A 57,671-nucleotide genomic window follows, 5' to 3' on the forward strand; every position below is an offset into this window, starting at 1 on the left:
GGCAACCCAGCTGAATATCAATCTGGATACCGCACTGCCAAGCGTAACCATCACCAGCAACAAGGCCAGCCTGAAGGCGGGTGAGACTGCGACGCTGACCTTCACCCTGAGCGAAGCGAGCAGTGGTTTTGCGATGGAAGATGTCACGGCTGTGGGCGGCACCCTGGACAACTTCGCAGGCAACGGCACGACGTACACCGCGACGTTTACTCCGGATGCCGATCGCACCGAGCCGGCGACCGTCGATATCGCCGCGGAGACCTTCACCGATGCGGCGGGCAACAGCAACGCCGCGGCAACGCAGCTGAGCATTAACCTGGATACCACGCTGCCGAGCGTGACGATTACCAGTGACAAAGCGAGCCTGAAAGCGGGTGAGACCGCAACGCTGACCTTCACCCTGAATGAAGCCAGCACGGATTTTGCTGAGGGCGACGTCACCGTCGTCGGTGGTAGCCTGGACAACTTTACCGGTAGCGGCACCACTTATACCGCGACCTTTACCCCGAATGCGGATCGCACCGAGCCGGCGACCGTCGATATTGCGGCAGAGACCTTCACCGATACGGCGGGCAACAACAACACCGCGGCGACGCAACTGAGCATCACCCTGGATACTGCACTGCCGAGCGTGATCATCAGCAGTGACAAGGCCTTCCTGAAAGCGGGTGAAACTGCGGCGCTGACCTTCACCCTAAATGAAGCCAGCAGCGACTTCGCGGCCGAAGATGTCACAGTCGTGGGCGGTACGTTGAGCAACTTCGCAGGCAGCGGTACGGCTTATACAGCAACGTTCACTCCGGAGGCCGATCGCAGTGAGCCAGCGACATTCGATATCGCCGCGGAGACCTTCACCGATGCGGCGGGCAACGACAACACCGCGGCAACCCAGCTGAGCATTAATCTGGATACCGCGCTGCCGAGCGTGACCATCAGCAGTGACAAGGCCAGCCTGAAAGCAGGTGAAACTGCGGCGCTGACCTTCACCCTGAATGAAGCCAGCACGGACTTTGCTGAGGGCGACGTCACCGTTGTGGGTGGTGGCCTGACCAACTTTGCAGGTAGCGGTACGGTCTACACAGCTATCTTTACCCCGGCAGCCGATCGTAGCGAGCCCGCGACATTCGACATTGCCGCGGAGACGTTTACCGATGCAGCGGGGAACAACAACACCGCGGCGACGCAGCTGAGCATCAACCTGGATACCGCGCTGCCGAGCGTGACGATTGCCAGTGACAAGGCCAGCCTGAAAGCGGGTGAAACTGCGACGCTGACGGTCACTCTGAACGAAGCCAGCAGTGACTTTGCTGAAGGTGACATCACCGTTGTCGGCGGCACCCTGAGCAACTTCAGTGGCAGCGGCACCAGTTATACGGTGACCTTCACGCCGGATGTTGATCGCACCGAGCCGGCGACCGTCGATATCGCCGCGAACACCTTCACCGATGCGGCGGGGAACAGCAACACCGCAGCAACCCAGCTCACTCTGAATGTTGATACGGTTCTGCCGAGCGGCCATAGCGTGGTCGTCGATCAGGTATTGATTGACAGGGAGAATGAGGCTGCGCTGAGCTTTACCGTCTCGGGCTTGGAAGGTTCGGGTTCCATGACTTATCAAATCAGTGACGGAACGGATAGCGTGTCTGGCTCGTCGCCGATTGCGATTGATGCTGAAAGTAAACAGGTGACAGGCGTTGATGTCAGCGCTTTGGCTGAGGGGACGCTGACGTTGTCGGTGGTCGTTTCGGATGAAGCGGGGAATGCGGCGGAGAGCATTTCTGCAACCGTGACGAAGAAATATAACGTGGCACCTGAGTTATCCGGTACACCTGCAACCACGATTGATGAAGATAAGGCATATAGCTTTACGCCAACCTTGACTGACCCGGATGAGGGCGATACGCACACCTTCAGTATTGAAAACAAGCCGGAGTGGGCTGAGTTCGATACGCAGACGGGCGCGCTCACCGGGACGCCTGAGGATGCGGATGTTGGTCATTACAGTGATATTCAAATTAAAGTCTCTGACGGGACGGATGAAGACACGCTGGACAGCTTCAGCATTGAAGTTGTGAATACCAATGATGCGCCGGTCGGCCAGGACTTTAGCTTTACCCTGGATGAAGCCGCGACGCTGACGGTTGCAGTGGAAAATGGTTTGCTGAGCAAGGCAACGGATGATGATACCGACAACGGCGATACCTTCACCGCGTCTGTGGTGACTGATCCGCAGTATGGCCAGTTGACCCTCAGCGAGGACGGCAGCTTCAGCTATCAGCATGACGGTAGTGAAAATCATGCGGACAGCTTTACCTTCCAGGTTGTTGATGCCGCAAACGCAACCTCTCAAGTCCACACTGTGACCTTGACCATGAATGCGGTGGCGGATGCGCCGGTCACGGTTAACGATGAGGCGACGATGAACGAAGACACTGCCGTGACCATTAAGCTGCTGGACAATGACTATGATCCGGAAGGCGACATGGTGCCATCTTCTGCAGCCGTGGTTGTTCAACCAACCAAAGGTCAGGTGGCGATTGCTAATGGGGTCGCGACTTATACGCCAAATGCCAACGAAAATGGTCAGGACAGCTTCACCTATACGGTGAAAGATGCCTTGCTCAATACGTCGGTAGAAGCGACGGTGACTGTGACAATCACCCCAGTGAACGATCTGCCGGTTGCGGGCAACCTGAGTGCCTCGGTGGATGAGGATAACGCGACCGATGCTATCGCGGTGCGTGATGCGGCCAGTGATATTGAAGATGGTAAGCCGACCGGCGACATCACCATTGAGACGCAGCCTGCCATCGGTCGCGTGGCTATCGACCAGGACGCGGGGACTTTGGTGTACACACCAAACCTCAACGAAGTCGGTACCGATACCTTTACCTACACCATCACCGATAGCGAAGGTGGCGTTTCTGAGCCGGCTACGGTGACGGTGAATATCGGTGCGGTGAATGATCGTCCGATCGCGGGGAATGACAGCGTGACCACGGATGAAGATGTGGCAACCACGCTGACGATTCTGGCCAACGACACGGATATCGAAGACGCAGGCTTCAACAAAGCGAGTATCACCCTGGAAGATCAGGGCGATGGTGCGGGGAATTATGCCAAAGCTGAGGTCAGCGTTCAGAGTGACGGCACGCTGGTGATCACTCCACGTTTGAACAAGAACGGCACCTTTAGCTTTACTTACACCTTAACTGATAGCGAAGGCTTGCAGTCTGAGCCAGCGACGGTGACGGTCACTTTGACCCCGGTCAACGATGCGCCGGTCGCGGTCGATAATACGGCTCAGTTGCAGGAAGAAGGTTCGTTTGAAGTCAACGTACTGGGGAATGATACCGATGTCGATCTTGACGACGGTGACAGTCTGAATCCAGCCAGTGTCACGGTTGTTCAGGCACCGGCCAATGGGCAGGTTGAGGTGACATCAACCGGGGCGATTGTCTATACCGCCAATGAAAATTACTTCGGTGAGGACAGCTTCACTTATACCGTGAAGGATGCCGCGGGTGCGGTCTCGAATGAGGCCACCGTGACCATGACCGTCACCCCGGTCAACGATGCGCCGGTAGCGATTGCTCAGGCACAAACGCTAGATGAGGACACCACGCTGACTCTCACCCTGAGCGGGACGGACATCGAAGACGATGCCTTGGTGTACAGCATTACTGAAAGCACCAGCAATGGTGAGCTTGAGCAGTTAGGTGACAACAGCTGGCGTTATACCCCGAATGCGAACTTTAACGGCGCAGACAGCTTCAAGTTCAAAGTCAATGACGGCGAGCTGGACTCTGAGCCGGTGGAAGTCACGCTGACGGTCAATCCGGTCAACGATGCCCCGAGTGTCCAGAATGTGTCGGTCAGCGGCGAGGAAGACACCGACCTGACCATCACTCTGGTGGGCAGCGATGTGGAAGACTCATCATTGACGTATCAGATGGTGACGCCACCGGAGAACGGCAATGTCTTGCTGTCAGGCAATGAAGTGACCTATCAACCTGATGCCAACTTCTTCGGTCAGGACAGCTTTACCTATATTGCCAACGACGGCGAGCTGGATTCGACACCGGCGACGGTCACTATCGACATTGCCGGCGTGAATGATGCGCCGACGATCAGCGGTACACCGGCGACCTCGGTTGATGAAGACACCGCTTATCAGTTCGTTCCGGTTGTGACTGACCAGGATACGGCCGATACGCTGGAATTCAGTATTGAGAACAAGCCAAGCTGGGCGAGCTTTGATCCAGCGACAGGTATGCTGAGCGGCACGCCGGGTAATAGCGATGTCGGCATCACCAACAATATTGTGATTTCAGTCTCGGACGGCATGGAGACGGCTGCGTTGCCGGGCTTCAGCCTGACGGTCAACAATGTCAACGATGCGCCGGTGATCAGCGGTAATCCGGCCACGGTGGTCAACGAAGATACGGCTTACTACTACAAGCCGCAGGTGACGGATGTCGACAGTACATTGCTAACCTTCAGCATCACCAACAAACCAAGTTGGGCGAACTTTGATGCAACCAGCGGGGTGCTCAGCGGCACGCCGGATAACAGCCATGTCGGAACCACCAACGGGATTGTGATTTCAGTCTCCGATGGCCAGGCGAGTGCATCACTGCCTGCCTTTAACCTGACGGTGAAAAACGTCAATGATGCGCCGGTGGGCGAGTCGCTGACTGTCACGCTGAATGAAGATAGCAGCGCCACGATCACGCCGATGGTGTCGGATGTGGATCAGGGGGATAGCCTGACCCGGAAAGTCACCGCTGGACCATCACACGGTGTGCTGGCGGCGACGACGAACGGCTGGACGTACACGCCAACGGCGAACTTCAACGGTATCGACAGCTTCCAGTATCAGGTGAACGACGGTCAGGTGTCGTCCGCGGCGTATACCGTGACTCTGAACGTTGCTGCTGTGAACGATGCACCGGTTGCGGTGGATGATCGTTTCGCTTTGACCGCCAATGGTCAAACGACTTTCACCCTGGACGTGTTGGGTAACGACAGTGATGTTGATGAGGATACGCTGCAACTGGATTGGGTCCGACCAACGGCCGGGCAGGCCAGCATCCAGGATGGCAAGATCCTGCTGACAACGCAGCAGACTGGTACCCTGACGGTGCAGTACGGTATTACCGACGGTAAGGGGGGCAAAGCGACGGCGAAAGCGCTGGTCACCCTTGAGAGCGGCAAACTGGACGCACCAACCATCACGGCGCCTGCCGGTGTGGAAGTGAACGCGACCGCGTTGTCGACGAAAGTCGATCTGGGCACGGCAGTGGCCTTTGACAGCACCGGGAAGCCGTTGCCGGTCTCTCTGGTTGATAGTCGGACCTTCTTCCGTCCGGGCGTGAATACCGTGTACTGGCAGACCGAGGATTCGCAGGGCAATACCGCCGAAGCGAGCCAGACGGTGATTGTCCATCCGCTGGTCAGTATCGATAAAGACGGGGAAACCACTGAAGGCACCTCTCATACCGTCAAGGTTCACCTCAATGGCCCGGCACCGTCGTATCCGGTCACGATTCCATATCAGGTCTCGGGCAGCAGTGGTGCGAATGACCATGATCTGACGGATGGCGAGGTGGTGATCACCGAGGGGACTGTCGGGGAAATCACTTTCAATGTGCTGGCGAATTCGGAGTCGGAAGCCCCTGAAACGCTGATGATCACTTTGGATGACACGTTGAACCGGGGCAGCAAGCACCAGTACACCCTGACCATCTATGAGCAGAATGTAGCGCCGAAGGTGAGCGTGACCGTGAAGCAAGGGGACGATCAGCGCAGTAAGGTGGAAAACAGCGAACAGGTTGTAACGGTGACTGCATCTGTGACGGATCCGAATGCCAGCGATAGCCATACTTATGCCTGGGTTGCGGATGATGCGCAACTGGCGGCGGCGATTGCAGGGCAGACTCAAGATCCGACCTTGAATTTCTCACCAGCGGGGCTGAGTTCGGCCATCTATCACTTGCAACTGACGGTGACGGATAACGGTCAGCCGCCGCTGTCGGTGACAGAGGATGTTTATCTTGAGGTGGTGGTTGCGCTGGCGGTTCTGGGAGATGAGGATAGCGATGGCGACTTGATCCCGGATAACCAGGAAGGCCATACCGACAGTGATAACGACGGGATCCCGGATTACCAGGATGCGATCAGCGACTGTAACGTGATTCAGGAAAATGTCGCGGATACATCTCATTATCTGGTTGAAGGGGATCCGGGTGTCTGCCTGCGCAAAGGGGTAACCGTGGCCGGCAATGAAACCGGCGGGACGCAGCTCCTTGAAGACGAGGTGAAAACCAAGTTGGGCACTGATGAAACCGCGGATAACATTGGCGGGATCTTCGACTTCGTGGCTTCCGGATTGCCGCAAGCGGGCCAAAGCTATCGCGTGGTCTTCCCTCAGCGGCGGCCGATCCCGGCAGATGCGGTGTACCGTAAGTATAAAGAAGGCCTGGGCTGGGTCGACTTTGTCCAGGACGCTGAGAACACTTTGGCATCGACACAAGGTGAAGCCGGTTACTGTCCGCCTCCGGGGGACAACAGCTGGACACCGGGTCTGACCGAAGGTCACTGGTGTGTGCAACTGACGATACAAGATGGTGGTCCGAATGATGACGACGGTGTCGCCAATGGCAGTGTGGTCGACCCGGGTGGTGTCGCTGTGAAAGCATCGACTAACACGATGCCGAAAGCGCTGGGCGATACGGTGTCTGTCAGTCGCAACGGCCACATCATGATTGATGTGCTGGCCAACGACAGTGATGCCGATGGTCATTCGCTGACGGTCACCAATGCAACCGCTGATTTCGGGACAGTGGCCGTGGTGGACAACTGGTTGAGCTATACCGCCAAAGATCAGTTCTATGGTGTAGCGACCATCAGCTACAGCATCTCTGATAACAATGGCGGAACCGACTTTGCCGACGTGACCGTGAAAGTTGTGAACAGCCAGACACCGGTTGCGGTGGACGATGTTGTCGCTACCGATGATCGGACACCGCTGGTTATCCGGGTACTGAGTAACGACAGTGATCCGGATGGCGATGCGCTCACTGTGGTCTCGGCCGTGGCACAAAACGGGACGGTAACGATTAACAGTGATCAGAGCTTGTCTTATACCCCGAGAGTCGGTTTTGAAGGTGAAGATACTGTGACTTACGTGATCCGCGATACCAATGGTCTGGAAGACACCGGGAAGGTGACCGTGAAGACCAGTCTGACCCACAGCGTCGTGGTGGAAAATGAAGCTGGCGGCCACACGGGCGGGTTGACCCTTGCGCTGCTGACCTTGCTGGGCCTCGCCCGCCGGGTCGGCAAACGCGGATGGATTGCCCTGCTGGCGCTTCTGAGCTTCAACAGTCAAGCCGCCTGGTTTATGGAGACCGATCTTGGCTTTAGCAATGCGCACAAACGTGATGCGGTGAAAGTTGAAGAGGTCATCAAAACCGAAGACTCGGACTTTTATTGGTCGGTCGGCGCGGGCTATGCGTTCAATGAGCAGTGGTCACTGACGGCGCGCTACGTCGATATGGGCGAAGGCAGTGCGACGCTCAGCGGAATGTCTGCAACGCCGCAAACCTATCACCAGCAAGTCGCACAGGTCACGCCGGTTCTGGCCGATGGCTTCGGCCTGGATGTCGGTTATGCTTTCTGGCAACAGGAAGATTGGCGGGCCGAGGTGAGCCTGGGCGGCCTGTACTGGGATGTCGACTTCGAAAGCCGCTACCAGGGCGAGACAATCAAGTCCGACAGTGACGGGTTCGATCTGTATGCCGGGGTTGAAATTGGTTATGCCCTGTCTGAGCAGTGGACGCTGGGACTCAACGCGACCCGGTATTTTATCGAGCCGAATGACGTGGATACCCTGGCCCTGAAGCTGACCTATCACTTTGGTGCCGGGGACGGCTCAGAATAGTGCGGTTGGATGCAACCTAAGCGAGAGAGTGAAGGATTGGTGATGCTTTAGGCGTTTGAACGAAAATGTTGTGAGAACAGCTTTACAACCCTCAGCCAGCACCGTATGATGCACGCCACTTACGGAGAGATGGCTGAGTGGTTGAAAGCACCGGTCTTGAAAACCGGCATACGTTTATAGCGTATCTAGGGTTCAAATCCCTATCTCTCCGCCACATTCCAAAGCCCTGTCGTCAGACAGGGCTTTGTTCGTTTCAGGTGATGTGCTGAGTGTCGGGATTTGAAAAATCCTCCTATACCCACAGCGCTCCGCCACATTCAAAAAAACCGCTGAAATTTCAGCGGTTTTTTAATGCCTGAAAATCGCGATGATGAGATAGGGTGAAGAACCCTGGAAGGGGTTCAGCCGAGCGCAGCGAGACAACGTTGCCAGCCGAAGGCGCTTTATAGCAACGGCCCGAAGGGCGCAGTAAATCCTCTCATACCCAAAGCGCTCCGCCACATTCGAAACCCCAGCAGCTGTGCTGGGTTTATTCGTTTTCTGGATATTGGAATTGTATTCGGGATTTGAAAATCCCCCCCCCGGAAGAAACCGCTAAAGTTTCAGAAGATTTTTATGCTCGATATTCGTGCTGATGATGTAAAGGGCTGTTTTTGATTCTAGTAGAGTATTTTTCATTATTGATTAATAAGTAAACTTTTGGTGAGTATATCTTTATATATTCGATGAGGGATAAATCAGTCAAAAATGTAAGTAAAAACATTACATAGATCAAAGATAAGCGGGTTGGATTGAAAAATGTGCGATTTAACTATCAATGGTTTGATATAAAATGAGTGTTAATTACATTTCATGGTGAGTTGGCCTTAGTTAATGCTTACGGAACGATAAATGGACTTTATTGATAAACTGAAAATTAATATTCAATCGTTGGCTGCCCTAAGCCAAATTATTAGCCATGAAACATTGCGTATTCGAGCTGCGTGTTCTCATACGGCTGAAGAACTAGGCTATACCTTGTTCATATGGAACAGCCCTCAAGGGCTGCGCAAATATAAGAGCGGCACTTGGGAGGAGCACGATGATTACGAGCAGCCTCATGAGGTGTTGGACTGGTTGCTTGAATACAGTAAGGATGACGATCGAGACGATTTTATTCTATTGCTTGAAGATTTTCACTACTATCTGACACCTGTAGATCATGCGCTAATCAGTCGGCTGCGTGTATTTGCTATTGCTGTTGCTACACGTGAAATATCTGGCTGCTCTGTAGTTCTTTCACAGCCACTAACTTTATTGCCGCCAGAACTGGAAAAAGACGTTCAGGTTTTGGAAATGCCATTACCGAATATTGATGATCTGTGCAAAATCATGCAACAGGCAAAGCAACGTTACAATATTGATGATCGTGACTATCAGGAATCATCGAGTTTGCTTGAAGCCGCATTAGGTTTATCGACCAGTGAAGCTCAACTTGCATTTTCCAAAGCAGCTTGCGAATACAAACGCCTGACAGAGTCCGAAATTCCTTTCATGGTAAAGGAAAAGGAGCAAGTCATCCGAAAAAGCGGCCATCTGGAATACTTTCATCCCAAAGCCACACTAGATGATATTGGTGGTTTAGATAACCTAAAATCTTGGCTTAACCGCCGCCGTCAGGCATTTACTTCGGATGCACGTGCTTTTGGACTTGAGACTCCACGCGGTGTATTGCTACTTGGCTTGCCAGGTACAGGTAAGAGCCTCGCAGCCAAAGCGGTAGCCAATGCCTGGCAACTGCCGCTGTTGAGGTTAGATATGGGCAAAATCTACGGAGGGATTGTGGGTCAGTCTGAAGCCAATATGCGTTCAGCCTTGCAAATGGCGGAAGCTCTTTCGCCAAGCATTCTATGGGTGGATGAAATCGAAAAAGGTCTTTCAGGCATGCAAAGCTCTGGCTCGACTGATGGTGGAACCACCGCCCGTGTACTCGGAAGTTTTCTGACCTGGATGCAGGAAAAGGAAAAGCCGGTATTTGTGGTTGCCACTGCAAACCATATAGCCCAACTACCACCAGAGCTGCTGCGTAAAGGTCGGGTCGATGAAATCTTCTTCGTTGATCTCCCAGTGCAGCAAGATCGCAAGGAAATTCTCTCGATTCACCTCAAACGCAGGGATCGGCTGGACGACTTTTCTGAAGAGGACCTTGATGAATTGGCCACTAACAGTAAAGGTTTCACTGGTGCCGAGTTGGAAGAAGCGGTTAAGGAAGCCATGTTCCTTGCCTTTGATGAAGGTCATCAGCTGAACAAGGATGATATTCTTACCGCCATCCTGGCGACGGCACCGCTTTCCCAAACCATGGAAGAAATGATCAGCCGAACTCGTCAGTGGGCCAAAGGTAGGGCGGTTGCGGCCAGCTCTTCAGAACCTGAAGCGCTGGAGAAAACGGCCAATAAAAAGCCTCGACTGAAACAGGAAGGCGAAAACCCTTTTATCTGATTGAGCTGTAGCGAATGGATAATCCTTTTTTTACTGCCCTAGAGGGCGATGGTCTTACTGGACCAGAACTGGCATATCAAACCAATCAGGTTTTAATGCCGTTCGTACACTACCTTAACAACAGTATCAAAGCACTGGAAAGTAAAGAAGTCAGTTGTGAATGGAAGCCGGTTGTCAATCGGCGTTATCGATTAACTCCGAACAAACGGATTTACCAGATCACTCCCGTCAGTGAAATTGAAATTATCTCTGGCGAGGAAGGCTGGTATGAAATTCTCTGCGAAGCGGATGAAAATCCGCTAGATGAGGACTTTGTCCCTGAGATCGATGATCCAGTTATTGTCGGCAAGGGAGCAAATCGTCAGCGATTTTCCCTTTCTGAAGAGCACTTTCAATCAGCCAATGGTCAGTACAAGCTTTATCTGCCTGAGCTTGGTGAAGCAGGTGTCATTCAGTGGAGTGGCTACCAGCTGTTGATTCGCCCGCTGTCTGCTCCACTAGGTGAACTGGCTGAAGTGTATATTGATGGTCACGTTTGTCCGGTTAAATCAATTGATAGTAATCATATACGCTTGCAGGGTCAGGTTAGTGGCCAAAGCACGTTGTCGATTAATGGACAGAACACCAGATTCAAACTTATTTCTTCGCTGGATAAACAGCAGATCGAAAGTTATTCACCACTTAACAAAGGTAATGGCTGGCTGTTGTTTGCGAGCCAACAGCCAGAGCTGGAATCTCATCAGGTCAAAGATGTGACTACCGTGTTGCTAGGGGAAATAACGCCTGACTACCTGACTTTGAATGACAATTTATTGAGTCGAGAACTGTGGGGACTTGAGACAGACAAGGATGGCCTGACATTGGAAGCGAGAGATACACGAGTTGCTTCCATCGATAACAAATCGGAGATGCTGTGCGCTCGGTATCCGGCTCTTTCGTTCAGTGTTAGCAAAGACAATATTGACGAGAAGTGGATTCAGTTAATTGAAAAGGACTCTGGTGATGATACCGGTAAGTCTGAACTGGATCATTTCTTCGGCGATAACATTAAGGTTCTGGATAACACGCAAAGAAAGCATGACAACGGCTTTCGGATTTTGAAAGCCCGTCCTGAAGAGCGACAGATTTTACTGGCGCGAAATATTCGCGGGAAAAAAAACAGGCAGAGCGAATATCCATCGAATCAAGGGAAAATATGGGAAATTCGCGTAAGTGTTGATACTTCACAATTGAGAAAGCAAAAAGCTGCAATTAATGATTTGATGACACGCCCTGCTGGTGGTCATGCACCTTTGATACACCTGTTACAGGACCGACAAAAAAAACGTTGGCAAGATATTCAGCCTGAGACAAATATTGAGTGGCAGGTGCTGACCAATTCTGATTTTGATGGTTGTGATCGTCAGCGCGAGTTTGTGACCAAGGCGTTAGCCACACCCGACTTTGCCATTCTGGATGGACCTCCCGGAACAGGCAAAACCACGACAATTCTTGAATTGATTATTCAACTGGTTATGCAGGGCAAAAGAGTGCTGCTTTCGGCATCTACACATGCTGCAATCAATAATGTTCTGGAAAGAATTCAAGAAAACTCAACCTTGAGCAATCGCATATTTCCACTTCGCATTGGTGATGAAAGCAATGCCATCGGTGTTGAAGATTTTCAGTTTGATAATGTTTATCAACAGCTTAGGAAAGACTCTGGCTGTGGAGATTTCAGTCAACAGCTTATGGTAGATGCTTCTAATTTAGTGTGTGGCACAACGATTGGTATCTTGCGGCTGTTTAACGAACGGGAAGTGACCCTAGATCGTGGTGAACCGCCGTTTGATGTGATGATAATAGATGAATGCAGTAAAACTACCTTTCAGGAATTTCTGGTGCCGGCTCGCTTTGCCAAACGCTGGGTTCCGGTGGGGGATGTGCGTCAGCTATCGCCTTTTACTGATCGTGAGCAGATCGTCGCTAACCTAGACAATCTAATGTTGGTGCCACCAAAAGGTAAAAGACCAGCCCAAACACTCTCTAAGTCTGTACAGCAGGCTTGTTATTTGTTGGAAGAGTTAAGAGGAAACTCTACTCGAGATGAGCTTTATCGGCAGCCTATGTTGGTTCCTGTTACTACTGGCATATTACAGGCTCTGGATGAAGAGATTAGTGCGCGTAGTAGTGAGAAAAACCTGGCTAAAGGACTTGACCGTATTTTGCTGGTTCAAAAGGGACGCGTGGAAAGGCAGGCATCTTCCTGGTTAACAGATATGGTGACATTGGCGCAAGCGCCTTGGCATCTATATGACAGTTCGCTCTGCTTTGTAGATGAATCCTGTATGACACAGATACAGCCTATGATTCCGGATGATATGGTGGTATTGCACCCAGATTGGCAGCGCACTGGCAACGCTTTTCATCATAGCGCCGCTGGGCAAACGGCAGTTAAGCCGTTCAGGGTCAAGACAACAAACTACTCTGATACCAGTACGATAAATAAAGAGCTGTTGGATCGTTTTGACCTTAGCAAGTGGTCGGAAGAAGTCTGCTGGCGCCTGGAGAGGGAATACTGGTTACGCCAGTCGGCGAACTACCAGAAGAAAACCGGTTATTTGTCTGACACGTTAGAACGTTTATTTCCCAAGTCGGTTAATGCTGATGGCCGAATCCATGTCCTGAAAAATATTGCTTTTCCCTCGATTCTTGAAGCATTGTCGGGGGATGGTTTGGTCAAGCGTAAGAAGGACGATCCTACTACGCTGAATCAGGGCTTTGACCGCCATGAAAAGGAACAAAGGCATTCGACGCTGAGCTATCAACACCGGATGCATCCGGATATTTCGGCCTTCCCTCGAAGGCAGTTTTACCCTGAAGGGGTTTTAATGGATGGAAGTCAGTCCCGACCTGGCCGGGACTGGGATTATGACCGTTACAAAACACGTAATACCTGGCTAGATGTGCAGGGCGATATTTATAGGAATGCGAATAAGAGTGAAGTCAAGGCTATTATTCAGGAGCTTATAGCTTTTTGTAATTGGGCTGAAAATAAGAAGAAAAATGACAAAGGCGAAGCTTTTGATGTGGCTGTGCTGACTTTTTATAAAGCTCAGGAAAAAGCCCTTCGAGAGGCCATGCAAAAAGAATTGCCCGGCAATAACAACCGTTACGCTCGTTTTAGTTTTAAGGGAATATCCATTAAGTTGGCAACCGTTGATTACTTCCAGGGGCAGGAAGCTGACCTGGTCTTTTTATCAATGGTCAACACACACCGTGATGGTTTTATGGATTCGCCAAACAGACTTAATGTCTCAATCACACGCGCCCGTTATCAACTCGTGATAGTCGGTCATCATGAGTATTTCAGCCAACGGTCTAGAACTGAAGAGCTTAAGAAACTAGCACGATCTTGTAATGTGTCCCGTGCGGAAAAGGGCTTTGGAAAAAATGCCAGAAGGTACAGAAAACGATGAACAAAAAAAACAGAACTTTGCCGAATGAGTTGAAGAAAAACGGCAAGCCGTCTGGCAGCAATCACCCGGAAGCTGAAAACAAATCGAAAAAAAATACCAGTCTGAATATCACACTGCAACGTCTGGTTGAGGCCAGACGCTACCCGGTAATTGCGCAACTGACGTTTAAACAAAAAAGAGCTGATCTAGTATCGCTGCTAAAAGCAACTCAACAGAATCCAGAGACAATGCCGCCTCGTTTGATGGAGTACCTTAAACGGGAAAAGCTGTGGGATTCAGAAACTGTATCTCTGACCCCAAAAGGTAAAGAGGTTGTCGATACGGGTTATGTGGATGTGAGGGAGCGTGGGCTGTACCATATCTGGTACACCCATAATGACCCTTTGTTAGGTACATCCCCTTTGCTGATTCAGCGGGACACTGCCTTTTTTGAACCAAATAGCAAGCCTTGGAAGAGCGGTGTTGATGCCCGCAACTCTGAGTTTGGTGTCAAGGTTACTACCACTGTGGACTTGTTGGATGAAACCTACGATGGTCAGAAGACCAATTCGTCTCAGCACTCTCTTACTCTGGTATCATTGCAACCGGAGGTCCTATGTTCGCCTGAAGCGTCGGTTCATTTGGATCTTGAATGGCAGCTTGGGTTTGCGCATTCAGAGGTTTTCCTGAAAGGCCAGTTGGAATCTCTTTCTTTTTCTAGAAAAAATAAAGAGCCAGAACCTCGTAGCTTTAAACGTCAAATCAGTGGGTATCAAGAACATCTGAATAAGGTGTTGGAGGCGATTGCCAGCAGGTTTGATGGACTCTGGGACGAGACTGCGCAACGGATGGTTGTGGCATTTGAATATATCCATAAATATCCACAAGCTGTTCAGCGTTTTGAAGTAGGCTCTCGCAATATAGCACAGTTGTCAACGGATCTTGGGAGCTTCAAACAAACTGAGGTTTGTCGTTTACCGATTAAACCTAGAGATAGCATTGATGCAGAACAGTGGCAGCAAGCTTGGCTGAATAACTTCCACTCGAAAAGCTACCGTCGTGATTTAGATACTCGCCAACAACAGTCTCTGTGGCTCGATCATGAAGCCATGGCTGATTTCGATCTTACCTTGAAATCTGGGCAAGAACTGCTGGACTGCTTTGGAAGAGAAAGCCAACCAGAATCCTATTGGCATGTGGCGGCTATGGCGGATCTGTCTCCATCCCGAAGTAAAAAGCAAAGGCTGCCAATTACCTTGATAAACTCTGAGGTTCTCAATATGAGTGAGCTTATTGGGCAACTTACGGCGGGTGACTCAGTTCAATCTGTGATCTATTCCGACCGATATGTGCATACCAGCAAACAAAGCAGAAATCTTAATAGCATCGCCAGCTATGTGGAAGGTGCAGAAGGTTTGTTGATGACACTGAATCCTCCTAGAGGAAAAAATGAAGCCGATCTACCCGAAAATTGGGAACGTCATATTTTGGATAAACAAAGTGATAACCATGGTCGTTATTGGGTGTTTATTGGGGCTTCCCATACATGGTGCTGGGAATGCACCAGTGGTCTGGATTTTATTTGTAAGCACAATGACGGCTTTAATGTTGACGGAACGCCTAGCTTTATACCCAAGGATGAGGATGAACTTCCACACTATCTAAAAAATACTATCAACAAAAAGAAAAAAACAGCGGAGGTTATGTAATGGCTGTTATTGAAGCAAAATGTAAACATTTCCGCATTGATTATTCTAAGAAGGAATTGCCTGCGCTATTTAAAAAGCAAGATAGTGATAGCAATTTTTCTGAAGACTTATTACGAATTGATAGTGAAAGAGTAAAAGAAGAGATCAATAAGTCTGCTCTCACATTGGTCATTGCAACTGATCAGATCAGAAACCAAAACCTGATTCAGGCTTTACAGGCAAAAGCCGATAGTGGGGTTCGCATCTATCTTATGTTAGGTGATACAAATTCCAATCAGCCGGCTATTGATGCCTTATCTGGGCGTTGTCTGGTTCGTACTGGAGTCTCTCAAAAAGGGGCTTTGATATTGCGTGATCACTCAACGAATAACGCTCAGGGAGTGTTAGCGATGAATCATCAGTTATTCACTGTAGCTGAGGAACAAAGCTGGGCAATCCAACTCGAACCACAACAAATTGAGGATAGCTTCCGCAGTTTCTGCAAACTGTTTTGGGAGCACAGCCAGGACGAATACCTACTGCAAAATCAGTCAAAAAATAAGGCTACGCATCCTGATGGAAATATCGTTACCAATCACTCACATCAGCTGTGTGGCACTCTGAAAGAATGTTTACACGATACGTTTGCAAGCCTTCGAGGAGTCTGTCATATCACCTTGGGTACAAAAGGGAACACACATTTACTATTGCTTAAGGCTGACTCACCAGATGTTCAAGCCCGACATGGTGTGGCTTTGAGTGATTCATCAATTCCTTCGTTATTAATCTCTGAACAAGGCAATTGGCTGCTCCCTGATTCTACTGACTTTAATGCCACCAACTGGTGTTTACGCTTGTCTGACCAACAAAGCCATCAGTTGGTTACTACTTACGAGAATGCACTCGAGGACGCAGCTTGGCAATATAAGTCCAAAGTTTTGCTCGGAGAGTTTGGAGATCAGCAAACACTACGTTTTGCTGATCAACCGGATTTGGTTCGGCAGGTTCAGCAACAACGTAGCAAGGAATTAGAGCCTATCTCAACCCAATCTATTGATAGTTTTCTAAACGATAAGGCTGAACAATTGGCGCAATCCCAGATCGGCTGGCAAAAGGAATTTTTAGCGCATCAAATCGATTATGAGGTCATGGTTCACCCTCCTTATTGCCCAAAAGCAGCCAAAACCGATGGGTTATATGCTAACTGGGATAAAACTGAACAAGATTGGCAAAAACGGCTATCAGATCTGGAACACCAACAGCAACTCATAGATAAGCAACAAGCGAATATTGCTGACAAGCTGAAAGGTTTGTTGAAAAGCTTCCTGTTGGGGCAGAGCCAGTCAGTGAAAAAGCTTAATCAGGAACTGTTGAAACTACAGCAGTGGTCAGCAACACAGGCATCCCCGGCTGAACGAGAAGAGCATCGTAAACGTCTTGAAACGTTGACCTCGAGTGTTCATGACCGCAGTAAAAACACTGCAACTGAAATGGATAAGGCCGAGCAGAATCATCGGTGGGAGGTGGAGCGGCAGAAACTTGAGAAGCAATGCGATGATGCCAAGTCTTTAGTTAGCGCCAAGCAGAATAAATATGAGTCGTTGGTTTCTCAAAAATCGCAAAAATTTTTGATGGCTGAAAAATTATTTACCCAGCGTTGGCAAGAAGCCGTTGAATCACTCTCTGACGAGAAACTTAAAAATTTAAAAATAGACGATATTCAACTGGAGCAATTCCTACCAGTAGATATGCCTGAAGATAAAGAAGCACAAAAATCAATCCGTGAGCAGGTAAGTGAAGACTATATCGTTGCTATCAAATCTGCTTTTCTTGCGATGGATTGCGAGACAGCAGGTAAGTGGCGTTCTTCAATCAAGGAAAAGATCTTCAAAAAACACTATGGAGCAATGAACCGTGCATTTAACGATCATCAACAAGCTTTACAGAAGATTGAGCGAGATCTGAAATCTGCAAGTGATGATGTAGGTAAAGCACTACGAGCGCAGGTAAGTGCCGAGCACGCTTTGAAAAATCATGGTTTACACTTTGACTACAAGCCCGATGATGGCGGTCGGTCATTTGATCAACAATTGGGACTTAAGTCATCCGGAAATATCAACCCCCGATTTGATTGGCCAAAAGAAAATTTGCCATTCGAAGGTTCTGAACTGAAATCGGATGGCAAGCAGCGTTGGTTAGTTATTAATGATACCGACCAGTTGGAGCAAGCACGCGAAGACGCGGAGCGCCTGAACGCCGTTATCTGTGTAAATTATCCAGCGTAATAGGGGACTGGTTATGCCTGAACAAAAAATAGTAATCACTATCGATGAAGAAGGTAGTATTACCGCCAAAACCAGTGGATTTAAAGGAGAAAGCTGTCTGGAGGCACTGGATGAATTGCTGAATCTGGAAGGATCCGTTACCAGTCTGAAGAAGACAGACGAATTCCATCAGCAACAAACGGTTCAGCGTAGCCGTATCCAAGAAATAAAAAGGAAATAGATATGAGCGCTGTAATCAAAACCGCCACCCCTTTTGTGATTGAGTCGGTACTGGTAGCAGCACTGGAAGCGGTCGGGGCTGAACCAATTACAGTTACCAATCAGGTGATGATGAAAAGCCACCATCACCATGGTGGTATACAGCTTGGTGATATTCTTACTAATCGTTCTGACTATTATGGTCCACAACATTTCCGATTAACAGGAGATCGTTGGATATTAAGACATGACTCCAGTGAAATGAATGGGCGAATAACGACGTTATCAGCTGTTTCAAGACAGTACAAACGAGTCGGTGATTTCTTGCAATTAGTTGGTAAGGCTTACGAAAAAAACTACCAGCAACATTTGGAAAGGCTTGCTGAACAGGAGCGTAATCGCTTAGAAGAAGAACGTAAAGCGCGGATTGAGGCAGCTCGCCAACAAGCTATCGCCAAAGCCCAAGCTCAGGGGTATTCGGTAAAGGAAACCAGAAAAGGTGGCCAGATCCAGCTGGTTCTGACGCGTACGGTGTAATTCAATGGCTAAGGACTATGGCGAGTACTTTAACATTGCTCATATTGAACCTCTGAGCCATATCTATGGTCCGGGAGATCGCTTTGTCGTTTGGTTTCAGGGCTGTGCGCTAGCCTGCGACGGTTGTTGGAATCGTGACATGTGGTCGTTTAAAAGCAAGCAACTTGTTCATCGAGAGAGCTTACTTGAACAAATTCTTTATACGCCAAGTATCCAAGGGGTTACCTTCTTAGGAGGGGAGCCTCTCCACCAATCTGGCAACCTTTGGTGGCTGATTAGGCAAATTAGGGAGCGTTCAAATTTAACCATTTTTTTATTTACTGGTTACGAGGAAGACGAGTTAAGGCAGCATAATCACTTATCAAACATTCATCAGTTATGTGATATTGCGGCGATTGGACGCTACCGATCTGACAGAAGAAACACTAATCAACAATGGATAGGTTCCGAGAACCAAATTATTATTTTCCCTGATGAATCTAGAGAGTCAATTAAACTTCAGCAGGTCAATCAAGTCGAAGTTATTATTGACGCCGATGAGAGTGTTCGAGTTTTAGGGTTTCCTGATGAAGACTTAAGGATGTAATAAGCAGTACGATCTAGTTTTTGGGGAGCGGGTCAAAAGTTTTTCAGTAGACATAGAAAAACTATATAATTCAGTGGTTTTTCTATGTCGAAAACCCGTGATGATGGTATAGAGCTTTAACCCTACAGAAGATACCCGCCTTCGACTTCCAGTACGGCGTTTCTCATCGCGAGGGAGTTATCCGACAGCAGGAATTCAATTGCTCTGGCTTGATCGTCACAGTTCAGGACCCGGCCCAGAGGGGTGGTGCTCAGGCTGCTAAAGAGTGCCTGTTTTTGCGCATCATCCATCCCGGCTTTTTCCTGGATTGGGGTTTTCGTGACACCCGGTCGCACGATATTCACCCGTATGCCCTGATCAGCAAGTTCCATGTTTGCGACCCGGACGATGGCTTCTCCAGCGGCTTTACTGGCGGCGTAAGCGGTACAACCCTGAAAGCCTCGGCTGACCACGATACTGGAGACAAACACCACGCTGCTGGGGTTACACATCAGCGGGAGCAGCGCTTGCAACGTAAACAGGGGCCCCTTGGTGTTGACGGCCAGGGTCTGGTCAAAGACCTGCGCTGTGGTGTCCGTGAACGACTCCGGCACAAAAATACCGGCATTGAGCACCAGTCCGCTGAGTTGAACCTGCTGACGTTTCAGGGTATTGGCCAGAGCGCGGATATCGTCGATATTGCCGCTATCGGCAACGATCCCCAGACAACCCAACTCGCCGGCAACCTGATCAACTTTGCTTTGATCCCGGCCGGTGAGGATCACCGACTCTCCTTTGCTAATCAGTCGTTTTGCTGTTTCCAGGCCGATACCTGAGGTGCCGCCGGTAATTAAGGTATAGAGTTTGCTCATGTTTTTTCTCTGGTATTTGATGTCGGAGAAAGCATAGCAATCTCAATTGTTTCTCATTAGACTGCAAAAAATGAATTCAATCGTTCTATCTGGGAACCAATCATGCAATCAGCGATGTACCAGTATCTGCCGCTCATTCATATTTTTCGGGTGGTGATCGAACAGGGAAGCTTTCAAGGTGCTGCGAATGTCCTGGAACTTCCACGCTCGTCGGTGAGCAAGAAAGTTCAGCAGCTGGAAGCCTGGCTCGGGGAGCCGCTGATCACACGTTCAACCCGGAAATTGATGATCACCGACTTCGGGGCCGAGTTGCTGCGAAAGTCTGAGGCCATGTCAGCCTTGCTCTCCGGGGTGAATGAGTTGGCTTACACTGCCGGCCAAACGCCTCAGGGACGAGTGAGCATCAGTAGCAGCGCCTTGCTGGGGCAAACCTTATTGCTGCCGCTGTTACCGCAATTGCGGGCGCAGTATCCCGGCATTCAGCTGGATATCAGTTTTAACGATCAGACGGTTGATTTGATTGAGCAGGGAATCGATATTGCGCTGCGGATCGGTAATCTGCCGGACTCATCACTTGTCGCGAAGCAAATCGGGATCAAGCAGTGGGGATGGTTTGCATCACCGTCGTATCTTCGGAGCAGTCCGGCACTGAAGACGCCGGAGGATCTGGCACAACACCGGTGCCTGGTCTTTAAAAACAATCACCATGCACTGCGCTACTGGCCTTTCCAGTCCGACGCCGGCGATACCCGAACGATGAAAGTTGAAGCCGATATTTTCACCGACAGCAGTCGCGCCCTGATTGATATGGCCTGTGCCGGGCTGGGCATTATTATGGTGGATGCCATGTTGGTCGGCCCGGAGCTTCAGCGGAAGCAATTGGTGCCGGTGCTGTCCGACTGGCGGCATCCGGAGCCGGTCCCAATCCATCTGATCAGCCTCGGCCGGAAGCAACGCAGTTACGCCGCAGACTGTATCTGGCGGGCGTTGACCGCGGCGATTGATCTCAATCCGCTCCCGAATTGACGAATGGCATGCAGCAAGACTGGCAAGAGAGCCGTTCGCAGGTTCAGATGTGGATTGTGATATCCGGCATGTGTTGTTTCAGAACCTGGAGGATCGGTGCCAATGCCAAAACTTGCTCGCTGTGGTGTACACCCGGAGGTTGCTCCGTGGTGAAGACTTGCCGCACAGCCTCAGCTGCAATCAAGGCCGTCATTTTGGCTTCGCTGTAACCATGGACGCCCACGGAGAAAGGAAGCTTCCCGGTCGGAGCATGTTTATCCCCGAATACGGTAATGTTGCAGCGGTTTGAACCCAACTGAAGGTTGCTCATCAGCCAAATGGCCAGCTTGCGTGGTGTTGGACGGCGCAGCAATTTTCCCAGTCCCAAGCGTGAAAGGATGGCAAATGTCTGGGTGGCGAAACGATTTTCGAAGCAGACCCAGGTCGACACGCTTGGTATGTTCAGCGTTCGTGCCAGCACATGCTGGTCTGAAAAATTGAATCGGTAGGCTGGCAGTGATACGTGTCGTTCGAGGGGTGTGTATTCAAGATGATCCCCGAAGCTCTGAACCGGCACCTTTTGTCCATCAATATTGACCTGATATTGTGCATCCAGGTTATCAAACATCCACATCAGCGCGGCTTTGCCATGCTTATCCCTGAGACCGAATTCCAGGACAATGTCGAGTCGCTCAAGTGTGTCCAGTTGTCGGCAAAGATGGGCAGCGAGTAAGTTGGTCAGGCCGGGAGCGACGCCTAGGCTCAGGAGTGCAGTCGCGCCGGCTTGTCTGGCCAGGCTATCCAGGTGTTCAACCTGGGATAGAAAATGATCGTTGGCACTGATATCAAGATAGTGGATCCCGTGCGCAAGGCAGTGCCGGGCAAAACGGGTGTCGTTCTGATCCAGGCAAACCATGACCAGGCCGACATCTGTCAGTGCGTTGTCATCAGGAGCCGTAATATCCAAACCGCGGCCTTCGACACCGTGGCCGATGGCTGCTGCGGCGGCTTGAGCTTGATCTAAATTGCGCCCGGCAATGATAACTTGCGCGGGAAAACTGGGAGCCAAATCTTTCGCAATGGCGTATCCGACTTCACCGTAGCCCCCGATGATCAGTATTTTATTATTGTGTCTTAACTTGTCCATTTGCAGTGTAACCTCCGTGTGCACAGGCGACGGCCTGTTTGAGCTAATCCAAAACGTTCACCTGAACAGCGATGCCTCAGAGGATAAAGCTTACAGTCAGGGGAAGGTAAAGTTTGAGGATGTTCATGGTCGCTTTGGGGACTCTGCGTAGTAGAAGCGAATGCGAATGGCGTTGCTTGATACTGAGTTGTTGAAAGCACTGCTCAGGTAAACCCCAATCTTGAAAGCACCGGTCTTGAAAACCCCGATCTTGAAAAACTACATTTGCTAACTCGCTGACAGGTTTTCTAAAGGCTAAACATTTGGATGCACATTCGTTTGATAACTAGACTTAAGATGGTTTCATCTCTTGATCACTGCGACGGGGCGGTATCACTGGCTCCAGAATGCCTTGTTGCTGAATAAATCTTTTGGATTGTACAGGAGCATTCTATGAAAGCTCAGGTTCATGCATTTTACCACCAGGATACCTCGACGCTCAGTTACATTGTGTTTGATCAACCGGGTGGCCATGCCATCGTGATTGATAGTGTTCTGGATTTTTCTCTGAGCTCGGGCAGCGTCGGGACCAAATTTTCAGACGGCTTGATTGCGTTTCTTCAAGAACATCAGTTAACGCTGGATTGGATCTTGGAAACCCACGCTCATGCTGATCACTTGTCAGCCGCCAGTTATCTCAAACGACAGGTTGGCGGAAAAATCGGTGTTGGCAAGGGGATCACTGAAGTTCAGAAAGTTTTTGGTGAACTGTTCGCCATACCGCAAGCACGATTTTCCTCCGGAGAGGATGGTTTTGATCACTTGTTTGAAGACAATGAAGTTTTTTCGTTTGGTTCACTGACCGGACATGTCCTCGCAACCCCCGGTCATACGAGTGATAGTGTGACTTATGTGATCGATGGGAATGCGTTTGTGGGCGACACGGTTTTTATGCCGGACTTCGGCACAGCTCGGTGCGATTTTCCCGGCGGTGATGCCGCCATGCTTTTCGACAGTATCACGCGAATTTATGCTTTGCCGGATGAGACCCGAATTTGGGTGTGTCATGATTATCAGCCAGGTGGCAGGGCGTTGGAATATCAGACTACGGTGGCTGAAAGCAAAGCCAATAATATTCATCTTCAACAGCACACCACTAAGCTAGATTTTATTCATTTCAGGGAGCAGAGAGACCATCAGCTGGAGGTACCAAAACTCCTGTATCCGTCTGTTCAGGTAAATATTCTTGCCGGTCAGTTACCGGAGCATTTCTTTAAAATTCCGGTTCGAGAGATGTAACAAGATGATCAGGCACTTTTTGTTGAGTGCCTGCGAACCCACGTGCGGCTCCTCTTTCTGTATTCGCTGCAATGTGAATGTGTATTAGCCAAAAACGGCCACCAGGACAGTGAGGGCGACAGCTAGCCCTAAAATCGCTTTGATCAGCAGCCCCATCTGTTTGCTTCCGCCTTTGGGCGCTTGGTTACAACATCCCATGGTGATCTCCTCTCATTGTTGCCAGGAGGATAAAGCTTCCTGCAGGTGGAAGGTAAAGTCTGGCACGGGCGAGTGTTGAGAATATCAACACTTTGCCCGCATGGCGGGCAGGCTGATCTGTCATCTCGTCTGCCTGTCACAAGTGTTACACCTGTCTCATCAAAACGAAACCTGCTCAACTTCTCCCCGAGGTTTGAACTAGCCCCATATACTGACAAAGATGAATGCATTGAGCAGAGGACGCAATGGCAGCCGTGGTATCACAGCGAGTACCTGTGGGCGTGATCACCGAGATTTCCGGTCCGGTGGCTGTGGTTGCCTGCGACACATTGCCGCCGTTGCGTCAGGCTTTATGCGCCAGCGTTGCGGGCGAGACCTATCTGTTTGAGGTGCATCAGCACCTCGATACCCATCACATCCGCGCCATTATCTTGCATAAAAATGCGGCCCTGCATCGCGGGATCACGGTTTATGACACCGGAGCTTTGCTCCATATTCCGGTCAGCCCGGATTGTCTGGGGCGGCTGCTGGATTTTTTCGGCGAGCCGCTGGATGGCGGACAATCGCTCGACGCTGCTGCGTTTCGCGAGGTGCATTGTTCGCCGGTGCCGATCCATGAATCGGTCGGCGTCGGGCGGGTGTTAGAGACCGGCATCAAGGTAATTGATTTGCTATGCCCGTTTATGAAAGGCGGCAAAACCGGCTTGTTCGGGGGCGCCGGGGTCGGAAAAACCGTCCTGATCATGGAATTCATGCATTCGGTCGCGACCCTGCATCAGGGAGTATCGGTTTTTTCCGGGGTCGGTGAGCGGATCCGCGAAGGGCACGAGCTGTGGCATGCCATCCGGGAAGCCGGGGTCTTGCCGCAAACCCTGATGGTGTTCGGACAAATGGACGAATCGCCCGGCGTTCGCTTTCGGGTCGGGCTGTCGGCCCTGACTTATGCGGAATATCTGCGCGACACGTTGGAAAAAGACGTCCTGTTCGTCATGGACAACATTTTCCGCTTTGTTCAGGCCGGCAGTGAGGTGTCCAGCCTGCTCGGTCGGATGCCGGCGACGGTCGGTTATCAGCCGACGCTCGCCACGGATATTGCCGAGATGCAGGATCGGATTTTGTCCACCGGGCACGGCACCATGACCTCCGTCCAGGCGGTGTATGTACCGGCCGATGATATGACCGATCCGGCCGTTAGCACCATTCTCAGTCACTTAGACAGCACGGTGATCTTATCCCGGGCACAAGCCGGGAAAGGGATTTACCCGGCGGTTGATGTGCTGCAATCAAGTAATAAGCTGATGGATCGCCACACGTTAGGCGCGCGCCACTACGGCATTGCGGAAGGAGTGCGAGAGCACCTGGCGCGCTACCATGAGCTGGAAGATATTATCACCATGCTCGGAGTCGAGGAGCTCTCTGCCGCCGATCGCACCATCGTGATGCGGGCGCGCAAGCTGCAGCGCTACCTGACTCAACCTTTCTGGACGACCGCCGCGCATACCGGAGTGCCGGGTGTCTCTGTGCCGCTCGAACAGACCTTACAGGACTGCGAGGGCTTTTTGCAGGGGCGATATGACGCGATCGATGAGGCCCACTGTTACATGCGGGGAAGCATGGAGCAGCCAAGACCATGAAGACGTTCACTCTGTTGCTACTGGACGCCACCCATGCTGAAACGATTGAAGGTGTCAGCTCATTTCGGGGCGAAGACAGCACCGGTGGTTTTGGCCTGCTGACTGATCACACCCGTTTTATGACCATTCTCACGTACGGGATCGCTCGCTATCGTCTGGGGGGCGGTGACTGGAAATACCTGGCAGCGCCCGGTGGGGTGATCTATTTTCACAACAACCGTTTGACGCTGTGCACTGACCGGTTTCTGCTCGATGATGACTACCGGCGGATCAGCGCCGCATTGCAACAACAGCTGCTGGCAGAAACCGATAAATTGAACACCTTCAAACAGAGTCTGCGCAATATGGAGGAGGCGGTGTTGAATCGGTTGTGGGAGCTGGATAAACGCGAGCGGATGTAGCACATGGCCAAACTGGATGATTTAAAACAGAAAATTGACCGTCAGACCGAGCGGATCAAAAAAGCTGAGCAAGAACGCCAGACGCTGCTTGGCCAGACGATTTATATCGGCACGCTGGGGCTGCTGTTGGTGCTGCCGGTGGTCGGCGGGGCTTATCTCGGCCACTGGTTAGACAGCATGATGGCCGGCTATTCGATTCGCTGGACCATGAGTCTGATCTTGCTCGGAGTGTTTGTCGGTGCGTTCAATGTGTATTTGTTCATTCGGGAGTAACACGATGGCTCATCCGAAATTACCAGGTCGCTTCGTTCCGGGTGTTGCCCTGCAGCGGGGAACGAATGATGGTACTCGATAGCACCCTGATCACCACCTGGATCATGATCGGCATCATCTGGCTGCTGATCTGGGTATTGTCGCGCCGGTTAGCAACCAGCCCCGGATTGCTTCAGACCGCCGTGGAAGGGGTTGTGGTCAGTATTGAAAATGCGATCCGGGAAGTCGCGCCGCAGCATGCGCAAACCCTGATGCCTCTTGTCGGCAGCCTGTGGGTTTTTCTGATCATCGCCAACCTCAGCGGGCTTATTCCCGGGGTGCACTCCCCAACCCGCGATCTGTCGGCAACGGCTGCTCTGGCGCTGGTGGTTTTCCTATCCACTCACTGGTACGGCATTCGTTTACTGGGGATCAAACAGTATCTCCGCCATTACCTTAAACCCAGCCCGATCCTGCTGCCCTTCCATCTGATCGGGGAAATCACCCGGACCGTTGCGCTGGCGGTGCGGCTGTTCGGTAACATGATGAGCCTGGAAATGGCTGCGCTGATGTTTTTGATGGTGGCCGGTTTTCTGGCGCCTGTGCCCATCTTAATGCTCCATGTGATTGAAGCCCTGGTACAGGCTTATATCTTCGGCATGCTGGCGCTGTTCTATGTCGCCGGTAGTCTACAATATCAACAACAGCGGCAAGCAGGAGACACGAATGCCTGATTTATCGACCTTTGTTGTCACATCAACGACTGCTGCCATTATCGGGATTTCTATCGGAGTCCTGGGTCCGGCGATCGCGATGGGATGGGCGATCAGCCGTGCCATGGATGCCCTGGCCCGCCAGCCGGAAGCTGAGCGGGCCATTATGCGAACCCTGTTTATCGGCCTGGCGATGATCGAATCCCTTGCCATTTATGTTCTGGTGATTGTGCTGATCGCCCTGTTCCGAAATCCGTTGCTTGAATACCTGATCACCTAAGCACCTAAGCACCTAAGCATCTAAGCATCTAAGCACCAAAGCACAGCGCGTGATGATGGCAGCCCGGTACATAAGGAGCGGTTTTGGAATTTAGCTGGTCGACCTTCCTGCTGGAAATACTCAATTTTCTGGTCTTGGTTTGGATCCTCAAACACTTTCTGTTTCAGCCGGTGCTGGCGGTTATTCGCAAGCGTCAGGCCGGGATTGATGCCCAGCTGGCTGAATCTCAGCGGCTTCATGAGGAATCGACTGCCCTCAAAAGCGACTATGAGCATCGCCTGAACCACTGGGAGCAGGAGCGTCAGCAGGCCAGAATGGTACTCACCAAATCTTTAGACGCCGAGCGGGCCACGCGGCTGGAACAGTTAAAGCGGTCGATCGAAGAGGAAAAGGAGAAATTCCGGGTCGCTGAGTCCCGACGGCAGCAGGAAACCCGGCGGGAAATCGAACATCAGGCGATGCAGCAAAGTGCGCAATTTGCCGCAATTCTGCTCCGTCAAGCCGCCGGTCCTGAACTGGAAGCCCGGTTGTTGGCCCGGTTGCTGGATGATTTGTCTCAGCTTTCTGAGGACCAGGTGGCGGCGCTTCAGTTGCAGTGGGGAGAGGTTCCGGAAGTCATCGCCGTCACCAGTGCTTATCCCATTTCTGACAAAAATCGCCAGGCGCTGACGCAGGCTTTACAGGAAGTCTGCAATCTTTCGGTGCCGGTTGAGTTTGCCGAAGATCCTCAATTCATTGCTGGGGTTTGTATCACCATCGGCGCCTGGCGTTTGCATGCGAATCTTCGGGACGAGCTCAAAGGATTCGCGGAATTTGCTTATGTCACGCGATGAAGCCGAGCGCCGTCATCCGCTGCTGCAACAGGCGGCGTGGCTGAAGCAGTACCAGCCGGGATTGCGGATTGAAGAGCAGGGGAGCGTGCGTTCGCTGGGAGACGGCATTGTCCGGATCACCGGGCTGCCCTCGGCGGCAATGAACGATATCTTAACCCTGGCGGACGGCAGTCGGGCGATGGTGTTTGACCTGACGGAAGCGCAGGTCAGCGCGGTGCTGTTACAGCAAACCAGCCGGTTGACCGCCGGAACCCGGGTATCGCATGCCAGCCATCCGCTGAGTATTCCGGTCGGAGACAGCTTACTCGGTCGGGTGATCGACCCCCTGGGCGCGCCGCTGGATGGCCAGCCTCCGCCGAGTCCTTCGGCATGGCAGCGACTGGATGCGCTATCGCCTCCGATCATTCAGCGCGACTTTGTGAACTCGCCGTTATACACCGGCAATAAGATCATCGATACCCTGATCCCGATTGGCAAAGGGCAACGCCAGTTACTGATTGGTGACGAAGGACTGGGGCGAAGCGCACTGGCGATCGATACCCTGATCCACCAGCGCGATCGCAACGTGCGATGTATCTATGTCCTGATTGGTCAGCGGCGCTCGACTGTGGTCAATACCATTGCGGTGCTCCGCGAATACGGCGCCCTGGCGTATACCACTGTGGTGGTCGCAGAGGCGAGCAGCCTGCCCGGACTGCAGCACCTGGCCCCTTTTGCCGGGTGTGCCATTGCCGAATACTGGATGCAGCAGGGGCTGGATACCTTGGTCGTCTATGATGATCTCAGCACCCACGCCAACATCTACCGCGAGTTATCCCTGTTGCTGCAGCGTCCGCCGGGACGCGAGGCGTATCCGGGCGATATTTTTTCGGTGCATGCCGGCCTGTTAGAGCGAACCACTTGTCTGAGTCCGTCCCATGGCGGTGGGAGTATGACCGCATTGCCGATTGTGGAAACCAATCAGGGGGAGATCGCCGGTTATATTCCCACTAACCTGATCTCGATCACCGACGGGCAAATCTATCTGGAGCGGGATCTGTTTTCCGCAGGTTTTCGTCCGGCGATCGATATAGCCCGCTCTGTCTCACGGATTGGCGGGCAGGCGCAGCATGAGCGGATGAAAGCCGAAGCCGGCAGTATGAAGCTCCATTATCTGCAGTTTCTGGAACTCGAGCACTTCACCCGTTTCGGGGCGCGGCTGGAAGCTTCTATGGAAGCAGCGATTCAGCGCGGGTTGATTTTAAGAGAGATCCTCAAGCAGGAGCAATTTTCCCCGTTGGGAGAGACATTTCAGCTGGCCTGGCTGGAGGCCTTCAATGACGGACACTTTGAATCGGTTGAGCGCCGTCAGATCCCTGCGATCCTCGAGCACCTCAAGCAGCAAACGGATGCCAGCGAGCTTACCCTCGACAGCTCCCGGGAAGTATGGCGTCAGGCGGTCGCGCAGTGGTTATCCTCGGTGGGCGGCGAACGGGACAGTCCGCCATGACACGGCGTCAGGATTTACAGCATCGCCGCCATAGCCTGAATGAGATCATTAACATCTTGGATGCGATGAAGATGCTGGCGCAGATGGAAAGCCATCATCTTGAGCAGTGCCTGCAGGCGCAACATCGGGTGGTGGCGGCGATCTTGACCGTGGCGAATGATTTCCTGAGTTTTTATCCCCAGACGTTGCCGGAGAGTCCGCAGGCAACCCCGGTTTATCTGATGATTGGCTCTGAACGGGGCTTTTGCGGTCATTTTAATCATGCGTTGCTGAGTGAGTTTGAACAGTGTTTGCAACAAGCGGAAGTCAGGCCAACGGTGCTGGTGGTGGGTCGCAAGCTGTTCAGCCTGGTCGAAGATGACACGCTGCTGCATGCCCGGATCAAAGGCCCGAGTGTTGCCGAAGATGTTCCTGCGGTGCTGGAGGAGATTGTTGAGACGCTGATGGCGCTGCAACAGCAACAGCCCAGGATGACGCTGTTCGGGGTGTATCATCAGGGGGAGCAAGGCATTCTCACCCAGCAATTGTTGCCGCCTTTTCAGCAGAGTCTGCTTCAGCAACAGCCGCATCAACAGCAGCAGTCGCATCAAGCGCAACAACCGCCGCCGCGGTTTTCCTATCCGCCGGCGCTCAATTTATCTCCGACAGAATTTTTACTGGGAGTTGCCAGACAGTACCTCTTTGCCGCGCTGCATGAAGTGCTGTATGCCTCCCTGCTTGAGGAAAATCGGAGCCGGTCAACGCACTTGGAAGGGGCGGTCAGGCATCTTGAAGATCTGTCCGGTGAACTGGCTCAGCAATTGAATCAACTGCGCCGGGAAGAGATCACGGAAGAAATTGAAGTGCTGTTACTCAATGCCGGTCGACTCGAGCAGGAGCGGGCGAAACGGCGCTGACGCTCAGTCTGTCCGACAACATTGATTCTGTGTGGTTAAAACTCTCATTGCTGAACAAGGTGTTAGCATGTTATTTGTGCATGAGGTTTTATACGCGCGCATGGTTTGCAGGGAGCCTTATTGGTTTTACAAAAATACAAGGAAGTGAAGATGGAAATTAAAGAAATCACCTCAATCGGCAATAGAGAAGCGGCGCTGGCGTCACTATTAACCGACTGTATTGAAAGCGGCGCATCGGTTGGCTTCTTAACGCCGGTTGATCAGGCTGAAATTAGTGCTTATTGGCAAGGCGTGGAGCAGGAATTGCAATCCGGCGCCCGCCGGTTATTTGTTGCGATTGAAGATGAGCAAATCCTCGGCGCGGTGCAGCTCTCGCTGTGCCCCAAAGCCAATGGCTCGCACCGAGGCGAGGTGGAAAAGCTGATGGTGAAAACCACCGCCCGCGGGCGGGGGATCAGCAAAAAACTGATGGCGCTGATGGAGCAGGTCAGTCAGGAGCTTGGCTTGTCCCTCCTGGTACTGGATACCCGTTTGGGGGATGTTGCCTCCGCGCTGTATCGGAACATCGGCTATACCGAAGCCGGCCAGATTCCGGATTTCGCTCGCAGCTCTTCGGGTCAGCTCGAAGCGACGGTCTATTTCTATAAGCAGCTTTAACACCTCAAATCGGGCTGCCCTGAGCGGTGTGCTCGGTTTTTTCTCAGGTTTGTAACGGATTAAGCGAATGACGGATATTCATTTTCGACCCATTGACCTCTCGCGTGACTTTCAAACGTGCCACGACTTCAGGCGGGATTCCTACGTGTGTAGTTTTGGCACCGATGATGGGTATGCTCAGTCGGTGATTGGCTATCAAGAACGTATGCAGCAGCGGTTGGATCAACCTGGCTGGTTTTATATTCACCTTTGGCAGGGTGAACAAATCATCGGTCAGCTGGAATTTCGGGCTTTTTCCGATGTAGCCGGGTATGGCTATGTCCATTTGATTTACCTCATCCCTGCCTGTCGCGGACGGGGCATTGCGGATTTGGCGCAAACCTTTATTGCCAACACGCTGAAACATCAGGGATGCAAAGGCGCTCTGTTGTCAGTGAGCCGCACCAACACACGGGCGGTGAAGCATTATCAGCGTTGGGGCTGGCGCTATCTCAAGCCGAACCCCAAACATGCCACGACAGATTTTTACCGGCGGGAATTTGCGGCGGAATGACGCATTTGCTGTGCGCGGGAGATTGTGCAGCGTGTTGATATAAAACGGTGTTTTTATCTGCGATCCTTGGTAACCTGTGTGCATTACCAATCAGGGTCATATACACATGTCAGGAAAGAGACTTCAACGCACATTGCTCGGGGGCTTGGTCACCGCAGGGCTGGTTTCCGGGGCGGTCAATGCGCAGCCGGTGGCCTGGGATACGCCGGGCACGCAGTGGTACAGCCAGCAATCTGAACATTTCACCGTCCATTTCGTCGACGGCCATCGGCAAAGCGCCGCCAAGGTACTCGATATTGCCGAGCAGGTCCGTCAGGATCAGCTGCCGTATTTTCAGTCAGCGCCGGGCGAGCGGACTGAAATCGTGATGGTGGATGACTTTGATGTCTCCAATGGCTGGGCGACGCCGTTGCCGTTTGCCCAAATGCGTTTGTTCATGAGTCCGCCGGAAGACGGCGGCGATCTGGCCACCAGTGATGATTGGCTCCATATGCTGATCCGCCATGAGTTCGCCCATGTCATGCACATGGAAATGGCGGAAGGGACGCCGGAAATCCTGCAGAACATTTTCGGCCGTCAGGGGCTGCTGTTTCCCCATGCGCTGACACCGTCCATGCTGCTGGAAGGGCTGGCGGTGTATCTCGAAACCAGTGAAACGCTGGGCTATGGTCGCCTGCAAAGCAGCCAGTATGCGATGAAAATGCGGATGGAAGTGGCGGGCGGTGAGATTAAAGATCTCAATCAGGTCGTGGTGGCTGATCGGGAATGGCCGCTTGGCTATCAGTATCTGTATGGCGCTTACTTTGTCCAGTATCTCAATCAAACCTATGGCGAGCAGAAGGTGCAGCATTTTCTGCAATCCTACAGTCGTCAGATCATTCCTTATTTCTTGCTCAATCGCACCGCCCGGACTTCGTTTGGGGTGAGCTTTGACACCCTGTGGCAAGGGTTTCAGCAGCAAATGGCGGCGCAGTTCTCACCGCAGCTGGCTGAGTTGAGGCAGCAGGCCGTCACCGGGCGTGATCTGCAACAAACACCTTTCCTTCAGGTGGTGACCGCCAGCGATAACGGACTGCTCGTTAATCGCAACAATGGTGACGATCGGCCTGAGATCTTCCTGCATGCCGCGCCGGAAGGCGATTGGCAGTCGTTGACGGCCCGCTCGAACATTACGGCTTTGGATGCCCATCCGCAGGGTGGACTGCTGGCTTCGCGGCGGATCGACTATGCCGACGGCAGAAGCTACAACGATCTGTTCTTATTTCGGGATGAGGCATGGCAGCAGCTGACTGAGCGTCAGCGTTTTCGGGAAATGCACTGGTTGCCGGATGGCCAACAGTTGATCGCTAGCCGGAAGGTGGCCGGGATCAGCGAACTTTGGCTGCTTGTTGCGGATACGTCTTCACCGGATCCGAAACCGAGCCGGATCTGGCGCGGAGAGCCGGAGACGGTGCTGGGCACTTTTGACATTGCACCGGATGGCCGTACGCTGGTGGCGGCGGTGAAACGGCCGTTGCAGGGCTGGAACCTGGAACGCTTCGATTTGACCACACAACGCTGGGAAGCGCTGACCGATACCCGGGCCGCCGAGAATAGTCCGCACTATCTGCCGGACGGCCGCGTGATGTTCAGTGCCGATTATGACGGGGTTTTCAATATTTATGTTTTGGCGCCCGACAGCGGTCAGGTCACGCAATGGACCCGCGAAGTGGGCGGGGCGTTCCGGCCGGTGTGGCAGCCCGGACATGGTCTGGTCTACCAGGCTTACACGTCGGACGGCTATCAGCTGCGATACTTGACGACGCCAACCGCACTGTCTGAGTTTTCGATAGACGCGCAGCAAGGGCGGTATGACTATCCGCCGGCAGTGACAGCGCCTGCCGCGAAGGGGGACGTTAGTGATTACTCTCCCTGGTCAACCCTGCGTCCGCGCAACTGGCTGCCGGTGGTTGCCATTGATGACATGAAAACCCTGCTCGGGGCGCAGACATTCGGCTCCGATGCGCTGGGCCGCCATACCTATCAGGTGCTGGCGGCGTGGGATGTCGATAATGAATTGGGCGATCTCAATGCAATCTACCAGTACGACAATCGTTGGTTGTTCTCTTATAGCCGGAGTCATGATTTCGACAAGCTGACCCAGGGGATGCGCAGCGATTACCGGATCACCCGAGAAGATGAGTTGTTGGTGCAACGGGATCATCTCTGGAATGCGTTTGAAGATCAGCTCAGCCTGCATGCCGGGGTGGTGCTGGATAAAGAGAAACTGATTTCTCAACCGGACTTTGCGGGCCCATACCGAGACCGTAATGAAACCCTGACCGGTCTGGCACTGACATTTGATAACCGGGAAGCCTATTTGAATGTCCCCGGGGTTGGCTGGGGCCACGCGATTGATCTGGTGGCGGAAACCAACGACTTGCTGGACAGTGACTTTGAAGGCCAGAAGTATCAGGCCCAGTGGCAGGGAACCTGGGATCTGCCGGGGCGAACCACTCTGACCGCCCGGTTGGCAGCAGGCTATGCCGACGATGGGGCCAAGCGATTCCGCCTTGGCGGCCACGACCTGTTCGAAGAAGCTTACTTGTTTGGCCGGGATACCCAGGCGCTGCGTGGGTATGACGAAAGTGTTCAGGTGGGTCATCGCTATGCGACTCAGCGTCTGGCGTTGGAAACCTGGCTGGCCCGGGTTGAACGCAACTGGTCCCTCTACCCGGTGGGGCTGGGGGATATTTCCGGAAACCTGTTTGTGGATTCCGGCGCTGCTTGGGACAGCGGCAGCAGTAAGAAGCAGCTGACCGGTGTCGGGGCCGAGCTGACGCTCGAAGCCAAACTCGGTTATCAGCTGACCTTGCCGGTCACCCTCGGCTATGCCCGTGGGTTGGACAGCGATTTGGGTGAAGACAAGGTCTATTTCTCGATCGTGAGCCGCTTTTAACAGCAGGAGACTCAGCGCGATGGTGCTGGACTTCTGAAAAGTATCGACCGCAGCCACGGCTGCGGTCTTTTTTATACGGGGAATGGGCAGCGCGTTGCGCCGAACCTGCGCAGCTTGCTGAATTACCGCGAATTCACTGAACAGAATCTTCGTCAACGACTCTCCGTTAGCACGTCGACCGGGACTGGCGGGCTGCAAACTGGGCGCGGGTCATGCCGAACAGTACCCGGTCGTCAACGCCGTGGTTGAGTTGGTAAAAGCCGGCTTGTCGTCCTTCCTGAACAAAGCCGTTTTTCTCCAGTACCCGGGCCGAGCCGATGTTGTTGCCGTAGCAATCAGCGCAAACCTTGTGCGCGCCGAGCTGCTCAAAGGCCAGTTGGGTGAGGAACTGACACCCCCGGGTGGCAATTCCCTGATGCCAGGCATGTTCGGGTAACTGGTAGCCGACATCGAAGTTGCCCGGCAGCATCATGTTCCGGGTGATGCCGAGCATCCCCATAAAACGGTGGTCCTGATCCCGCAGGATAAAAGTCGGGTGCTCCGGCCATTGCGCCGAGGTAATCGCGGTGCGGGTGTTGTCAATGATTGGGCTAAAGAACGCTGTGTAGACCTCGGCCGGTGCCGGGGCGAAAAAGAGATACAGGCTGACCTTGGGGTTGTCCAGCATCTCGACGATCTCGGCCAAATCATCCTGACAGATCAGCTGAATGCTGTGTGCGTCATCGAATGCGCAGGGGAGCCCTTGTTGCAGACGTGAAAAATCTATCGTTATCATTGCTTGGTTTGCTTACGTCATTGATTGGAGATATGGCTAGCTTAACGTAGGTGAGGTCGGCAAGATTGAACAAAAACGACAACTCACATGTTTTCGCCCTCAAAATCACCATAGATATCAATGATGAGATTACGTGCTTCCAGATAGCTTCCCGGCGTGGCGCCGATGGCTCGTTTCAGCTGGCGGATCAGGTGCGGTTGATCGCTGAAGCCGAATCGGGCCGCAATCTCAACCCACTCAGGCTGGCGGTCAGGATGCTGATAGAGATGGAGAAAGATTTCATCGAGCCGTTTCATCATCCGATACTGTTTCATCGTCAGTCCGGTGACGCGGACAAAGGCTCTTTCCAGGGTGCGCCGTGAACATCCCAGCGCCTGCTCCGGTGTCGTGTCGGGGATCGTAGCGTTCGGTGTCCTGCCTTCTGAACCTTCTGCGTACGATGCTTTTACGCCCGGCGCTTTTATGTTCAGATCTTCTGTGTCCAGAGCTTCTATGTCCAGATTCAACCGGGCAAGGGCTTGCTGAGTCAGTCGACTGTGCGGGTCATCAGGTGTTTGTGCCAGGATCGTCGCGAAATGACGGTCCAGGCTGGCAACCACGCTTTCGGGCTGATGGCGGAGCTCTAACAGGCCGTTGAGCGTTACAGGCTGAAAGAGTACGTTCAGTGCCGAATTGAGTAGCGCAGAATCTGATTGCGGGATGATCCGGTTGGTATTCTCCTTGCCGCTCAGGCCCAGCAGCCGGTATTGTGCGCCGGGCTGAAACTTCACGCCGAGCCGCAACACTTGCGGGTTGTCCCAGAGGGTTAATGCTTGCGTGAAAGGGGTGAGCAGATGCGAGCCGATCACCGTGCTGGCCTGCATCTCATTCTGCCCTTGAACCTGCCCCTGGACATGCCCCTGAATTAGGTAATGGTGGATGTCTTTCGGCGGCGTCAGGATCAGGTGGCAATGAGGATTGGGGATCAACAGGGGCTGAGCCGGGTCATCATGATGGCGCTCCAGCAGCCAGTAGCAATCAATCATAGTAGCCAGCACCGGATTGGCCGGTGGGTATTTCCAGGTCTTCATCAGCGATTCATTGGAGGCGGACACAAGGGTGATTCTAACATGCTGTCTTTTCAGTGATATACGTCAAAAACGCGGGTTCTTCCCAGGATGCTACCGCCGATAACGTGGTTAGATAGCCACATTAGGATAAAAATTTATCGACGACCAAGAAGGAACGACTCATGGCCTGGACGGGAATCATTATTGTCGCCATCGTGTTTATTTCAATCATGTTTAAGCGATATTTAGATCATCAACTGAAAGTCAAAGCGCTGGAAAGTGAACATCAATCCCGGGCATTGAGTGAGATGAAGCATGACATCAAGACTCTGCAAGCACGGATTGAGGTGCTGGAGAAAATCGTGACCGACAGCAGCTATCAGTTGAACAACGAGATTAACCGGCTATAGATTGCTGAGGCGAGTAGTTGAAAAAAAGCCGTTTGAGCATGCAAACGGCTTTGAATGTTGTTAGACCGCGTTGGCGGATGGCTCGCGGGGATTAGTGGCCGCTATGATCCGTCGCATGTTGGTTGTTCTCGTGCTTCGGTTGGTAGGTGGCTTCTTCAACTGCCACTTCGACGTCGACTTTGCCAGCTTTGGCAAAATACAGGGTCAGCGGGAAGCGATCGCCCAGCGCCGGCACCTGCTTCAGATTGAAGAACATAATGTGATAGCTCCCCGGCTTCAGCGTGCGTGTTCCTTGCGCCGGAACGTCAATACTTTCCACTTCCCGCATTTTCATCATCCCGTCTTCATGGATATGGGCGTGTAGCTCCGTTTTTCCGGCAATCGGGGATTCGGCTTTGATCAGCGTATCGGCTTCGTGACCACGGTTTTCGATCTCAAAAAAGGCCGCTGCGACCTGGGATGTCGGTGGAACCTGTTTTGACCACGGGTGGTCGATATGCAGGTTGCCGCCTTGGTAATCGTGTGCATTGGCCATCGCGCTCAACAGCAGGGTACTTCCCAGTAGAAGGTTGATGATTTTTTTCATTATTTTCTCCTTGCTGCCACGGGGATAAGATTGTTTGTGGTCCCGGGGCTGGGTGTTCTCATAAATGACCAAGCGAACAAGCTCAGTTGTGACTTGGTCTTCGACATCATGATTTTCAACATCGTGATTTTCAATTATTTAGGTCTAGGATAGACCCTCAATGGGTGACGATGCCGGATTGGGGCGGAGAATGTTTGGGCGCGTAGCGATAATAGATCCGCTCAAGGACCCGGTGACAGTTGAACAGTTGTACCGGGAAAAAACAGAACAGCAGGGTGAGCAGGAAAAAACCGGCGGCCAGCGGGGTGTGTTCCAGGACCGGCGGTAATTTGAGGATCGGGCAGTGGAATTTCAGGGCATGCGGCTTATCACCGGACGCCGCGTCCGTCTGGTTTTGGTGCCGGAGCTGACTGACTTCGACCCATTTCAAGCCCTGACTGGTACAGATCAGCACTTTCTCGCCGGTCAGCCAGTTGCCGTTGCCCTGGTAATGAGCCGGGTTGAGCACCACGATCGCCGATAAAAACTGGGTCAGCAGGATCGACAACAGGGTCAGTACAATGACGCCCTGATGTACGAGGTTGTTCCGGCTGAAATTCGGCATGAGTGAAAGCTAAGTGACTGAAAGAGCGCGCATATTATCAAGTTAGTGACAAGTTTGTAACCTATTATCCCTGATTGCTGTGATGACTTTGAGACCCCGGTAACGAAAGTGTTGCCGTGTCTTCATGCACCACGATGATTCGTTCTCCCTTGCCGACGGGAACCAGCGCCTGAGTCACGGACGGCTCGCTCTGAATGAGTGCGGTAAACGCGGTCAGCTCTTCGGCGTGGGAGATGGCGTTATCGACGATGATCGTGCCGGAAGGGACCAGGCTCTTCTTCAGTAAGGGCCACCAGTCGATGTACTGGCTGCGATCGGCATCGAGAAATATCAGGTCAAACTGCGGTGTCCGGACATCACTGAGGAAGTCTTCTGCATGGGCGGTCAGCAGCGTGACCCGGTCGAGATAACCGGCTTGGGCCAGGTTCTCGGTGCCCAGGCGGGTTTTTTCAGCGGTGATATCCAGGGTGGTGACCTGGCCGTCGCTGCCAACGGCATCTGCCAGCCAGATGGTGGAATAGCCGTTGGACGTGCCGATCTCCAAGACATGCCGGGCACGGGTGGCCCGGATCATTGCCGCCAGAAATTCGCCGGTATCTTTGGTGATGTTGAGCATCTTCTCGCTTTTGTGGCTGACCCGGCGATCATTGGCCTGACCGAAAGCCAGCAGTTTATCCAGTAATCCTAGCGTTTTGGGGTCCATAACCGTCTCCTTAGGGGATACGTCCCAGGTTCATGAAAATGATGTAGCTGCCCAGCAATAGCAGGGAGCAGAAAAAAATCCGCTGGAACAGGGCCACCGAGATACGCTGCCGGATCCGGCTGCCGATCGCCATTCCGGCAAAGGCCGGGACTAAGGCTGCAACTGATAAGCTACCGGCAGAGACCGTCAGCACCCCTTGTAGGATCAGCCCGAGGCTCAGACCGACGGAAGAGAGGGTGAACAGAATGCCCATGGCCTGGATCAACTGGTCGCGGGACAGGCCGACCGATTGCAGGTAAAACACCCCAGGTACTGCCGATGAGCCGGTCAGCCCGGTAAAAACGCCGTTGAGGGTGCCCATGGCGACACCGTAGCCGGGTTCCCATTGCGGCTGAACCGACAGTTGGAATTTCAGCAAACCGGTGAGGGCATAGGTGGCCAGCAACCCACCCAGAACCAAGGCCATCAGATGGCTGTTGACGATCAGGGCCAGGGTGAGCCCGGCGGCAATCGCCAGGGTGGCTGCCAGAAAGAATTGCCAGTGGTTGCGGCATAACTGGCGCCCCTCACGGCCGGAGAAGGCTTGCACGACGTTGGTAAGAAAGGCCGGCAGGGCCACCAGTGCCATGGCCTGATGAATGCCGATCAGCGCGGTGAGAACCCCCAGAACAACGGGCGGCAGACCCAGCCCCACCACGCCTTTGACCAGGCCGGCCAGTAGAAAGACGGCCATGATGAGCGCCGCTGTTGCGAAATCATAGTCTATGACCAAAGCATTCTTCTCCGTTAGAATAAGCGGTTATCGCTAGCCCGGGCGGCGATATCTCCGCTCGGGTCTGCCGACACTCCCGTAGGCGACTTCGGCGCACAGTTCGTCCGCGCTGACCATATATTCCAGATAACGTCTGGCGGTGGTCCGGCTGGCTCCAATTTTCTGACCGACCTGCTCAGCGTTAAGTGACTGGCCGGGGGATGCCAGAACCTTGCGGATTTTTTCCAGGGTTAAGGCATCGATGCCCTTGGGCAGCCGTGGTGCGGTCGTTGTTGCTGTGTCAGGCGCTGTCGACTGAAGCAAGCCGTCGACTTCGCTTTGGATCAGCGAGTCCATGTCTGCCAGTTTGCTGAGGTGCGCAGCGTAGTGATTCAGTGACGATTTGAGTCGCTCAAACACCACGGGTTTCAGGATATAATCGAAAACGCCATTATGCATCGCAGTGCGCAAGGTGTCGACTTCTTTGGCGGCGGTGATCAGGATAACATCGGTATGGGTGCTCTCGGCACGCAACTCGCGCAATAACTCCAGTCCGGTCCCGGTCGGGAATTGATTGTCCAGCAATAATAATTGCGGTTGCAGAACTTCCAGTAAATCACGGGCGTCATCCAGGCTGTGAGCAATCCCGATCACCTCGAAGCCATCGATTTTCTCAATAAAGCGCCGTTGGATCTCTGCGATTTTGGGATCATCTTCGGCAATTACGATACTGATCGGTGTCGTCATTGGGTGTCCTTCTGTTGGTGTTGGGCCAGCTCTCGCCAGGTTTGTTTGGGCAGATACACCGTAAAGCGGCTGCCGCTGTGCGGTTCAGGCGCGCCGGAACCGCCAGGTTCGCCGGGCTCGACGGTGATCAGGCCGCCCAGGTGATCAACCTGGCTGCGCACCAGATCCAGGCCGATACCGTGACCGCCCTGGGGTTTGGTGGTATAGCCGCGGGTGAAAATTTTCTCGGCTTCTTCCGGGGTCAGTCCCGCGCCTTGATCATTGACTTCAAAAATCAGTTCTTTGCCATAGTCCGAAAAGCAGAGGGTTACGGTGCCGCCCGGTCCGTAATGGTTTAAGGTGGCTTCCAGGGCATTGTCGATCAGGTTACCCAAAATGCTGACCAGTTGTTCGCGCGGCAGCGGGTCCGGCAGATCGGACATTTGGCTGTTTTCGTCAATGGCCAGTTCCAGCCCCAGCTCCTTGGCCCGGTTGTACTTGCCGAGCAGGCACCCGGCCAGCACGCTGTCTGAGGTGACCTGCATCAGTTGCTGGATAAACGCCTGGTGGCTGACAGTTTCCTGGCCGATCACCGCCAGGGCTTCTTCTTTGGCATCAATCTGGATCAGCCCGGCGATGGTGTGCAGCTTGTTGTTGTATTCATGGGCCTGGCTGCGCAGGGTTTCGGCGTACTGCTTGATCCGGGTCAGTTTGCGGCTGACCAAATCCACTTCATTTTTCAGTCGGAAACTGGAGACGACGCCGGTGACTTCGCCGTCCTGAAGCAGGGGGATCCGGTTCACGATCAGGTTGTGGTCGTGCAGCCAGATATCGTGGTCGAAATGCGGCTGGCCTTGATCCAGCACTTCCTGCATGCCGGTGTCGGGCAGCACTTCGGTAATGTGGCGGCCGATGTAGGCGCGATCGTCCGGCAGTTCCAGGGTCTTGATGGCGGCATGGTTGAAGGTGGTGATGTGGCCGGTCTGGTTAATGGCGACAATCCCTTCGCGAACAGTTTCGAGTGTTGCGTTGCGCTCCTGGAACATCCGGGCGATTTGTTCGGGTTCTAAGTTGAAAATCGCTTTGCGAAAATGGTTGGCAAATAAAATCGCGGTGCCGACGCTGAACAGGAATGCGGCCACAATCGCCACAAGCATGGAGCCGGTATGGTGGCTGACAATGACTTCGACGGTGTCCAGCAGGTAACCGACCGAGACAATCCCGATCACCGTGCTGCCGTCGTGGCTGAAAATCGGCGCTTTGCCGCGTACCGACCAGCCAACGCTGCCGAGCGCCTCCGACACATAAGCCTGGCCGTGGCGCAGCGCGGGGTCGTTGGTGTCTCCCTCGTCATCGGCCATCGGGTGGCCGATACGTTCGGGGAGCGGGTGGGCGAGGCGAATGCCCTCGGCGTCCCCGAATACCACGAATCGGGCTTCGGCCGCCTGGGCCAGTTTATGGCTCAAGGGTTGCAGAAATGTTGTGTTCTTTTCGGCCACGGCATCGATGACATCCGGGGTAGCGGCGATCGCCATGGCAACCCGCATGGCTTGCTGGCCGATCTGTTCGTTGAGAACTTTATCGAGATAATTGATCGCAAAATAACCGAGCGCACCGGTTTGTAGAATCGCAATAATCCCTAAAATCAATATCATACGTGGTTTTAGCCGCAATCGGCGTAATGAGAGCAACTGACGCATGGTGGTGGTGAACTCCTTTCACCTTCGGTGTCATCATGGGGATAGTCTACCCGTGTTGCTTTTTTCTTGCAGTGAACAATATGAACAAAACGGCCGAAATGCTCGTTATTCACACTATTTTTACAATCTTTTAAACATTCACCCGGCGGATTACTGTTCTTTATGAAGGAACCAATAACCATTTCATGAGGAACCCTTATGCTTACTCAGTTCATTTCCCGTAAACGTGTTTCGGTACTCGCGGCTGTGGTGGCTTCCGCCTTCAGCTTCGGGACGCAGGCCAGTGTAGATACGGTACATTTTTTGGTGCCGGGCGGCGCAGGGGGTGGCTGGGACAGCACAGCTCGCGGGATCGGTGAAGCGTTGTCTAAATCGGAGCTGGTGGACAAAGTCTCCTATGAAAATATGTCCGGTGGCGGCGGTGGTAAAGCTATTGCCTATTTGATCAAAACCGCTGAGCAGTCACAGGATACGCTGATGGTGAACTCGACGCCGATTGTGATCCGCTCTCTTGCCAAAGTTTTTCCGCAATCGTTCCGCGATCTGACACCGATTGCTGCTACCGTGGGTGATTATGCTGCGTTTGTGGTAGCGAAAGATTCGAAATACCAAAGCTTCACGCAACTGGTTGATGACTATAAAAAGGATCCGCGCTCTGTGTCGGTCGCGGGTGGCTCTGCGCGCGGCAGTATGGACCATCTGGTCGCCGCGCTGGCCTTCAAAGCGGCCGGTGGGGATCCGCGCCGGGTGAAATATCTGGCCTATGATGCTGGCGGTAAGGCGATGGCAGGTCTGTTGTCGGGGGAAACGCAGGTGCTGTCGACCGGCCTGAGTGAAGCCCTGGTGTTGGCGGAAGCAGGCGAGGTTCGGATCCTGGCGATGACCGGAGACAAGCGTTCAACCGCTGCTCCGGATGTCCCGACGCTGCAGGAGCTGGGCTACGATGCCACGTTCGTCAACTGGCGCGGCTTCTTCGGCTCACCGGAAATCAGCGACGAACGTGCCGCCGAGTATGCCGAAGTCCTTGAAAAAATGTACAACACTGAGGCTTGGGCTGCCGTGCGCGACCGTTACGGCTGGACCGAGATCTACAAGCCACGTAAAGAGTTTGAAGCCTTTCTGGAGCAGCAGGAAAAAGAGATTGGCAGCCTGATGAAAGAGCTCGGCTTTCTGAATTAATCCCTTCTCGCGCAGGGGCGGTCAGTCGCCGCCCTGCGCTTTCTCTTCTTCCTGAATGAATAAGTAATGTGAGGACTCACCCATGACGGTAACCAAAGATCACATCGGTGGTTTGGTGTTTTTGTGCTTTTCCGTCGCCTACGGCTACTACGCAAATCAGATTGTGCTGTTTCCCGGTGATGAATATGAACCGTTTCATGCCAGAACCCTGCCGACCGCACTGGCGGGGCTCGGGATCCTGTTTTCGGTGTGCCAGTTGGTCACGGCGAGTCGGGCGAGCCACGATCGTCTGTCACTGAGTGGCTATGACTTTATCCTGGTTGGCAAGTTGTTGCTGCTGATGGTGGTATTTGCCCTTTCGCTGGAGTGGGTCGGGTTTCTGATCGCGACAGCGTTGTTTCTGTGCGGCGGCTATTGGCTGCTGGGAGAGCGGCGGCCCAAAATCCTGCTGCTGGCGTCCGTGCCCTTTGCGGTCGGTTTCTGGTTCGTCCTGACGCAGTTGCTGGATATCTATTTAGCGCCCGGTCGTGTGTTCAGCACGATCATCGGAGGATAAGCAATGTTTGATGGAATTTTGTCGGGACTGAGTACAGCGGTGATGCCCTTTAATCTGCTGATGGTGATTGTCGGCTGTTTTGCCGGAACCTTCATCGGCATGCTGCCCGGTTTGGGCCCCATTTCTGCCATCGCGCTGATGATCCCGATCACTTATGGTCTGGACCCGTCTTCCGGGATTATCCTGATGGCCGGGGTGTACTATGGCGCCATTTTCGGCGGCTCGACCTCGTCGATCCTGATCAATGCCCCGGGTTGTGCCAGTACCGTGGTCACCGCGTTTGACGGCTACCCGCTGGCCCAGCAGAAGCAGGCCGGTAAGGCGCTGGCGCTGGCTGCATACTCTTCGTTTACCGGCGGGACCATCGGGGCGATTGTGTTGCTGTTTGCAGCTCCGGCGCTGGCGAAAGTTTCGCTCAGTTTTCAGTCCAGTGATTACTTTGCCCTGATGGTGCTGGGTCTGACCGCTGTGGCGGCATTTTCCGGCAAGGGCCAGGTGCTCAAGGCGATGATGATGACGGTCTTCGGCCTGATGATTGCGACGGTCGGGGTTGATGTGATGTCCGGCAGTCCGCGCTTTACATTCGGCAATATGGATTTGATTGACGGGATCAGCTTCCTGCTGCTCGCGATGGCGACCTTTGCCTTGACCGAGGTGGTGATGACCGTCTTGCGTGGTGAGCACAAAGAAGCTGAGCCGCAGATGGATATGGACTCACTGGGCAGCATGAAGCTGAGCAAAGATGAAGTGAAGCATGTGGCCCCGACGATCACCCGCTCCTCATTTTTCGGTTTTCTGGTGGGCGTCCTGCCGGGCGCCGGTGCGACCATCGCCTCATTTTTGAGTTATGGGATGGAGCGCAACTTGGCGCCGAAGGCGGAGAAAGAGAAATTCGGTAAGGGTGCCCTGCGTGGTCTGGCAGCGCCGGAGTCGGCCAATAACGCCGCCTCGACCGGTTCGTTTGTGCCGTTGCTGACCTTGGGGATCCCGGGCTCCGGCACCACGGCGATCATGCTGGGCGCCTTGATTGCGTACGGTATCCAGCCTGGCCCGCGTTTGTTCGTGGATCACCCGGATGTGTTCTGGTCGGTGATTATCTCGATGTATTTCGGCAATATTGTGCTGCTGATCCTGAATCTGCCGCTGATCCCGTATATTTCGCGTCTGTTGGTGATCCCACGTCCGATCCTGATCCCCTTGATTCTGTTCTTCTCGATCACCGGGGTGTATCTGGTCAGCTTCAATGCTTTTGATATCCAGATGATGGTGATCATTACCGTGATTGCGACTTTCCTGAAGTTGCTGAACTTCCCGATGGCCCCGATGCTGCTGGGCTTTATTCTCGGCGACATTCTGGAGAAGAACCTGAGCCGATCCCTGACGCTGTCCGATGGCAGTTACGCTTTCCTGTGGGAGCGTCCGCTGACGCTGTGCATCATGATCTTTGCGGTGTTAGCGTTGATGTTGCCGCTATTCACTGCGCTCAAGGACAAACGCCAGGCGGCTAAAAACGCCGCTCAGGGCACCGCTGAACCATCTGCGCAGCGTGCCGCGCAGGCGTGTGAGGTGAACAAGTAATTTGATGTGCTTTTCGCCCCCGGGTCACGGTTTCTCTGGCCCGGGGGGATTTTTATTGTTCAGGCACTTGCTGCCGTCACTCACAGCTTCTGTTTGTTTCCTATCGCTCCTACACAATAGCTCCTGCACCAATCGCTTCTGCGCCAATAGTTTCTGCACCAATAGCACCTGCGCATTTCTCACCGTTTCTGCCTGTATCCTGCTCACTCCGGTTGATTGGGTGTTTCAATGGCCAGCCCTGCGGCTTTCCAGTCCGGATACCCTTCTTTCAGCCGGAGCGCAGTACGTCCCTGTTTCGCTAATATGTCAATGGCATCTACCGAGAGCAGACAATAGGGGCCGCGACAGTAGGCGATGACGGTTTGATCGGATGGCAACTCCGCGAAACGACTTGCCAGCTCATCAATCGGAATATTAACGGCACCCGGGATATGGCCCAGAGCGAACTCTTCCTGTGGCCGGACATCCAGCAGGGTGACACTGGATTCGCGCATCCGGGTGAGCAGCTCGTCGCGGGAAATGGCTTCCAGGCTGTCCGGGCGCTGGTAGCTGTCGGCGATCAATCGCTGCACCTCAGCCCGGTTATGCTCGGCGCACTGACGTAAAGCGCTCAATAGCGGTTCTATCGGACCGCTGCTCAGGCGGTAATAAATTTGTTTGCCTTCGCGCCGGGTGGAGACAAACCCGGCCCGTTTCAGATGCTGCAGATGCTGAGAGGTATTGGCAACGGACAAGCCACTCAGCGCCGCCAGCCGATCGACCGGGCGCTCCCCCTGGGCAATATGCTCAAGCAGGGCCAGCCGGTGTGCATTTCCCAGGCAGCGGGCCAGCTCAGCCAGTTCCGTAAAAATTTGTGTTTGCGGATTGTCGTGAAGACTTGACATAAAACAGCCACTTATTCATCATTCAATAATTCAATTGAATGTTATATTAGCAGGTGAGCTGACGATCGTCGAGTGGTTGCCGGGTTGTTGAAGTGCAGACGGAAGTTGGTCATCAGGAAAGGATAGCGATGGAGGAAATCGCAATGATCGATCTGGTTCAATGGGTTGGAAGTTCGGTGTTAATTGGGGCCGGGGCCACGCTGGTGATGGATGGTTGGGCTTGGGCGCAACGTCGTTTGTGGCAAATCCCGTCGCTGAATTATTCGATGGTGGGACGCTGGCTGGGCCATATTCCCCGGGGACAGCTGATCCATCAGGGGATTGCCAATTCGGCGCCGATCCCCGGTGAAACCGTGATTGGCTGGGTCGCGCATTATCTGATTGGGATTATTTTCGCTGCGGTCTTGTTGGGCATCGTCGGGCTGGAATGGGCGGTGAACCCGACGTTGATGCCGGCGCTGATGACCGGGGTGGTCACGGTGTTGGCACCGTATTTGATTCTTCAGCCCGGGATGGGGGCGGGGATTGCGGCATCGAAAACGCCGAGCCCGAACCTGATGCGGTTCCGCAGCCTGGTGGCGCATACCTCATACGGGATTGGCCTGTACATTGCCGCGGTGTTGGTCAGTCGGGTCTGGAGCTGAGATAGCGCGGCGCATTTCTGGCCACAACGGCCGATTACGATTGTCGGCGCTCACAAGTGCCGGTACGGGACTCAGCGCGTTGGTTTTTCGCCTGTGCGCGCGGGCAGTTGGCGCAGAGTTTGCCGTCATGGCGGCGGTAATGCATGCAACAGCTGATCCGCGCCACTTGCCAACATGGCGAACTATCGTTCTGCTTTGGAGCGACTTGGCTCAGGCTGTCCAGATGACGCGATGCCAGCGCCAGCTCGGCCAGCCACATCCGGGCATGAGTTTTTAAGTCGCCTGGGGCGGCATCGGGGAAGTGATTCGCCAGTGCAGCCAGCGCTTCCAGAACGCTGTCCGCCAGCAGGGGGCGGGTCATGCCCGGGCGAAGCCGGGTAAAAGCGTTAAAGTGGTGCTGGAAATGATTCACAAGGGCGATGAGGTGCGCGCAGGCGTTTTGGATGAGCTGGCTGTCATCTCCCTCAGTCAGCTCCTCCGGTGCCAGGTGATATCCGGCGACCACGCCTTCGGCATAGTGCTGACTCATGTTTTTCAGGTTCGGCACTGCTTTCAGCAGGTAGACACTGAACACGGCCAGGTAGACCGGCTGCCAGATGCTCATTAACCAGCTTCGGGTCAGCCAATAGGGATGGCCGGCCTCCGGATGCGTCGCTTCCCAGAATTGGTAGAGCGCCTGAAAATGCGCGTCGGTTTCAGCCTGCCCGGCAATGATTTTCGGCTGATTTTTCTGAGGATCTTGCTGCTGAAAATCCTGCTGCTGAGGATCCAGCTTCGTCTCCGATTGGATGTCCGGCGCACACGTTAAGTCCAGCTCTCCCTTCATGATCGGAATGAACTGCTCCGTGAGCTGAAATAAGCGCTGGTAAGCCTGCATTTGATTCATTGTATTTACATTGTAAAGCGGCAGTATCAAGCTGCCTCTTTTTGTGGTTGCTGAATATGGGAGCACCAAAGGCTTGGATCTGTTTTAACTGGCGCTGATCTCTGATGGTTAATAATAATCATTCTTAATCCCGTTTGGAAGGGTGAGGTTGGAACGGGAAACGTATGGCTACAGCCCGTCACTTCCCGTGGGGTGGGAAATGACGGGAACCGCAGTGACGGTTGTTAAACGCTGGCCGGGCGGCGTTGCAGCTGTCTTTGGCTGATATCCAGCCATACCATTGGCGCCACCACCGCAAACAGCACAATATTGGAAAGCGGCATGCTGAGCCATATTCCGTCCAGGCCAAACCATTGCGGCAGCAGGTAGAGGAAAGGCAGTTGAACCAGCATATTACCGACTGAAATCACGAGTGCTTTACCGCCTTGATTCACTGCCATGAAGTACACAGAGGCAAGGGCCAGGAAGCCGTCGAGATACAGGGCGAACAAATGAAGCTTCAGGCCGTGCACTGTGGTCTCCATCAGAGCTGGATCGTTCTGGATAAACCAGCCCAGGATGGTTTCCGGAAATAAGTTGAATACAGCGACAAAGCCCAGGCCGGTCAGTACCGTCACTTTGATCGCCAGCAGCAAGGTGGTTTTGATTGATGCGACTTGCCGCGTGCCGACATAATAGCTGATGGGCGGTTGCATCCCGCCGGCAATCCCTTCTGCCAACAGGTAATAGATTGCCATCAGGTAACCGATGACTGCAAACGCACCAACATGTGTGGTGGTGCCGTAGTCCATGAACAGTCGGTTGTGCACCGCGACCACAAAACCGAAGTAGGCGTACATGGACAGGACGGACATGCCTAATCCCATGGACTTCAGCGCCAGCGAAACGCGAAAAGACAGGCTCCGCCAAGTCAGTCGCAATGCACTCCTGGATGAAAAGAAATAACCCAGGGCAATCAGGCTGACAGCACTCTGAGACAGGATGGTGGCGAGTGCAGCCCCGGCCAACCCCTGCGCCATGACCCCAATCAACAGGTAGTCCAGCAGGATGTTGAGCCCGGCGCCAAGACACATGATCCCTGTCGACAGGTTCGGACTGTCATCATTTCGCACCAGCATCGGCAGGGCACCGGCGGCAATGGTGAAGACCGCGCCCCAGGCAAAAATGTCGATATATTCGATGCCCTGGAGCAGTACTGCGCCGGTTGCGCCCTGAGCCATCATCAGGGCCGGACCGAATGCTGCGAGCAGGATCATCATGAGCCCCCCGAGCAAAACCATCAAGCCCAGGCCGGTCGACAGGGTCGTCCGGGCCGTTTGCGTCGCGCCTTCACCCCGAGCGATGGAAATCAGGCTGCCTGATCCCAAGCCGACTAACAAGCCCAATCCGATCAAGAGGCTGACAATCGGCCAAGCCATATTGATGCCGGCCAGACCGTCCGCCCCGATATAGTGACCGACAAAGATACCGTCCACGACCTGATATAAGCCATTGACCAGCATCGCGGCGACGGAAGGAAGGGTATAGCGCCAGAAGGTCCGGCGCACGGAATATGTTGTGTTGTTTAGCTGTTGCATAATCTTGTGTCTTGAAGCAGGAATGTGCGACATTATGTACGCAATCCGGATTGATTAAAGTTAGTATCCATCCGCTATTCGGATGGATTGGCGGATAGATTGGCAGATAGATCCGGCGAACAGATCTGTCAGGCAGAGCCGCCGGGTTGAGCTAGCGGGTGAATATGGCGCATTGATTGTGTATTGATTGCGCATGAGAAGATGAGAACAGAGAGACGCACATGAACTGGACCTTGGATCAATTGGAAGCTTTTGCGGCCGCGGCGCAATGCGGTTCATTTTCTGCGGCGGCGCGACAGATCGGCAAGGCACAGTCACGGATCAGTACGGCGATCACCAATCTGGAAATTGATCTTGGTTTTGATCTGTTTGACCGCAGTGCCCGGCTGCCGGTGCTGACCCCGCAGGGACGGGAGATGCTGATTGAAGCGCAGGCGGTGCTGGCCCAGTGTCAGCGCATGCAGGCCCGGGCGATGACAGCCTCGACCGGTGAAGAGGTGTCCCTGACCGTGGCCATGGACGAAGCGGTGCCCATTACTTCGTTCGAGAACTTTTTCCTGCGGGTCGCTGAGCGTTTCCCGCTGTTGAAGCTGACCATCATTAATGGCTCCCAGGACGATATTGCCCGTTGGGTGAGTGAGCAGCGGGCTGATCTCGGCATTTTATTCCGCCTGAAGCCGCCGCCGGAAAATTTGGAATTCATGCCGATTGGCCAGTTTCATCAGGCGCTGGTGGTGGCAACAAACCACCCGCTGGCGACCCAACCGACGCCGACCCTGACTGAGCTACACGCGTATCGCCAACTGGTGATCCGGGATCGAATGGGGGAAGTGCCGGCCCGGCCGATTTCACCCAATCACTGGCACATCGACAGTTACTATTACATCACGGCGCTGGTGATCCGCGGGCTCGGCTGGGCGCTGATCCCGGAGCATGTCGCCCGGGAGGCGTGGTATGCCGATGCATTGGTTGAGCTGTCGACCGAGCATATTCCGGACTCGGTGTTGGTTGAAATGGGGGTCGTCAAGCGCCGGGATCAGGGCAAAGGCATTGTGATGACCTGGATGTATGACGCGCTGCGGGAGATGTTTCCCCGCCACAGCGGCCGTGTGTAACCTGACGTTTTCTTAGCAAAAAGAGGAGGCTGATGCGGTATGATGCCCCTATCAAACCTCAAAGGAGTCGCCATTGCCCGTCATGCAATCTTGTGAAAATTCTGCGCCATCCTTACCGCTGATTCTGGCTGGACCGGTGTTGCGAAAATGCACGGCATCCGAGCTGACGATCTGGCTGGCGACAACAGCGCCGCTTCAGGGACAATTTTCTCTTTACCTGCCGGGAGAGGGCGACCCGTTTTATCTGGCGGACCTCAGCGAAGCGTCGCAGCTGCAGATAGGTCAGTCTGCCTGGATCGTTCAGGCTACATTCCGCGGGGATTTTCCGGTGGAAACGCCCCTGGAATACCAGTTGCAGACCCAGGATGGCGAATTGACGGCGCTGGTGCCTACGCTGCTGTATCCGCAGTCGCAGCGTTTGTCTTTGATCATTAAACGCCGGGCGGACTACGTGATGCACGGCTCTTGCCGCAATCCCCATCATCCGAGCCGGGACAGTCTGGTGGCCGCAGATGAAAAAGTTTCAGCCCTTGCCATTGCCGATCGGCCGGCGCTGTTGATGATGAGCGGCGATCAGATCTATGCCGATCACGTTGCCGGGCCAACGCTGGATGTGATCCAGCAGGTGATTGCTCTGCTGGGGTTGCCGGGTGAGACGTTCCCCGACGGGCCTGTGTCCGATACTGCTGCCCTGTATGAGCACCCGCATAACTTTTATGGCCGCGATAAAATCCTGCCGCACTATGTCGACAGCGGTTATGGGTTGTCGGATGACCACCCGCTGATGAAATGGCTGCCCCATCGCAGCAAACCGGTATTCAGTTCGCGGGAAAATGAAAATCACCTGATGGGGCTGAGTGAATTTTTCGCCATGTACCTGCTGGTCTGGTCGCCGGTGCTGTGGCAGCTGACCAACCGGGCGCGATTGCAGCAATGCGGCTTTCGCTGGGGCGGCGAGGTGCTGGCCGAGAAGTGGCAGCAGCACTGGCAGGAAGAAAAAACGCATATTGACGCGTTTGTCGACGGTTTACCCCAGGTTCAGCGCCTGATGGCACATATTCCGACCTACATGATTTTTGATGATCATGATGTCACGGATGACTGGAACCTGACGGTGGGGTGGGAAAAAGCAGCCTACGGTCATCCGTTGGCGCGGCGGATCATTGGCAACGGTCTGCTCAGTTACTGGCTTTGCCAAGGCTGGGGCAATGATCCGGCCTCGTTTGATGATGAATTTATGGCGCTGGCGACGACTTTTTTTGCCGAGCCGACGGCTGCGCACCAGGATCGTTTCATTGACGTGTTGTATCGGTTCGAACAATGGCACTATACCATCGACACCACGCCGAAAATGCTGGTGTTGGATACCCGGACCCGGCGCTGGCGCTCGGAATCGAAAATGAACAAACCCTCGGGGTTGATGGACTGGGAAGCGCTGACCGAATTACAACAGTCCCTGCTGCGTGAACCGGCGGTCATTATTGTTTCGGCGGCCCCGATTTTCGGGGTCAAGTTCATCGAGACTTTGCAGCGGGTGGTCAGTTGGCTGGGACAGCCCTTGATGGTTGATGCTGAAAACTGGATGGCCCATCCCGGTTCGGCCAATACGTTGCTGAGTATTTTTTCCCATACCAAAACGCCGACCAATTTCGTGATTTTGTCCGGTGATGTGCATTATTCCTTCGCCTATGACATCAAGCTTCGTTTTCGGCGCTGCAGCCCGAATATTTTTCAGATCACCTCCAGTGGCCTGAAAAATGAGTTCCCCCGGGCGTTGCTGCGGTTTTGCGATCTGATGGACCGGGCGCTGTACAGTCCGCATTCGCCGCTGAACTGGTTGACCAAGCGCAAACGCATGAAGATTCTGAAGCGGGATCCGGACACACCGGGCAAACGTCGTCTGGTCAACCACAGCGCGATTGGGGAGCTCAGGCTCGATGAAGAAGGCAAGCCGAGCGAAATCGCGATTTTGCAATCCACCGGCAAGCGGGTCAGTTTTCCACCCATTGCGGAAAACTGATCCTTTTCATTGATCTTTGCTCCAACGGTTGAACGATAGGGGGGATGATCATGATGCTTTTCGAGGCGATATTATGCATTGCTTCGAAAAGCCGGAAAAATCTCATGGTCTATGCCCTCGCTTAAGCCGTTTATCTGTCACCCATTTGAGCGATGGCGTGTCGGAAATATTCAATATCTGTTCTGAACGATAAGCTATCTTGTTATTCCACAATCAATGAGGAGATAAGAGATGACTGTACGTGCAAACTACTACGGCCTTGCATCCAAAGCTATGCAGATTCTGATGAGTCAGGAAGGTTACTTGCGAGAGCAATTTAGCGTGTCGGGAACTGTGACCATTCGTGTCTGGGAATTGGTGAAACTGAGAGTGTCACAAATCAATCAATGTGCCTTTTGTATCGATATGCACAGCAAAGATGCGCTTGAACAAGGGGAGTCCCAGGAGCGTCTGATTGGTTTAAGTGCGTGGCGTGATATGCCTTTTTATTCAGAGGTTGAAATTGCAGCCTTGGATTGGGCAGAGCTATTGACTTCAGGTAAGCCAGTCGAAGATCATAGATACGAGAAAGTCGTAAAGAAATTAGGTGAACAGGCCGTTGTAGACTTAACCATTGCAATTAATGCCATCAACAGCTGGAATCGAATTGCTAAAACATTTAAGCCTGAGGTAGGTAGCTATAAGCCACAGTAAATTAGCTCATCAAGCATTTAACTTTCAGCTGTCTCAACCATCGGGGCAGCTGTCTGCGTTTGTGCAAGGGATCTGGTTAGCATCGGTCTCCGAACTTCAATCCGATCCGGTTGTGAAGCCCTTATATACTGATGCGGGCAGTGGCATTTTGTTTAACCTTGCCGGTGACGTGAAAATTGGTCATGAAGCTCTGCCACAGGGTGTCATCATGCTTCCGGTCAAGAAGGTGTCAGAAAACATTGTTCTCTCTCCTGGGTCTAAGATAGCCGGAATTCGCTTTCATCCGGCCATTGGTTATGGCGTATTAGGGCAACATTTTGACAAACCAACGTGCTTATCTCCGGCAGAAGATGAACAGTATCACCTCTATCAAATCTACGCCGAACTCCGGATGCAAAAAGATAACACTGGTCAGATTGATGCTTTATACCGGTGGACAGAAAATAACCTGAGTTTTACCAACGTGATTCCGGTCTCTCTGGAACGAGCGCTGAAAGGCATTGAAATAGGTGAAGCGCCAGGGCAGCTGAACGAGAATATTCAACTCAGCCAACGGCAGATCGAGCGTCTTTTTCAATTCTGGCTGGGAATGACGCCAAAACATTATCAGCGTATTTTAAGGGTGAAAAAAGCAGTCAGCTTTTTACGGCAGCACAAAAATGAAAATCTGGCCGATGTTGCTCAACAATTTGGGTTTAGTGATCAGGCCCATATGACAAGGGAGTTCCGGGTGATTGCATGTATTACCCCTGGGAAAATATGAAGTTTCATTGGCGCTTATCCAGTACATCATTGATGAATACCTTATAAATGAACGAAAGTGGTGACCAAGGACATTTACAAGAGACGATGACGTCAACGCTATTTTTCTCCTGCTCTTATGCCATACGGCGTCGTTCTGCCCGGTCGGGTAATGATAGAATCATGGCACTCGGTACTGTTTTGTGAGTTTTGTATGGTTGGGACTGATCAGATCGCACAAACGCTACGAGTTCCCTTCAATTTCTTCTTGCCAGTGTTCTAAATTTAGGAACAGTTACTTAGAGGCTATTTTGTAAAATTTTATCGCTGAGTATTGTTCTATAGGGTAATACTGGTCAATATTCACTTAAGTTTATTAAAGCCACTTGTCATGATGAGACAGGTGGCTTTAATGGGATAATTGAAAGTGTACTTTTTCGCTACACCAAGGCATTTTCCAGATGGTATTTCACTTGATTCTGCACTGATTCAATTTTTTCCCGTACGGCTTCATGGCTTCCGACAGTGCCTTCAATGGTAAAAAACTGAATATTCTTCAATCCTATTGTCGTCATGACTTCTTTCATATAAGGAGTAAAAAAGTCAGCTTGGTAAGCCTCTTTTCCAGAAAACCTTCCGCCGGACGAAACAAGGACATAAACTGGTTTGTCGTTTAATACGCCATGTTTTCCTGTCGGCGAAATATTAAACGTACGTCCAGCTCGAACCACATGATCAACCCAGCTTTTTAAAGCAGAAGGTAAAGAATAGTTATGCATAGGAGAAGCGATGATCACGAAATCAGCGTTGATTAGCTCGGAAATCAGTTGATTTGAGAGTGCTAAACTGCCATTTGACTCATCATGCATCAAACCGGGCGAACAAACAGCCATTGAATAATCAGCATCAAGATGAGGTAACTTTGTTGCATCTGTTTCAGTCACTTCAACAGCACTCTCCTTCGACAATTGCTGAATGATAGTCTGAGCCAGGAGATAGGTGCAGGACTGATGCTGTCTCGGACTGCTGTTGACTAATAAGATATTCATGTGCTCCTCCAGAATAATTAGGATAAATACTGTTGCCATAGATAATTTGGTATAAAGAATCAAGGTTCACAATAAGGGCCATAAGTTCTCAATTTTTAGGAGCCATAGGATCAATAAAAAACACAAGCCCAAATAATTTGACTATAAACATGTGTGTCAGCGTATTCACGCTGCCATTGTACAAGGGGTATTCAAACCGGAGAGTGGCTCCCTTCAGCTCGCGCTCTTAGCATAAAGATGGACTCGCTCTGGAGCATCCCGATAAGTAGAGACTCATAAAAAAACTAATAAAGAGAAGGCTGGATGCACGGACGTTTATCAATATGAGTAAGATAATGTGATAAATAGCCCTGTCGCTTCCAGATCAGCGCTTTGTAGAGCTCATGAAACTCAGGGACGACCGAATGGGTAACAGCCGTACATGCCAGTAATTGTTTCATCCACCGTGCCACTTTCGGTATTGCTGTTTCGTCGAATACAGGCCGATATTGGTCGATAAACTGTAAGCGCATGAAAAGAGGTGCAAAAGCAGCGTCGACCAGAGAAAACGCTGCACCATTAAAGTACGGCCCGTCCCCAAGAATCTTTTCGACTTCTTTGAGCTTAGACATATTGCTTCGGACCACCTCGAAAAATGATGCCTCAGTTTTGGCTGTTGTCATGTGTAGAGTGTCTATAAAACATGCCGAGCTGAATTCAACCCAGCTTCTATTTTGTGCATTTTGAATCGGGTCATTCGGTTGCAGGCGATTCGGTGTCAGTTCATCAATGAGTTCATTAATCACGGCCGACTCGAAGATAACATCACGATTATTGACGACTAATAGCGGCACTTTCTTGTTGGGAGAAAGCGTCAAGAACCAATCCGGCGGATCTGACAGATCGACATAGCGAATACGAAAGTCCACTTGCTTATGCAGGAAGGTGATCACGGCTCGCTGAGCGAATGGACACAGCTTGGATCCGATGAACTCGAAATCTGCCGGATCATGCCGCGCGAACTCTCCGTTAAAGAACTGCTTGCAATGCTGAGATGCTTTCAGGCTGAGTTCGCCAACCGCCGCTGAGTTCATCTCAAGACATTCAGCTGTGCCTTTCAGGCGGAATGCTTTTCCGGAGCATGGGTCAACGAGATTGATTTCAAGCGTTGGATGTCGTGGAGATTTTGATATTCCACGACACGTAGAAGATACCTCACCCCAAAATATGTTGTTGCTATCATGGAGTACGACAGTGCCCTCTGGTAATGGCGTCGGTGTGATATCTTCATTTATTTTTGTGCTGTTTTTCATTTTATGGCCTGTTCTTAATTCTCATATTTATCCGTCAAAATAGATGCCCCAAATAAATAGATTCAGGCCAATTGATCATGCCCCGTTGAAAGATGAATCTTTCAACGGTTGCTTTTTCGGGATGTGATTAAATCAACCGCTGATAACTATTTTTTTGTAACAGTGCCTTTAAATCGCCAGGACCATTCTTTTGAATTGCGATGCTTTGCTGTTTGGTTAAGACATGATCAAAGGTTGGCCGCTGAATCTGACGAAAAATACCAACCGGTACAGGGAACTCTGGGTAGCTCAGGCTGGCTAACGCAAATGTATAAGCAGCGTTCTCTTCCGCTGGATCATGGACCAGGCGGCAGGCGTTGTTTGCCTTTGCGACCTTGAAACCAAAGCCATCACTCACCAATGCATTGGATTGATCTTTACCAAATAGCAGTGGCTCATTATTTTTCAGGTAAAGTAATTGTTCATCACGGTTGTTCACGCCATTGTATGGTTCGTGAACCTGATCATTGAAAATTACACAATTTTGCAAGATCTCAACAACCGCTGTCCCTTGATGATTCGCAGCCGCCTCGAATACCATTGTCATATGGGCAGGGTCGTTGTCTGATGTCCGAGCAATAAAGGTTGCATCTGCTGAAGCCGCCAGCGCCAATGGCCTTAATGCATGATCGGGAGAGCCCAACGGGCTGGACTTCGAGACTGCCCCCTGTGAACTCGTTGGAGAAAACTGGCCTTTGGTCAGGCCGTAAACGGCATTGTTGAACAACAGGATTTTAATATCCTGATTGCGCCGGATGGCATGGACAAAATGATTTCCCCCAATACTGAGCGCATCACCGTCACCGGTGATCACCCACACATCCAGATCCGGATTGACCGCTTTCACGCCCGTGGCAATCGCCGGAGCGCGGCCATGAATCGTGTGAAAGCCATAAGTGTCCAGATAATAGGGAAAACGGGATGAACAACCGATGCCTGAAATAAAGACACTGTTTTCACGCGTTCGCCCCGTTTTTACAAGCACAGCCTGCATTGTTTTCAGTACATTGAAATCACCGCAACCACGACACCATTTAATCTGCGTTGCAGAGGCAAAGTCTTTTCTGTTCAGTACTTCAACGCCCATCATTGATCTCCCCGGAATAGTCAATCACCGATTTCACAATATCTCTGACTTTAAACGGTAGCCCGGTTACCTGAGTGACACTCCGGGCCTGAATTGCAAATTCTGCTTGGATCAGTTTCACCAGCTGTTGATCATTAAGTTCAAACACTAGGACATGTTCAAACTCGGCAATGATCGCGGCTAAATTGGCAGGAAACGGATTCAGGTAACGCAAATGGGCGTGAGCGATCGCCATCCCTTGCTCCCGAAGCTGTTTGACCGCGGTCGTGACAGCACCATGCGTGCTACCCCAACTCAGGATGAGCAGATGATCGTCAGGACTCCCGGTGAATAGCTGTTCGGGTATAAATGCACTGATCCCGGCAATTTTCGCTGCACGTTCTTGCGTCATCTGCTGATGATTGTCGGGATCGTGCGAAGGCTCTCCTGTCACGGATTGCTTTTCCAGCCCGCCGATACGGTGCATTTTCCCTTTGGTGCCTGGTGTGACCCAAGGGCGGCTTCGGGTCACAGGATCGCGTTGATAAGGATAAAATGGCTCAGCATCCGGATTTGGTTTCACCACTTCCAATGTAATCTCCTCAGGATCGGGGACCAGCCAGGATTCAGAACCATTGGCTAAGTAACCGTCGCTGAGCAATATCACGGGGGTCATAAAGGTTGTCGCAATCCGGCTGGCTTCCAGCGCCATGTGAAAGCAGTCCGCCGGGGAAGCCGCAGCTAAAACAGGCAAAGGGGAATCACC

47 protein-coding genes and 1 tRNA gene (1 of these 48 running past the window's edge) are annotated in these 57,671 nt (G+C 52.7%); 31 read left to right on the forward strand and 17 right to left on the reverse strand.

The genetic code is table 11. From position 1 onward, the window contains the following. The 9 genes from VV869_RS19935 to VV869_RS19975 form a co-directional block, all read left to right on the forward strand. On the forward strand, positions 1-7,945 hold a 7,945-nt coding region (locus tag VV869_RS19935; RefSeq protein ID WP_337736682.1), incomplete at its 5' end, for an Ig-like domain-containing protein. Positions 7,946-8,068: 123 nt separating this feature from the next. After that, positions 8,069-8,159 (forward strand) — tRNA-Ser (locus tag VV869_RS19940). A 677-nt stretch (positions 8,160-8,836) separates the two neighbouring features. Further along, a complete protein-coding gene (locus VV869_RS19945; RefSeq protein ID WP_337736683.1) occupies positions 8,837-10,426 on the forward strand; it encodes an AAA family ATPase in 1,590 nt (529 codons plus the stop codon). 14 nt (positions 10,427-10,440) lie between these two features. After that, a complete protein-coding gene (locus tag VV869_RS19950; protein ID WP_337736684.1) occupies positions 10,441-13,884 on the forward strand; it encodes an AAA domain-containing protein in 3,444 nt (1,147 codons plus the stop codon). After that, positions 13,881-15,572, forward strand: a complete 1,692-nt coding sequence (locus VV869_RS19955; protein WP_337736685.1) for a hypothetical protein — start codon at positions 13,881-13,883, stop codon at positions 15,570-15,572. Before VV869_RS19950 ends, VV869_RS19955 begins: the two co-directional genes overlap by 4 nt. After that, on the forward strand, positions 15,572-17,836 hold the full coding sequence (locus VV869_RS19960; RefSeq protein ID WP_337736686.1) for a hypothetical protein: 2,265 nt from the start codon (positions 15,572-15,574) through the stop codon (positions 17,834-17,836). The genes VV869_RS19955 and VV869_RS19960 overlap by 1 nt, the downstream gene beginning before the upstream one ends. Before the next feature lie 13 nt (positions 17,837-17,849). Beyond that, positions 17,850-18,056 (forward strand): DUF2997 domain-containing protein, encoded by a 207-nt coding sequence (locus VV869_RS19965; RefSeq protein ID WP_337736687.1) that lies wholly within the window; start codon positions 17,850-17,852, stop codon positions 18,054-18,056. A gap of 2 nt (positions 18,057-18,058) precedes the next feature. After that, a complete protein-coding gene (locus tag VV869_RS19970; RefSeq protein WP_337736688.1) occupies positions 18,059-18,571 on the forward strand; it encodes a hypothetical protein in 513 nt (170 codons plus the stop codon). Positions 18,572-18,575: 4 nt separating this feature from the next. Further along, the gene (locus tag VV869_RS19975) at positions 18,576-19,157 is read left to right on the forward strand and encodes a 4Fe-4S single cluster domain-containing protein (protein WP_337736689.1); all 582 of its coding nucleotides are present in this window, start codon (positions 18,576-18,578) and stop codon (positions 19,155-19,157) included. Between the two features lie 122 nt (positions 19,158-19,279). Here VV869_RS19975 and VV869_RS19980 read toward each other — a convergent pair whose 3' ends face one another. Beyond that, positions 19,280-20,008, reverse strand: coding sequence for an SDR family oxidoreductase (locus VV869_RS19980; protein WP_337736690.1), 729 nt, complete (start codon positions 20,006-20,008; stop codon positions 19,280-19,282). A gap of 102 nt (positions 20,009-20,110) precedes the next feature. Here VV869_RS19980 and VV869_RS19985 point away from each other — a divergent pair, with 102 nt between their 5' ends. Further along, the gene (locus tag VV869_RS19985; RefSeq protein WP_337736691.1) at positions 20,111-21,034 is read left to right on the forward strand and encodes a LysR family transcriptional regulator; all 924 of its coding nucleotides are present in this window, start codon (positions 20,111-20,113) and stop codon (positions 21,032-21,034) included. Positions 21,035-21,077: 43 nt separating this feature from the next. Here the strand turns inward: VV869_RS19985 and VV869_RS19990 are convergent, their stop codons facing one another. Then, positions 21,078-22,160 carry a saccharopine dehydrogenase family protein gene (locus VV869_RS19990; RefSeq protein ID WP_337736692.1) on the reverse strand — a complete coding sequence of 361 codons (1,083 nt, stop codon included), beginning with the start codon at positions 22,158-22,160 and terminating at the stop codon, positions 21,078-21,080. Between the two features lie 432 nt (positions 22,161-22,592). Here VV869_RS19990 and VV869_RS19995 point away from each other — a divergent pair, with 432 nt between their 5' ends. The 12 genes from VV869_RS19995 to VV869_RS20050 all read left to right on the forward strand — a co-directional run bounded on the left by VV869_RS19995 (position 22,593) and on the right by VV869_RS20050 (position 34,282). Next, positions 22,593-23,438 carry an MBL fold metallo-hydrolase gene (locus tag VV869_RS19995; protein WP_337736693.1) on the forward strand — a complete coding sequence of 282 codons (846 nt, stop codon included), beginning with the start codon at positions 22,593-22,595 and terminating at the stop codon, positions 23,436-23,438. A 443-nt stretch (positions 23,439-23,881) separates the two neighbouring features. After that, a complete protein-coding gene (atpD, locus tag VV869_RS20000; protein WP_337736694.1) occupies positions 23,882-25,270 on the forward strand; it encodes a F0F1 ATP synthase subunit beta in 1,389 nt (462 codons plus the stop codon). Next, positions 25,267-25,671, forward strand: a complete 405-nt coding sequence (locus tag VV869_RS20005; protein WP_337736695.1) for a F0F1 ATP synthase subunit epsilon — start codon at positions 25,267-25,269, stop codon at positions 25,669-25,671. Before atpD ends, VV869_RS20005 begins: the two co-directional genes overlap by 4 nt. Before the next feature lie 3 nt (positions 25,672-25,674). Further along, entirely contained in the window at positions 25,675-25,944 is a 270-nt protein-coding gene (locus VV869_RS20010) for an AtpZ/AtpI family protein (protein ID WP_337736696.1), read from the forward strand. A gap of 65 nt (positions 25,945-26,009) precedes the next feature. After that, positions 26,010-26,657, forward strand: a complete 648-nt coding sequence (locus tag VV869_RS20015) for a F0F1 ATP synthase subunit A (protein ID WP_337736697.1) — start codon at positions 26,010-26,012, stop codon at positions 26,655-26,657. Further along, on the forward strand, positions 26,650-26,916 hold the full coding sequence (gene atpE, locus VV869_RS20020) for an ATP synthase F0 subunit C (RefSeq protein WP_337736698.1): 267 nt from the start codon (positions 26,650-26,652) through the stop codon (positions 26,914-26,916). The genes VV869_RS20015 and atpE overlap by 8 nt, the downstream gene beginning before the upstream one ends. An 83-nt stretch (positions 26,917-26,999) precedes the next feature. Further along, the gene (locus tag VV869_RS20025; RefSeq protein WP_337736699.1) at positions 27,000-27,749 is read left to right on the forward strand and encodes a F0F1 ATP synthase subunit delta; all 750 of its coding nucleotides are present in this window, start codon (positions 27,000-27,002) and stop codon (positions 27,747-27,749) included. Continuing rightward, a complete protein-coding gene (locus tag VV869_RS20030; protein ID WP_337736700.1) occupies positions 27,736-29,238 on the forward strand; it encodes a F0F1 ATP synthase subunit alpha in 1,503 nt (500 codons plus the stop codon). Before VV869_RS20025 ends, VV869_RS20030 begins: the two co-directional genes overlap by 14 nt. Next, the gene (locus VV869_RS20035) at positions 29,235-30,134 is read left to right on the forward strand and encodes a F0F1 ATP synthase subunit gamma (RefSeq protein WP_337736701.1); all 900 of its coding nucleotides are present in this window, start codon (positions 29,235-29,237) and stop codon (positions 30,132-30,134) included. Before VV869_RS20030 ends, VV869_RS20035 begins: the two co-directional genes overlap by 4 nt. Before the next feature lie 150 nt (positions 30,135-30,284). After that, positions 30,285-30,791: a GNAT family N-acetyltransferase gene (locus VV869_RS20040; protein WP_337736702.1), complete on the forward strand. Its 507-nt coding sequence runs from the start codon at positions 30,285-30,287 to the stop codon at positions 30,789-30,791. A gap of 67 nt (positions 30,792-30,858) precedes the next feature. Continuing rightward, a complete protein-coding gene (locus tag VV869_RS20045) occupies positions 30,859-31,344 on the forward strand; it encodes a GNAT family N-acetyltransferase (RefSeq protein WP_337736703.1) in 486 nt (161 codons plus the stop codon). Between the two features lie 106 nt (positions 31,345-31,450). Beyond that, positions 31,451-34,282 carry a hypothetical protein gene (locus tag VV869_RS20050; RefSeq protein ID WP_337736704.1) on the forward strand — a complete coding sequence of 944 codons (2,832 nt, stop codon included), beginning with the start codon at positions 31,451-31,453 and terminating at the stop codon, positions 34,280-34,282. A gap of 166 nt (positions 34,283-34,448) precedes the next feature. On the opposite strand, the gene VV869_RS20055 is transcribed toward VV869_RS20050, so the two are convergent. Next, the gene (locus tag VV869_RS20055) at positions 34,449-35,048 is read right to left on the reverse strand and encodes a GNAT family N-acetyltransferase (RefSeq protein ID WP_337736769.1); all 600 of its coding nucleotides are present in this window, start codon (positions 35,046-35,048) and stop codon (positions 34,449-34,451) included. A 92-nt stretch (positions 35,049-35,140) separates the two neighbouring features. After that, on the reverse strand, positions 35,141-36,127 hold the full coding sequence (locus VV869_RS20060) for a helix-turn-helix domain-containing protein (RefSeq protein WP_337736705.1): 987 nt from the start codon (positions 36,125-36,127) through the stop codon (positions 35,141-35,143). Positions 36,128-36,288: 161 nt separating this feature from the next. On the opposite strand from VV869_RS20060, the gene VV869_RS20065 reads away from it, so the two are divergent. Then, positions 36,289-36,516 carry a nitrite reductase gene (locus VV869_RS20065; protein ID WP_337736706.1) on the forward strand — a complete coding sequence of 76 codons (228 nt, stop codon included), beginning with the start codon at positions 36,289-36,291 and terminating at the stop codon, positions 36,514-36,516. Positions 36,517-36,607: 91 nt separating this feature from the next. Here VV869_RS20065 and VV869_RS20070 read toward each other — a convergent pair whose 3' ends face one another. The 6 genes from VV869_RS20070 to VV869_RS20095 form a co-directional block, all read right to left on the reverse strand. Then, positions 36,608-37,102, reverse strand: coding sequence for a copper chaperone PCu(A)C (locus VV869_RS20070; RefSeq protein WP_337736707.1), 495 nt, complete (start codon positions 37,100-37,102; stop codon positions 36,608-36,610). A gap of 157 nt (positions 37,103-37,259) precedes the next feature. Further along, the gene (locus tag VV869_RS20075; protein ID WP_337736708.1) at positions 37,260-37,706 is read right to left on the reverse strand and encodes a hypothetical protein; all 447 of its coding nucleotides are present in this window, start codon (positions 37,704-37,706) and stop codon (positions 37,260-37,262) included. Between the two features lie 64 nt (positions 37,707-37,770). After that, the gene (locus VV869_RS20080; protein ID WP_337736709.1) at positions 37,771-38,409 is read right to left on the reverse strand and encodes an O-methyltransferase; all 639 of its coding nucleotides are present in this window, start codon (positions 38,407-38,409) and stop codon (positions 37,771-37,773) included. A 10-nt stretch (positions 38,410-38,419) separates the two neighbouring features. Next, the gene (locus VV869_RS20085) at positions 38,420-39,142 is read right to left on the reverse strand and encodes a sulfite exporter TauE/SafE family protein (protein WP_337736710.1); all 723 of its coding nucleotides are present in this window, start codon (positions 39,140-39,142) and stop codon (positions 38,420-38,422) included. A 72-nt stretch (positions 39,143-39,214) separates the two neighbouring features. Continuing rightward, on the reverse strand, positions 39,215-39,907 hold the full coding sequence (locus VV869_RS20090; RefSeq protein WP_337736711.1) for a response regulator: 693 nt from the start codon (positions 39,905-39,907) through the stop codon (positions 39,215-39,217). Next, positions 39,904-41,541: a sensor histidine kinase gene (locus VV869_RS20095; RefSeq protein WP_337736713.1), complete on the reverse strand. Its 1,638-nt coding sequence runs from the start codon at positions 41,539-41,541 to the stop codon at positions 39,904-39,906. The genes VV869_RS20090 and VV869_RS20095 overlap by 4 nt, the downstream gene beginning before the upstream one ends. 243 nt (positions 41,542-41,784) lie before the next feature. Between VV869_RS20095 and VV869_RS20100 the strand changes: the two genes are divergently transcribed. The 3 genes from VV869_RS20100 (at position 41,785) to VV869_RS20110 (ending at position 44,899) form a co-directional block, all read left to right on the forward strand. After that, positions 41,785-42,765, forward strand: a complete 981-nt coding sequence (locus VV869_RS20100; RefSeq protein WP_337736714.1) for a tripartite tricarboxylate transporter substrate binding protein — start codon at positions 41,785-41,787, stop codon at positions 42,763-42,765. Between the two features lie 82 nt (positions 42,766-42,847). Continuing rightward, positions 42,848-43,321 carry a tripartite tricarboxylate transporter TctB family protein gene (locus VV869_RS20105; RefSeq protein WP_337736715.1) on the forward strand — a complete coding sequence of 158 codons (474 nt, stop codon included), beginning with the start codon at positions 42,848-42,850 and terminating at the stop codon, positions 43,319-43,321. A gap of 3 nt (positions 43,322-43,324) precedes the next feature. After that, the gene (locus VV869_RS20110; protein ID WP_337736716.1) at positions 43,325-44,899 is read left to right on the forward strand and encodes a tripartite tricarboxylate transporter permease; all 1,575 of its coding nucleotides are present in this window, start codon (positions 43,325-43,327) and stop codon (positions 44,897-44,899) included. A 203-nt stretch (positions 44,900-45,102) separates the two neighbouring features. Here VV869_RS20110 and VV869_RS20115 read toward each other — a convergent pair whose 3' ends face one another. Further along, the gene (locus tag VV869_RS20115) at positions 45,103-45,783 is read right to left on the reverse strand and encodes an ArsR/SmtB family transcription factor (RefSeq protein WP_337736717.1); all 681 of its coding nucleotides are present in this window, start codon (positions 45,781-45,783) and stop codon (positions 45,103-45,105) included. A gap of 128 nt (positions 45,784-45,911) precedes the next feature. On the opposite strand from VV869_RS20115, the gene VV869_RS20120 reads away from it, so the two are divergent. Further along, positions 45,912-46,427 (forward strand): DUF2938 domain-containing protein, encoded by a 516-nt coding sequence (locus VV869_RS20120; RefSeq protein WP_337736718.1) that lies wholly within the window; start codon positions 45,912-45,914, stop codon positions 46,425-46,427. 34 nt (positions 46,428-46,461) lie between these two features. Here the strand turns inward: VV869_RS20120 and VV869_RS20125 are convergent, their stop codons facing one another. After that, positions 46,462-47,313 carry a siderophore ferric iron reductase gene (locus VV869_RS20125; protein ID WP_337736719.1) on the reverse strand — a complete coding sequence of 284 codons (852 nt, stop codon included), beginning with the start codon at positions 47,311-47,313 and terminating at the stop codon, positions 46,462-46,464. A gap of 224 nt (positions 47,314-47,537) precedes the next feature. Beyond that, the gene (locus VV869_RS20130) at positions 47,538-48,890 is read right to left on the reverse strand and encodes an MATE family efflux transporter (protein ID WP_337736720.1); all 1,353 of its coding nucleotides are present in this window, start codon (positions 48,888-48,890) and stop codon (positions 47,538-47,540) included. Between the two features lie 221 nt (positions 48,891-49,111). Between VV869_RS20130 and VV869_RS20135 the strand changes: the two genes are divergently transcribed. From VV869_RS20135 to VV869_RS20150, 4 genes are all read left to right on the forward strand, one after another. Further along, the gene (locus VV869_RS20135) at positions 49,112-50,005 is read left to right on the forward strand and encodes a LysR family transcriptional regulator (protein ID WP_337736721.1); all 894 of its coding nucleotides are present in this window, start codon (positions 49,112-49,114) and stop codon (positions 50,003-50,005) included. A gap of 82 nt (positions 50,006-50,087) precedes the next feature. Next, on the forward strand, positions 50,088-52,025 hold the full coding sequence (locus VV869_RS20140; RefSeq protein WP_337736770.1) for an alkaline phosphatase D family protein: 1,938 nt from the start codon (positions 50,088-50,090) through the stop codon (positions 52,023-52,025). A 231-nt stretch (positions 52,026-52,256) separates the two neighbouring features. Further along, positions 52,257-52,718, forward strand: a complete 462-nt coding sequence (locus tag VV869_RS20145; protein WP_337736722.1) for a carboxymuconolactone decarboxylase family protein — start codon at positions 52,257-52,259, stop codon at positions 52,716-52,718. Positions 52,719-52,779: 61 nt separating this feature from the next. Next, complete coding sequence (locus VV869_RS20150; protein ID WP_337736723.1) at positions 52,780-53,481, forward strand: helix-turn-helix domain-containing protein; 702 nt, start codon at positions 52,780-52,782, stop codon at positions 53,479-53,481. 418 nt (positions 53,482-53,899) lie between these two features. Here VV869_RS20150 and VV869_RS20155 read toward each other — a convergent pair whose 3' ends face one another. The 4 genes from VV869_RS20155 to VV869_RS20170 all read right to left on the reverse strand — a co-directional run. Further along, the gene (locus VV869_RS20155; protein ID WP_337736724.1) at positions 53,900-54,508 is read right to left on the reverse strand and encodes an FMN-dependent NADH-azoreductase; all 609 of its coding nucleotides are present in this window, start codon (positions 54,506-54,508) and stop codon (positions 53,900-53,902) included. Between the two features lie 284 nt (positions 54,509-54,792). Further along, positions 54,793-55,800: a glutathione S-transferase family protein gene (locus VV869_RS20160; protein ID WP_337736725.1), complete on the reverse strand. Its 1,008-nt coding sequence runs from the start codon at positions 55,798-55,800 to the stop codon at positions 54,793-54,795. A gap of 127 nt (positions 55,801-55,927) precedes the next feature. Further along, on the reverse strand, positions 55,928-56,929 hold the full coding sequence (locus VV869_RS20165) for a 2-oxoacid:ferredoxin oxidoreductase subunit beta (RefSeq protein ID WP_337736726.1): 1,002 nt from the start codon (positions 56,927-56,929) through the stop codon (positions 55,928-55,930). Then, positions 56,916-57,671 carry the 3' portion of a 2-oxoacid:acceptor oxidoreductase subunit alpha gene (locus VV869_RS20170; protein WP_337736727.1) on the reverse strand. It continues 1,086 nt past the right edge of the window, so only the last 756 of its 1,842 coding nucleotides appear in the window; the start codon falls outside the window, past its right edge; its stop codon occupies positions 56,916-56,918. The genes VV869_RS20165 and VV869_RS20170 overlap by 14 nt, the downstream gene beginning before the upstream one ends.

The organism is Photobacterium sp. MCCC 1A19761, from assembly GCF_037389125.1.
Taxonomy (GTDB): domain Bacteria; phylum Pseudomonadota; class Gammaproteobacteria; order Enterobacterales; family Vibrionaceae; genus Photobacterium.

Excerpts from the sequence above, each read along its gene's own strand:
- VV869_RS19945 (WP_337736683.1), top strand. The coding sequence starts at position 8,837 with ATGGACTTTATTGATAAACTGAAAATTAATATTCAATCGTTGGCTGCC.
- VV869_RS19950 (WP_337736684.1), top strand. The coding sequence starts at position 10,441 with ATGGATAATCCTTTTTTTACTGCCCTAGAGGGCGATGGTCTTACTGGA.
- VV869_RS19955 (WP_337736685.1), top strand. The coding sequence starts at position 13,881 with ATGAACAAAAAAAACAGAACTTTGCCGAATGAGTTGAAGAAAAACGGC.
- VV869_RS19960 (WP_337736686.1), top strand. The coding sequence starts at position 15,572 with ATGGCTGTTATTGAAGCAAAATGTAAACATTTCCGCATTGATTATTCT.
- VV869_RS19965 (WP_337736687.1), top strand. The coding sequence starts at position 17,850 with ATGCCTGAACAAAAAATAGTAATCACTATCGATGAAGAAGGTAGTATT.
- VV869_RS19970 (WP_337736688.1), top strand. The coding sequence starts at position 18,059 with ATGAGCGCTGTAATCAAAACCGCCACCCCTTTTGTGATTGAGTCGGTA.
- VV869_RS19975 (WP_337736689.1), top strand. The coding sequence starts at position 18,576 with ATGGCTAAGGACTATGGCGAGTACTTTAACATTGCTCATATTGAACCT.
- VV869_RS19980 (WP_337736690.1), bottom strand. The coding sequence starts at position 20,008 with ATGAGCAAACTCTATACCTTAATTACCGGCGGCACCTCAGGTATCGGC.
- VV869_RS19985 (WP_337736691.1), top strand. The coding sequence starts at position 20,111 with ATGCAATCAGCGATGTACCAGTATCTGCCGCTCATTCATATTTTTCGG.
- VV869_RS19990 (WP_337736692.1), bottom strand. The coding sequence starts at position 22,160 with ATGGACAAGTTAAGACACAATAATAAAATACTGATCATCGGGGGCTAC.
- VV869_RS19995 (WP_337736693.1), top strand. The coding sequence starts at position 22,593 with ATGAAAGCTCAGGTTCATGCATTTTACCACCAGGATACCTCGACGCTC.
- atpD (WP_337736694.1), top strand. The coding sequence starts at position 23,882 with ATGGCAGCCGTGGTATCACAGCGAGTACCTGTGGGCGTGATCACCGAG.
- VV869_RS20005 (WP_337736695.1), top strand. The coding sequence starts at position 25,267 with ATGAAGACGTTCACTCTGTTGCTACTGGACGCCACCCATGCTGAAACG.
- VV869_RS20010 (WP_337736696.1), top strand. The coding sequence starts at position 25,675 with ATGGCCAAACTGGATGATTTAAAACAGAAAATTGACCGTCAGACCGAG.
- VV869_RS20015 (WP_337736697.1), top strand. The coding sequence starts at position 26,010 with ATGATGGTACTCGATAGCACCCTGATCACCACCTGGATCATGATCGGC.
- atpE (WP_337736698.1), top strand. The coding sequence starts at position 26,650 with ATGCCTGATTTATCGACCTTTGTTGTCACATCAACGACTGCTGCCATT.
- VV869_RS20030 (WP_337736700.1), top strand. The coding sequence starts at position 27,736 with ATGTCACGCGATGAAGCCGAGCGCCGTCATCCGCTGCTGCAACAGGCG.
- VV869_RS20035 (WP_337736701.1), top strand. The coding sequence starts at position 29,235 with ATGACACGGCGTCAGGATTTACAGCATCGCCGCCATAGCCTGAATGAG.
- VV869_RS20040 (WP_337736702.1), top strand. The coding sequence starts at position 30,285 with ATGGAAATTAAAGAAATCACCTCAATCGGCAATAGAGAAGCGGCGCTG.
- VV869_RS20045 (WP_337736703.1), top strand. The coding sequence starts at position 30,859 with ATGACGGATATTCATTTTCGACCCATTGACCTCTCGCGTGACTTTCAA.
- VV869_RS20050 (WP_337736704.1), top strand. The coding sequence starts at position 31,451 with ATGTCAGGAAAGAGACTTCAACGCACATTGCTCGGGGGCTTGGTCACC.
- VV869_RS20060 (WP_337736705.1), bottom strand. The coding sequence starts at position 36,127 with ATGAAGACCTGGAAATACCCACCGGCCAATCCGGTGCTGGCTACTATG.
- VV869_RS20065 (WP_337736706.1), top strand. The coding sequence starts at position 36,289 with ATGGCCTGGACGGGAATCATTATTGTCGCCATCGTGTTTATTTCAATC.
- VV869_RS20070 (WP_337736707.1), bottom strand. The coding sequence starts at position 37,102 with ATGAAAAAAATCATCAACCTTCTACTGGGAAGTACCCTGCTGTTGAGC.
- VV869_RS20075 (WP_337736708.1), bottom strand. The coding sequence starts at position 37,706 with ATGCCGAATTTCAGCCGGAACAACCTCGTACATCAGGGCGTCATTGTA.
- VV869_RS20080 (WP_337736709.1), bottom strand. The coding sequence starts at position 38,409 with ATGGACCCCAAAACGCTAGGATTACTGGATAAACTGCTGGCTTTCGGT.
- VV869_RS20085 (WP_337736710.1), bottom strand. The coding sequence starts at position 39,142 with ATGGCCGTCTTTCTACTGGCCGGCCTGGTCAAAGGCGTGGTGGGGCTG.
- VV869_RS20090 (WP_337736711.1), bottom strand. The coding sequence starts at position 39,907 with ATGACGACACCGATCAGTATCGTAATTGCCGAAGATGATCCCAAAATC.
- VV869_RS20095 (WP_337736713.1), bottom strand. The coding sequence starts at position 41,541 with ATGATATTGATTTTAGGGATTATTGCGATTCTACAAACCGGTGCGCTC.
- VV869_RS20100 (WP_337736714.1), top strand. The coding sequence starts at position 41,785 with ATGCTTACTCAGTTCATTTCCCGTAAACGTGTTTCGGTACTCGCGGCT.
- VV869_RS20105 (WP_337736715.1), top strand. The coding sequence starts at position 42,848 with ATGACGGTAACCAAAGATCACATCGGTGGTTTGGTGTTTTTGTGCTTT.
- VV869_RS20110 (WP_337736716.1), top strand. The coding sequence starts at position 43,325 with ATGTTTGATGGAATTTTGTCGGGACTGAGTACAGCGGTGATGCCCTTT.
- VV869_RS20115 (WP_337736717.1), bottom strand. The coding sequence starts at position 45,783 with ATGTCAAGTCTTCACGACAATCCGCAAACACAAATTTTTACGGAACTG.
- VV869_RS20120 (WP_337736718.1), top strand. The coding sequence starts at position 45,912 with ATGGAGGAAATCGCAATGATCGATCTGGTTCAATGGGTTGGAAGTTCG.
- VV869_RS20125 (WP_337736719.1), bottom strand. The coding sequence starts at position 47,313 with ATGAATCAAATGCAGGCTTACCAGCGCTTATTTCAGCTCACGGAGCAG.
- VV869_RS20130 (WP_337736720.1), bottom strand. The coding sequence starts at position 48,890 with ATGCAACAGCTAAACAACACAACATATTCCGTGCGCCGGACCTTCTGG.
- VV869_RS20135 (WP_337736721.1), top strand. The coding sequence starts at position 49,112 with ATGAACTGGACCTTGGATCAATTGGAAGCTTTTGCGGCCGCGGCGCAA.
- VV869_RS20140 (WP_337736770.1), top strand. The coding sequence starts at position 50,088 with ATGCAATCTTGTGAAAATTCTGCGCCATCCTTACCGCTGATTCTGGCT.
- VV869_RS20145 (WP_337736722.1), top strand. The coding sequence starts at position 52,257 with ATGACTGTACGTGCAAACTACTACGGCCTTGCATCCAAAGCTATGCAG.
- VV869_RS20155 (WP_337736724.1), bottom strand. The coding sequence starts at position 54,508 with ATGAATATCTTATTAGTCAACAGCAGTCCGAGACAGCATCAGTCCTGC.
- VV869_RS20160 (WP_337736725.1), bottom strand. The coding sequence starts at position 55,800 with ATGAAAAACAGCACAAAAATAAATGAAGATATCACACCGACGCCATTA.
- VV869_RS20165 (WP_337736726.1), bottom strand. The coding sequence starts at position 56,929 with ATGATGGGCGTTGAAGTACTGAACAGAAAAGACTTTGCCTCTGCAACG.